The sequence below is a fragment of the Shivajiella indica genome, assembly GCF_042683085.1.
In the GTDB taxonomy this organism is placed as follows: Bacteria; Bacteroidota; Bacteroidia; order Cytophagales; family Cyclobacteriaceae; genus Shivajiella; species Shivajiella indica.
Genome location: NZ_JBHUIV010000020.1, coordinates 1 through 57,671 on the forward strand (window position 1 = coordinate 1; position 57,671 = coordinate 57,671).

Here is a 57,671-nt window from a genome sequence, read left to right on the forward strand (position 1 = left end):
TCTTCCCATCCCGAACAGAGAAGTTAAGCCCTGCAGCGCCGATGGTACTGGGGTTACACCCGGGAGAGTAGGTCGCCGCCACATTATTAAGACCCTCAGGAGATATCCTGGGGGTTTTGTGTTTTAGGGACCAGAGACCAGATGCGAGAGGCGAGAATCTAGAGCCAAGAATCAAGAATAAAGAAACAAGATTTTGATAGGTGGATGTCGAAAGGCGGATTTCGGAAATAGTTGTCACGTCCTGAATTTACTTGACACAATTTTAATTGTTCAACCCCTTTAGGGTTGGGATTCTATTTTAGATTTTAAACTTCCAACCCCGCATTTCATACGGGGCTAATCAAGGTTAAACCACTTCGTGGTTATATAACTTTTCTAAAGTGTGGACTTTACATTTTGTGTCCTTTTGCCAATGTTGTGGTTCAAGGAAAATCTACGCTCCATTTTTGATATGGTCTGCTTTCCCAAAAGATTCGGAGAAGGACAAATCAAAAAGAAACGTTATGTTTTTTAAGATTCAAGAAGCAAGAAAAAAGAAACAATATTTCTGAAATAAGGGAATCACTAAAATCGTGAAACAAATATCCATTAATATCCACCAATATCTCTTAGCAATATCCACCAACATCTCTCAGAAAGGATTTTTAAATACCCATCAGTGAATATCATTATGGAATTCAGATCTTAGGTATTACCATATCCTTCAAATTCATTTCCTTTTTTTAGAATTAAATTGCAGTTTTGCACAAACAATTTTATCCATGGCCATATTGCTTCAATCCCTTCGTTTAATAGATTCAGCATCAGTCCAAGCCCCAAAGGACTACATTTATACCGGTTCAGAAATTGTTTTAAAAAGTGATGCCTATAAGGGAAAGATTGAACAGGTTATTGATTGTTCAAAATATTTGGGGTCTAAAGGGTGGGTTGATTTAAGGTGTTTTTCAGGTGAACCAGGCGAAGAATACAAAGAATCCATGGAAAGCCTTGGAAAATTACTCGCATACAGTGGTTTTAGTAAAGCTGTGTTGATGCCCAATACCCATCCGGCTATTCAGACAAGAAATGAAGTCCAGTTTTTGAAATCCAAGTCCAAGTCTTGGATAAGCGACCTGGTTATTAATGCTGCCGCTACCAAGGATTGTAAGGGAGAGGATTTTACAGATATTCTTGATTTAAACCAAGAAGGAATTACCGTCTTTGGTGATGGACTGAATCCCATTTCGAATCCGGATAGATTGATGAAAATTCTCCAATATCTTCAAAAATTCAATGGCATTTTATTTGATCAAAGTTTCGAACCTCTTTTAGCATTGTATGGTCAGATGCATGAAGGGGAAGTATCCACAAAGATCGGGATGAAAGGTGTTCCCAATCTTGCAGAAGATGTGGCAGTTCAAAGAAACATTGAAATTCTCCGGTATGCAGGTGGAAGGCTTCATTTCCAAACGGTAAGCTCCAAAGCCGCAGTGGAAAAGATTAGGCAAGGGAAAAAGGATGGACTGAAAATTACAGCAGATGTGTCCCTATACCAGTTGTTGTTTTCAGATGAAGACTTGATGACTTTTGATACGAATCTAAAAGTTGTTCCTCCTTTTAGGGGAAGTGAGGATAGAAAAGCTTTGATTGAGGGATTGATGGACGGAACCATTGATGCGATTGTTTCCAATCATCAACCTCAGGATTTTGATGCCAAACATATGGAATTTGATCTTGCTCAATCAGGAATGATTGGTTTACAGACTTTCCTGCCAGCTATGGCGAAAATTGCCGATGAATTGGGATGGCCGCTCTTGATTTCTAAAATAACAGAAGGTCCTGAAAAGGTTTTAGGAGTTCAAAATGATGGTTTGGAACAAATGACTGTATTTGATCCAAAAGAAAATTGGGTATATGATAAAAAATCAAACCTTTCCCAATCTGCGAACCATCCATGGCTTAACCATGAGCTTCAGGGCAAAGTAAAATTTGTGATCAATAAAAGCCATTTTGTAAAGGTGCCATAAATGAAACAATATTTAAGCTATTTCTATAAAATCGGAATTCTTGCTGCAGCATTTTCATTGTTGACTTTTTACCTTTCCACTTTTTTAACGCAGGATCCTACCCTTATCAGTAAAGTTTTTAGTTTTATTATCACGCCAATATTTGTGGGAGCAGGTATATATTTTTATAGATTTAAATTAAATCAAAACCAATTGAGTTTTGCAGAAGGAATGACCATTGGGTTTGTTATTTATTTTCTTAATGCTATGCTCACTTTTTTTGGAATTTATTTGGGTTTGATCATCTCCAATGGATTATTTCAAAATATTAAAAATAATATGATGCAAGTCCTGGCGGACAAAAGAGAAGAAATAATCAATACTTTGGGTGATGCTTCGTATGAAAAGACTTATCAGGGAATGCTACAATTGTCGATTTTTGACATAGCCATTACTGACTTCATTTTTAAAATTGCATTTGGATTGTTCTTTACTATCATTATTTCTATTATTTTAAGGAAAACTAAACTCTAAAATTTATGGAAAATCAAAACACACCGATCAAAGCAGGACTGAATGCCGGACTTATTCTGGGAATTTTGTCAGTTGTCATCACTTTTATTGTTTATTTCGTAAGCCCATCGACCTTGGTTTCCGGAATATTTGGAATAGCCATGTTAGTGGTGTTTTTCGGACTGTTGATTTATTTCGGAATTCAATACCGCACCTCATTGGGTGGCTTTATGGAATTCGGTAAAGCCTTTCAATATTCCTTTATTGCTCTTTTGGTTGCTGGGATTATTTCGCAGATCGGTAATGCTTTGCTTTACAATTTAATTGATCCTGCATTACCAGGTGTCCTCGCAGAGCAAACTATCGAAAATACCATGGAAATGATGGAAAAATTTGGGGCAGCAGATTCCATTTCTTCCGAACAATTGGATAAAATGAGGCAAGATGCAGAAGCGAACTATACCTTTAGTGGCCAGTTAAAAGCACTGGGAATTGCATCCATCATCTATGCCATTATCGCATTGATTATTGGAGCAATCATCAAAAAAAGAGATAAATCGCTTGATTTTTAACCATTTAAAATGATCCAAATCTCTGTAGTTATACCTGTTTTTGATGAACAGGAATCATTATCTGAATTGCACAACTGGATTTCCAGGGTTATGGAGGAGTATGCATTTTCCTACGAGATCATTTTTATTAACGACGGAAGTAAAGATGGGTCTTGGAATATTATCCAAAAACTTTCTTCCATCAATCCTAATGTTAAAGGAATTAGTTTTATCAGAAATTATGGAAAATCGGCTGCTTTGGATATGGGTTTCAGCAGGGCCCAGGGCGAAGTGGTAATTACCATGGATGCAGATTTGCAGGACAGTCCAGATGAAATTCCCGATTTGTACGAAATGATCATCAAGGGAGGGTATGAAGTCGTTTCAGGTTGGAAGAAAAAAAGACATGATCCGATAAGCAAAACCATTCCCTCCAAATTTTTCAATTGGGTTACCAGAATCATTTCAGGTATTAAATTGCATGATTTTAACTGTGGCCTGAAAGCTTATAAAAACAAGGTGGTTAAAAATATCCATCTATATGGAGAAATGCATAGATATATTCCCCTGATTGCCAAATGGAATGGTTTTACGAATATAGGTGAAAAGGTGGTAGAGCACAGAGCCAGAAAATATGGTGTAACAAAATTTGGATGGGAAAGATTTCTGAACGGGTTTTTGGACCTTATTTCTGTTTCTTTTGTCAACAGGTACAAAAGAAGGCCAATGCATTTTTTTGGGTCTTTGGGTACTATATCATTTTTAACTGGTTTTTTTATTACCTGCTGGCTTATTTTTGAAAAAATCCATGGAATTTATATCGGAAAAGCTGTTAGAGATATCACTGCACAACCACTTTTTTTCTTGGCGTTGGTTGCCTTAATTGCCGGTATACAATTGTTTTTAACTGGTTTTTTGGCTGAAATGATGACCTCTAACAACAGTAGAAAGGCAGATTATAATATTGAGGATGAATTGAATTTTGACGATTAATGCTTTTTTCGGTAATCATACCGGTACATAACCGACCGATGGAAATTCAAGAACTCCTTGAGAGTTTGTCCATGCAAACCTATAAAAATTTTGAGGTAATCATCATTGAAGATGGGTCTTTGTTCACTTGCGAAGATGTATTATATGATTACAAATCCCTATTGGACTTAAGCTATCACATTGTGGAAAATATGGGACAAGGCTTTGCCAGAAATTATGGGATGAAACTGGCTAAAGGAGATTATTTTGTACTTTTTGATTCTGATTGTATTATACCACCACAATATTTGGAGCTGTTATCTAATGCTTTGTCATCAAGAGAGTTGGACGCCCACGGAGGTCCTGATGATGCTGGGCAGGATTATTCCATTTTTCAGAAAGCCATCAATTATAGCATGACCTCATTGTTGACCACGGGAGGAATAAGGGGGAAATTAAAAGATCCGGGTAAATATCAGGCTAGGGGCTATAATATGGGTTTATCTAAAAAGGCTTTTGAAAGAAGCGGTGGGTTTTTGGATCCCAATAGAGGGGAAGATATAGAATTAAGCATCAGGTTGAAAAAAATGGGTTTTAAACTAGAGCTTATAGAAGAAGCTTTTGTTTACCATAAAAGGAAAAATACCTGGAAAAGTTTTTTTAAGCAAAGTTTTTCATTCGGAGAAAACAGAATAAACGTGGGAAGGTTTCATCCAGGTGCTGTCAAGCTGGTCCATATACTTCCTTCCATCTTCCTGATGGGATGGATGTTTTCAATAACCTTATTCTTGTTCGGAAATAAGTTTTTCTTATCCGGAATTCTGATTTATTTAGTTTGGATGGTTTTGGTTTTCCTCGATGCAACCTTACAAAACAAATCAGTTAGGGTAGGTATTTTATCTGTTTTAACCTCGTTCAGCCAGTTAAGCCTTTATGGCGCAGGTTTGATCTCGGAGGCGATAAAGAAGATTTTCAAAGGGTGAATAAAACCAAAAACCCAAAATCCAAACTTCAAAGCTTCATGCTTTAAACTTTAAAAATCAAAATTCAAGCTTTAATTGGGATTTCCTTTTTCGCAATAAAAGATGATTTCATTTTCAGGTAAAGCATGCTGTCTGATTTTATCTGGGGAAAGGGTTTTGATGAATTCATTTTCATGGACTTTTAAGCCAGAACGATTGAGGCGTTGTGCATAATCCTTTCCATATTTTCTGACATGATCACGCTGATCAAACAGTTTTTCCCTTTCCTTTGGGTCTGTGACTGTCTTATCCTCTAAAGTATTTGGAATATCATAAACAGGGGATTGGATTATTCCCCAACCTGTTGGTTTAAGAACCCTGTTTATCTCCTTACAGGCCAAAATATCGTCGTCCACATGTTCGAGGACATGGTTGCAAAAAACCACATCAAAGGTATCGTCCCCGAAAGGTATATGGTGTACATCCATTTTAACTTTTGCCAAAGGGGATTCTATATCTGCAGTGATATAGTCCAGATTGGCCAGCCCTTGCATTTTGTCTATGAAACATAGTTCCGGGGCAATGTGAAGAACCTTTAATTTTGATTGAAAGAAATCAGTTTTTTCCTGAAGGAACAACCACATCAAGCGATGCCTTTCCAGTGCAAGGCAATTGGGGCACAAGGCATTTTCCCTTGCTTTTCTTCCATAAGGGAGGAATTTACGGAATGAATGACCACAAACGTTACAATTTACTTTATTTCCTTTATAAAATACAGCCAAAATCCGGAGAAAAAAATGAGAAACCAATTGAAGGTATTTTCTCGGAATGTATCTAATGACAAAGCTGATGATGGATTTCATGAAATTCCTAAAAGGGTAAGCTATGAAGACTTTAATAAATATTTGGGCAATTTACACATACAATGATAATTGTGAACAAAACCTGGGTTACACTTAATAAAATTTCACGTTAACTTGGGTTTACTTTTTTATTTTGCATCAGATTTAGGCAACCTGCCCGCCTTTTTTAAAGCTTCATGGATAATCCATTCAATCTGCCCGTTGGTACTGCGGAACTCATCAGCTGCCCATTTTTCTACAGCCTGCATCATTTTCTCGTCCAATCTAAGGGCAAAGGGTTTTTTAGCCGACATGGTTTCCTGATTTTAATTCCCTAAACTGATCAATGGCTTTTTGCATTTCATTGGGTTTCTGTGTGCCAATAAGGAATTTTTTATTTTTCAAGGTTACAATTAGCCCATGTTTTCCTCTGATATTATAGGCCCACATATCAAAATTGTAGCGGATTCCCCAACCGCCAAATTTGAGAAGAGAATTATATTCTATCAATTCAAGCTTCTCAATTTGGTCAAAGCTATAGTTTCTTGTCCCGATTATTGGGAAGAAGCTGAAGGATAAACCTTTGTTATCAATTCTGGTTTTGAGCTGAAGGTTTAGGAGTAAAGTGACAACAAATCCAACAACAAGGATTGGGAAGATAATTTCCCAGCCTAAAAGAGGTTGGGAATATAGGGCATAAATCATGACTCCAATAATTCCAATTATTAATACCCAGATCCAAGGCTGTGTAAAACGCTGTGTTTCTTTAAAAACATAATTTCCCATATTTGATTTGTTTTATTCCCTTGATTCAGATTTCCAATATTCAATTATTTCCTCTATTTCCTGGGGGTTTCGGATACTGAAGACATATTTTTTATTAGCTGATTCTGCCAAGAATATATGGTCAGTATAAAAAAGAAATGCCTTGGTTTTTTTTGACAACCTGAACCCTATTCCTCCATAGTCCAACAAACCATTAGATTTTTTTATCTCAGCGTGACAAATTTCTTCTACTGGGATTTTTTTCCAATTGTTTATGAATGGAGGGCTTTGATAGGAAATTCCATACCTATCTATCCTTAGAATAAGCTGCATGTTCATAATTAGGGTAAAAGAAAAAACCATAATTCCAGTGACTACCAATAGGACAATCCAACCGTCCTCACCAAGTTTTCCAGTTAAGTATAATACTGTCAACAGAATTAAAGTGGGTAGTTCCAGCATGATGATACCCCACATGATCATACTACCCCGTAGGGTTTGTCTTTCATTGACGACCATTGTTATTGATTAAGTGTTCCCACATTCAATACAGGGCTAGCCGACCTGTCTGAACAAAGTACTACCATCAGGTTGCTGACCATAGCTGCTTTTTTCTCTTCTTCAAAGTCAATGATGCCTTTCAGTTTTAAATCCTCCAAAGCCATTTCCACCATTCCAACTGCCCCATCTACAATTTTTCTCCTGGCAGCCACAATAGCTGTAGCCTGCTGTCTTTGCAGCATGGCAGAAGCGATTTCAGATGCATAGGCCAAATGGGAAATCCTCGCTTCAATGACTTTAATCCCTGCATGGTTTAGTCTTTCTTTGATTTCCTCTTCCAAAGAATGGTTGACCTCTTCCACTCCTGATCGCAAAGTGATTTCTGCATTTTCTGCTTCAAAGTCATCGTAAGGGTATTTGCCAGCCATTTTCCTCACTGCAGCATCGGTTTGAAGATGGACAAAGTTTTCATAATCCTCCACATCAAAAGTAGCCTTGAATGTGTCTTCCACCTGCCAGACTACAATAGTGCCTACCATTACCGGATTTCCAATTTTGTCATTCACTTTGAGCGGTTTGTTTTCAAAGTTTCTGACGCGTAAGGAAATCTTTTGTTTGGTCATGAAAGGATTGACCCAAAAGAAGCCGTTGTCCTTCACTGTGCCTTTGTAGGCACCAAATAGGATCAATACCATGGCTTTATTGGGCTGCAGGGTAAAGAATCCGGGAAGGATCATGACGAATAGTACAATCAGTACTATACCTAACCAGATAATCTGGTTTATCAAAGAAAAAACAATGGCAGGAATCAGGGCTATCGCCACCAATACCATCAAATAGCCAGATAGGGGTTTGGTTAATTTTTCCATATTGTTATGATATTAAAATGATATCATTGCAATATACTTAAATTTCTTTCAAAAGGTTGTGATTTTTTGAAAAAATAAAACCCCGCCCAAAAAAATGAGCGGGGATACTGAAATCCTTGAAGTTTTTCAAACCTCGAAGGTCTTAATATTTGGAAAACACGTTTTTTTGTTTCGGGAGAAAACCTTTGAGGTCTTTAAGACCTCAAAGGTTTTTTAAAGGTTAGGTCAACATCGCTCCATCTACCTGAAGCACTTGACCGGATATATATGAACTCATATCAGAACCTAAGAATACACAGGCATTGGCAACCTCTTCGGGTTGGCCGCCACGCTTCATCGGAATGGCATCTCTCCAGCCCTGAACGGTTTTCTCATCCAATACAGCAGTCATTTCCGTTTCAATGAAGCCAGGAGCGACGGCATTGCAACGGATATTTCTGGAACCCAATTCCAGGGCCACAGACTTGGTGAAGCCGATGATACCGGATTTTGAGGCGGCATAGTTGGCCTGTCCTGCATTGCCTTTGATACCTACTACTGAAGTAATGTTGATAATAGAACCTGCCTTAGCCTTCATCATAGTGCGGGTAGCTGCTTTTACGGTATTGAAGCATGATTTAAGGTTGACATTGATCACCTCATCCCAAGCTTCTTCGGTCATTCTCATCAACAGGTTGTCACGGGTAATACCGGCATTGTTGATCAGGATATCCAAAGAGCCAAATTCAGCCACCACAGCATTGACTAATTCCTCAGCCGCTTTGTAGTCAGAGGCGTCAGAGCGAAAGCCCTTGGCCTTGATGCCGAAAGCAGCCAATTCATCTTCCAAAGCCTGACCTTTTTCCACGCTGGAAAGGTAGGTGAATGCTACATTGGCGCCCTCTTGGGCATATCGGATAGCAATTGCTCTGCCGATTCCTTTAGATGCTCCGGTGATCAGAGCCGTTTTTCCGCTTAATAATCCCATATTGAATTTTTGGTTGGTACAAAACAAAGGTCAAAAATAAGGATTTTTTTAGAATGTTAGGATAGATTAGCAATTGCATCATATGAACTGTTATCCTGAGCTTTTTAAATTTGGTATTTACAGAGAAGGGAGTGATATCTTTTGGAATGTATTCCTTCACCTTTACAAGCTCTGTCTACCAATGACAGAAATGTACGTCACTCTGAGTGAAGCGAAGAGTCTCATTTATGCTTGGTAGATTCTTCGCTTCCCGCAATGCTGCGGGACAGGCAATTCCTCGCTCTGAATGACGGTACACCTGATGTCATCCTCTTTTCTGTACATTTTCCTAAATTTTAAAATCTCAGCATGACGAGTCAGATATTCTGTCATTGGTAGTGAAGCGAGAAGTCTATAACAAGTAAGGTTATAGAAAATATACAGAAAGACATTAAATTCAAGGATTCATTTCAATATATATGATAGCAATCGTTGATTATCAACCTGAACTAAAGCCCCATTTTGAGCGCATCAATAAAGCTTGGGTGCAGCAGTATTTTTCTTTGGAACCATTTGATATTGCTCAACTGGAGAATCCTCAAGCAAATATTCTCGACAAAGGCGGCCATATCATTTTTGCCAAAGAAAATGACACTATTTTGGGCACTGTAGCTCTTATTCCTTCCAAAGAGACCGATACCTTTGAAATGATCAAAATGGGGGTAGCTACAGAAGGACAGGGGAGAGGCCTTGGATTCCTGTTGGGAAAAGCCATTCTGGAGAAAGCCCAAACCATGGGAGCCAAAAAAGTAGTGCTTTATTCCAATACCAAATTGACACCCGCACTTCATTTGTACAAGAAATTGGGCTTTAAGGAAGTAGATATGGGATGCAGTCAATATAGACGTTGTAATGTCAAAATGGAAATCAGCTTATGAAATCGAGCATGGCCAAAACGTCACACATGAAAAAGATTATCTCCATGCCAGATTCTATGTTACCCAAATAAATAATTCAAAATAACATGAAAAAGATAAAAATCAGAAAAGGAACCCTCAAAGAGGTGGCGGATCTTTCCAAAAAAGTGACTGAATTCTTCCAGCCTTTTTCTGAGAAAACCTATGAGGACAGGCTGAAAGACACCATTCATCTGATCCTCGTTGCTGAGGTTGATGGAAAGCCTGTTGGTTTTAAAGTGGGCTATCAGAGGGATTCGCCTGAATTGTTTTATTCTTGGATGGGTGGGGTGTTGGATAGCTATAGGAGAATGGGTATTGCGACTAAATTGGCTGATGAACAGGAACGTTGGGCCAAGAATCATGGTTATCTAAAGGTATATTTCAAAACAAGAAACCGCTTCACTAAAATGGTCCACTTTGGCCTGAACAGAGGATTTAAAATTGTAGATTTGATTAAAAAAGGAGGGATTGATGATTATCGGATTGTGATGGAGAAGCTTTTGTGATGTTATCAAAATTTCTTTGTTAGTAAGAAGTGCATTGTTCCATAAGGGGGTTCGGAAAGATGTTTTTTGATATTTGATCCGCCTATGCGGACAAAATATTGATAGATATTATTCCAGACTCTGGAAAATTATTCTTTTAGTAAAGTTGGGTATTGGATTGACTGTTGAGTAAAATATGTAGAAATGGCAGAAAATTTCGTAAAGGAAATACAGGTCAAAAATATGGTTTGTCCCCGCTGTATTCTGGCAGTGGAGCAATCACTTCATCAATTGGGGATTCCTTTTGATAAGGTGGTACTGGGAAAAATATTTCTAGCTGGGGCGGTTGATGAAAGTAAGCATTCCCAATTGGAGCAAGAGCTCTATCGATTGGGATTTGAAATCCTGAAAAGCAAAGAAGTTCAAAGAATAGAGGAAATCAAACATTTACTCAATGGTCTTATACAAAAAGAAGATATTCCAGAAGGTCTCAATCTGATGGATCTGATCAAGCAGCATATTCCTGAAGATTATTCCCAGATCAGCCATTTGTTTAGCAGCACAGAGGGAATTACCCTAGAGCGATATTTTATCCAATTGAAGCTAGACAAGGTCAAAGAATGGCTGTTTTATGAAGAGATGCAGTTGAGTGAAATGGCCTGGAAGTTGGGCTACAGTTCTGTGCAGCACCTTTCCGCACAATTTAAGAAGTTCACAGGCATGACTCCTTCGGAATATAGGAAAATGAAGAAGGTTAGTGGTGAGGGCTGGAGATAAAATAATCTCGCAGTGTGTGAAATGTTGCCCGGAGAGTTTAAAATTAGGTTTTTGCAGAAAGGGAATGTCCACTATTGAAGCCTCATCCTGAGTATTCAATAATTTGAGAAAATTGTGAAGAAAAGGAAATGACATCTTGTTTTCCACGTCATTCTGAGACGGAGCCTGCGGAGTCGAAGAATCTCCTAAACTATGAGGGATTCTTCGCTTCCCGCAATTCTGCGGGACAGGCAGTCCCTCGCTACCATTGACAGATAGGAGGAGCCGTCACTCTGACGAAGGAAGAGTCTCCCATTTTAGTGGAGATACTTCACTGCGTTACTATTGACAGAAACAAGAGCCACGTCACCCTGAACGTAGTGAAGGGTCTCTTTCATCGAAGATTAAGGGATCTTTCGCCTTCGTACCTCAGGCTCAAGATGACGTAGGAAGTCATATCCTTTCTGTAAATGCCAAATTTTAAAATCTCAGAATGACGCGTAATTTTGTCATTACCCTTACTATACATTTTCCTAAATGTTAAAATCTCAGAATGACGGTTACTGAAGTCTGTCATTTGTTCAAATAATAAGTCTTGCTCTCTAAAAAACAGCAAAGCGTCGATTCTCATCGACGCCTAAAAATATGCAAGGTTATTAAAAAATGTTCGTTTGCTGTACGATGTCAAAAGTAGAAATAAAGGTTTGCCAAATAGGAAATAAAACATTAAGGATGTTTTAAGTTAAAATCAATAAAATAGAGAGATGTTAATATTGGGGTAATTTACTGATCTGTAAGTCCCTGAATTCTGACTTATAAATCCTTATTTTTAAAAAAAATTGTATTATTCCGATTAACGTTTAGAGATTTTGTTTAAGCTTATCTCTCTTTGCATGTTTGATTTGAACCTATCCAAGTTTTGTGAAGATTTTGCTTTATGTTTAGTAATTCTTCCTTGTACGCGTTTCCTCCACATTTTGAATGAACTTTCTTTCATCTCCCTTCGCATCAGGATAATGATCTCTTGCTCAGATAGTCCAAACTGAGTGGTAATGGCATCAAAAGGTGTTCTGTCTTCCCAAGCCATTTCTATAATTCTATCTATAGCCTCAGGTGTGAGATTTTCCTGTTTTTTCATATTTCTTAAACTTTAGCTTTGCTCCTTTGTTTTTCAATCGATGCAAAAAGTGAATGTTGTTTGGTTGAAAAGGGATTTAAGGTTAAAAGATCATCAAGCCCTTTCTGAGGCCCTTAGACATAGTCTTCCAATTATTCCTGTCTTTTGTTTTGAGCCTTCTTTGGTGCAGGCAAAACAAAGTGACGATAGACATTGGCGATTTGTTTGGCAGAGTTTGGTAGATATGAACCAGGAGTTGCAACGATGGGATGCCAAAGTTCATATCTTTTATCAAGAAGTTCTGCCTGTTTTTCAATATTTATCAGCACATTATCAGGTTCAACAAGTTTTCTCCCATTTGGAAACAGGTATTAAGATAACCTATGAAAGAGATAAAACTATGGCTGATTTTTTTGCATCTCGAGCTATAGTTTGGAAAGAATTTAAGCAACAGGGTGTTCTTCGAGGAAGAAAGGATAGGGAAAACTGGTCCAAGGACTGGAATACCTTTATGTCAGAGCCAATGCAGGACCCTGAATTATCCAAAGGGAAGTTTTTAACCCTTTCTAACACATTTATGCAAAGTATTGAGCAGAAGGAAATTCCTGAAAAATGGAAAACTGTTCAACCGAATATGCAAAAAGGAGGCGAGAGTATAGGGAAAAAATATATGGATTCTTTCTTTTCTGATCGGGTAAAAAATTATAACAGACATATCAGCAAGCCCGAACTCAGCCGAAAAGGATGCAGCCGTTTATCTTCCTATTTGGCTTGGGGTAACCTTTCCATGAGACAGGTATATCAAATAGCTGAAAAAAAGAAAAAAGAAAAATTTCAAGTACGCAACCTTACCAATTTCCAGTCACGTCTGCGCTGGCATTGCCATTTTATCCAAAAATTTGAGATGGAGTGCCGAATGGAATTCAGAAATGTCAACAGGGGTTTTGATGAGATGGAAAAACCACTGGATGAAATGAAGGTCAAAGCTTGGAAAGAGGGGAGAACAGGCTATCCTTTGATAGATGCCTGTATGCGATGCCTTAAGGAAACCGGTTATCTGAATTTTCGGATGCGTGCCATGTTGGTTTCTTTTCTTACCCATCATCTATGGCAGGATTGGCGTACTGGAGTGGACCATTTGGCAAGGTTGTTTTTGGATTTTGAACCCGGCATCCATTATCCCCAGTTTCAGATGCAGGCCGGGGTAACCGGGATCAATACCGTGCGCATCTATAATCCGGTCAAACAGTCCCAGGACCATGATCCTGAAGGAGTTTTTATTAAAAAATGGTTGCACGAATTAAAAAAAGTTCCTTCCTCATTGATTCATGAACCTTGGAAATTGACTGGCATTGAGCAGGAATTATTTCAGGTCAAAATAGGAGTTGATTATCCAGCTCCCATAGTGGAACTTGAATTAGCAGCGCGTTTTGCCAGAGAAAAGATCTGGCAGGCCCAAAAATTGCCTTCGGTTCAAAAAGATGCAGAAAGAATTCTCAATAAGCACACGGTTCCGAATCGCTGGCCCTGATTTTTGAAAAGCTGGAAAATTTTAGGAAGTCGGAAACCGGATTGCGGAAGTTACAGAGGAAAGCCATTAAGTTAAGGGATTAAAGAATTTCATTAAGAAGAAAGACCTTAAAAATAATAAGCAGTTCAACTGCTGTAAAAGGCTTATCCTTGTCACTCGGAGATTTTAAAATTTAGCATTTATAGCATGGAAATGACATCTCGGGCCGTTATCCTGAACCTCCTCCTGCCTGTTCTTCAGACAGGCAGGAGGAGGTGAATGCCTGCCCCGCAGCATTGCGGGGGATCTCTAAAATTAGCAGGGATGCTTCGCTCGTTCCACACTACCAATGACAGAAATGTATGTCACTCTGAGTGAAACGAAGAGTCTCATTTATGCTTGGGAGATTCTTCGCTTCCCGCAATGCTGCAGGACAGGCAGTACATCGCTCTGAATGATGGTACACCTGATGTCATCCTCTTTTCTGTACGTTTTACTACATGTTAAAATCTCAACATGACGCATAAAAAAGAGCTGAAATAGATTGATTTTGGATTTTGTGATTCCAAGACCAATCAACTCAATGCACTATTTTCCAAATCAAACAATCCCCTAATTCTCTACCGTTTCACTTGGCTCATCCAATTACCCCAGGCCAGTCCTAGTCTACAGGTAAGCAGACCAATTAACGAGGCAATACCCAATCCTTTGATCAGATCCCAACCTTGACTGATATAATTGGGATGGAAAATATAGCGATATGGGGAGTCAGGATTAGCGAAATAGGGAAGGGAATACCTTCCAAAAAACCAGCCTCTTCCATATTCTGACATCTGTAATTCTGCAAAGTACCATTGTGCAGGCACAAAGCTAATCACAAATCCTAGTGACAGGGCCGCTGCCAGTATCCATTTATTCCTACTTTTCCATTTCGAAATGATCAGATCGATCACCATTGCTGGGACAATCAGAATAAATGGGAAATGGAAAGGTTGGAACCTTGTAATGTAATTGTAGACTGGACTCAACTTTGGTTCTGCCGGGAAAAGAGGCAAAACCCAGACCATACCAGCCATCAATAAGGTATAAACGATGGCCATTTTGGTAGCTCCCCATTTGTAGGGGGATGCATAGGCCACAGAAACCATCAAAATAGGAAGAGAAGCCATGGCTACCTGATAGGTCAACACATGGTGATGTCTGCTAAGAAAGAAATATTCTGCAAAGAAAGTGTAACCCATCACCAACAAAAAACCGGAGCTCATGGCATACAGCCAATGCAAATGGGTTTTGGCTTTGTCCTGCAGCTTATTTCCCAACCGATTCTGAACTGCAATGACGGAAATCAGTGCACCAAATTGTATCACAATCATGCCCAATCCAAGCACTGCATGAGGGGGAGAAAGAATTTTTACATCCAAACCATATGTATTATGCCACCAGTCATCAAAAGGTGCTGAAGTCAGCATGGCAAAGGCGCCCCAAATACAGAACATTGCACCTAATGAACCGTGGAAGATACCCCAAAACTTGATAGTTTGTTGTTTTTCTTCCAGGCTTCCCCAAAAACTGGTTTTGAGAACTTTGATACCTGAAAAGATACCTGATACGATGGCTCCTAGGTAAATGGCTAAATGAGGTGGCGAAAAAAGACCATCTCTTCCTACACTCATGTGCCAGGAAATATCCCATTGGAGGCCTATTGCGATGCAAAAAGAAGAAAAAACTGAAGCATAAATAAAGCTGGGTATTACCCGCGTAGCTACGGTAGTTTCTGACCGTATTGCTTCTTCAAGGGTTAAGGTACTGAAATTCGTTTTCATAAATATTTTTATTCTACTTCGACATCAAAAGCTCCATTAACTATTTCTCCGTCAATTTTTACTTGAATCCAAATTCTATAATTTCCTTTTTCTGGGAAAGCATAAGGAAAGCTTACCATGCTGTGTTCTTCATGCTCTGGATTTTCCCAATTATTATGGACCATGTCTCCCATGAGAAGACTGTCTCTTTCGTTATCGGGCAAGTGATCCAAGAATGCAACCACTTGATCAATACTGTCCTGAAAGCTTAAACTTTGGGGAATATCTATAAACCCAATTTTTCCGGATTTAAACCTTTCCAAAAGCATTTGTTGCGAACCCATGGAGTAATTTCCGGTGGGATGCAAATGGATATATACAGTTCCATCATGCTTCAGCACTACTGCATGTCCCATCATGCCCAAATAAGGCTCAAGGCTAGCCGGTTCACCCTCAGGGTCAAAAAGTGCAAAATCTAAATTATACAATTTCCCCGCCTCGAATTTCCCGGTTTCTGTTTCCCAAACAGCTGAATATCCTCCTGGTAGCTCTGTTTTTATACCAGGTTTTCCACAAATCATAATATCTCCATCCAATGTGACCAATTTATCGGAGACAGGATTGGAAAAGGTGTAGGAATCATCTCTTCCTAAGATAACCGGTTCATGGGAAACAAGGCTGAAATTACCGGATTCCGGAATGGTCAGTTCAGAAACAATGGTCTCTGCAAATCCGGTATAACGTGTGATATCGGCAAAAACATGGTAATCCCCTGAAGGAAGTGGAGGCAATTTGACCCTGAAATTCAAAGTATCCAAGCGCTCAGGATGCAAATGGGCAAATACATCCAGGTCTCCTTTTCGCATCAAAAAGAGGTGCATGAGCTTGCCATGGTCCGGTACGATAAAACTGATTCTTCGGGTCACCCTTCCCTGTGTGGATTTGAGCGGATCCACTGTAAGTTGAAGGTAATTTCCATCAGGATTACTCTCAATAGTAGAAGTTCCACTGAGGGGTTCAAACATGTAATTCCTGTATTGGTTGGATTCAGCATCCCACCAGGATTTACCTCCCCAAAGGATCAGTAGCATCACAATGGTTCCGACTACTATACCAATTTGCTTTCTTTTTTGGCTTTTCGCTGTTCTTTCCATACCAGGTTCCCGTATGGAATCACTCATGGCAGAGGCAACTATGGTAACCATCAATACCACCAAAAGTACGGCCAAAAAGGCCAATACTATCCCAAGCTCCAAAGGCATTTCCTTTTGTGCAGTGGGTACTGCCATGACAGGGATGACAGCTTCAAAGGTTTCATCTCCCAGTTTCATCATCAATTGTACGCTGGAAGTTCCAGACTCCATAAACCAAAGCTCACCTTCGTATTTTCCCAATTCTCCTTCCACAGGAAAAAGAGGGTCGGCTTTGGGAGTACCTTTAAGTCCTGCTGACCAATAAACCGGTCTTGCTTTTAGGTTTACTTCTTCTGGGTTTTCAGGAATTATAACTGTAACCTTGGCTGTTCCTGGTACCACATCCGGAGGATTGATATTCGCCAAGATCCTGTAAGGGCCTAATAATCCCTCAAAAACAACCCCAGGGCTTCCCACATGGCTGCTAAATAGGATAAAGAAAAGTATAGGGAATAGTGTTTTTCTGATCATGATCTGGCTTTAATCTGATTGCCTTTTTTGTTAACTTACAGACTGGGCAATTTAATAAAAAATGGGCAAAATTCTTTTTCGCCCAATTTTCTATCAACAGAGATTCATCCGAATGCCTAATCGCATAAGTCTGATTGAAATAGAAATTTAAATCATTTACATTTATTCCTTAAAGCTTTTTTACTAATATCAATCAATATCCCAATATCAACAATATCTTACTAGTAATTAACAAAAGGTTTTATTCTATGCCTGTATTTATCTAATATCAATCCCTTTCTCCAGGTTTATATTGGATTCTAGCATTTCTCCTAACATCTTCCATGTAATAATGCACCTCCTTGAACTCTCCAGAAGCATATCGCTCTGCCTGATCAACAAAATGAGGAGAAAAAGGATTGCCACTTTGGCCTCCAGCCAATAAACTTTTAGCTTTTACTTTATCGCCGAACTCTACCACAGCCACAAAGCTGTTTCCAACATTTCCATACCATCTTTTGGTATTGGGATAAGCTCTACTGCCATAGGCTGCCAAGGAACCCCAAAGGGAAGAATTGTATCCTATAGGAAGGCTTGGCAGTTCGTCAAAGAATTTCCCCTGAATTTCATTGGTAACCCTTTGGAAGCGGTTGATCTCTCCCCAAGGGGTATTCCAGGTTCCGAAATCTTCTGTAAGTCTGATAATGGCTTTTTCAAATGCTTCTAATTTCATGGCATCTGTGGTTTCCTTGGAAAGGAAATCAAAAATGTAGGTATCCCAAGGCCTGTCCAATTCCCTGGCATCAGCCATCAACTGCCCTCCCCAGAATACCGCCAAACTGGTTCCCACTGAATTCACACCCGTTTTGAGATCCCAGCTGCTTAACATTTTCATAGGTTCCTTTAACCTTTCCTTTTTTGGGTCCGTGGCAGCTAAGGCAATGTAGGCTTTTTGCAGCGCAGGTATCATAGGTTCAAATGCCATCAAGGTAGGTTCATATGCGCTTTCAATCAAAGATTCCAAGGTAAATTCTTTTTGATCTTTCAAAACCCTCACGGCATTGAGCCCTCTTGCATTTTCCAAATCCCAGGCCATATAAGGAGGGTAGTTTTCTTTTTTTGGACTAAAGGGACCAGCTGCAGTAAAGGGACTGGAATTACAGTTTTGTATCCATCCGTTTTCTGGATTTTCAATGTAGATCATTTCTTCCACTTCGTGGAGGCCTTGCCAGTCAGTGGCCGGATTGCTTCCATCTACGACATTCCTCCAATCAAATTTCGGATCCCTTTTTGGAATAAAATTCCCATGGTAGTACGCAATATTGCCCTCCCTGTCGGCATAAACTGTATTGTTGGAAGAATTGGTCTTCAGATCCATTGTAGCCTTGAACTCCTGATGGTTTTTGGTTTTGGTCCTGCTGTAAGATTGGGTCAAGGCTTTGATCCTCTCTATCATCAGGGAAATTGCCACCCATTTTCCATCCTCTTCCCTGATGACAGGGCCATGGTGGCTGTAATAGGCAGTGATTTGCCTTTCTAACAATTCATTACCCTCTTTATATTTCAGGTTAATAGTCTTCTCTTTCAATGGCCTCCATTCATTGCCAAATTTATAATGATACTTTCCGTTGATTGATTCAACTGTAAGGGCAAAGTGGTCTATGGCATCTGCCCGACTTGAGGTATGCATCCAGCCATTGTATTCATTGAATCCCTGATAAATAAAAAACTGTCCCCAAGTAACGGCACCATAAGCATTTAGGCCTTCTTGGCTGACCATATGGACTTCAGGCCTGAAATAGAAAGAAGTGTGGGGATTGATCAATAATAGAGGATTTCCTGATTTGCTCAGTTTCGGAGCAATTGCAAAACCATTGGAACCTCTGGGTTCTTCTGTCCAATCCCTTTCCTGAAGCCTAAGGTTGGCCTGGAATTCTTTATCGTAAAAAGTTTTCAGCTGGTTGACCGAGATGGTTTCAATATCTCCTCCTATACTTCCTTCGCTGAAAGTCAGGGCCATCCAAGGTTCAAATTTGGAAATCAGTTTGGGTTTAATTTCTGGGTGGGTATAGAGAAAATAGTTGATGCCATCTGCCCAGGCGTCCATGAGTTCTTTTAGCCATTGCGGGGAATTTTCATATTCCTTTTTGACCACTTCTTCATCAATGTACAACTTCATCCTGAAATCTGCATAGAGGTGGGAAATTCCTTCCACCTCTGCCATCCTTCCCAGAGCATTAATAAAATTCACTTCTACCCGATTAAAATCATCCTCGCATTGGGCGTAAATCATGCCAAAGACCGCATCGGAATCTGTTTTACCATAAATGTGGGGTATGCCCCATTGGTCTCTGAAAATTTCAGTATTGGAAGCCCTCTTTTGCCAGCGGTCAAGGTCATTTTGGGCTTGGGAAATACAGGCAAACAGGAATAGAGTCCAATAGAAGAAAAACCTCTTTATCATATTTGGGAAGATTAAATTGGTTACTAAAATAGCAATTATGGGAAAGGGGACAACCAGATTTTATGCAAGGCTAGTAAATTCCATTTTTTTTGAAAACCTGATGGATAAAAAGCATATGGAAGGGCAAGGCTTCTGTCCAATATTCCCAGGTATGGGCCCCTGGTCTTTCTGTGTATTCATGTGGAGTTCCATTTTCCAATAAAAGTTGATGGATTTGTCTGTTGGTATTGATCAAAAAGTCATCTACCCCACAATCTATAAGTAAGAATATTCCATTTTCCTTCATCCTGTCAACCAATCCCACAACAGTAAAAGGTGAAAAAGGGGCTTCTCTGTTAAATGTCCCAATGGAAGCTTCTAATCTTTGATTCACGGAATTGGCATAACTTTCTTCCACTTTCCATAAACCTACATCAATATTCATTACCCCGCTCATGCTACCAGCGGCAGTAAACAGTTCCGGATGCTTGGCACTGAGCATCAAGGCCCCATGACCTCCCATTGACAATCCTGCTATAGCCCTTCCTTCACGCATTTTGAGTGTTTTGTACTTCTGATCTATAAAGGGAATAAGTTCTTGTATCATGTAGGTTTCATATCTCACGGAGTCTTGATTAGGACTGTCCCAATAGTAAGATAATGGACCAACACTTGGCGTAACTATAATGATCCCATATTGATTGGATAGGTTTATCAGTAAATTATCCTCTGTAGTTTTAAGGTGCCAATCAGAGAATTTTCCCGCTCCTCCATGCAATAAATAAACAGTTGGATATGCAGATTCCCTATGTTCATAACCTTGGGGTTTTACTACAGCTGCCTTTAGAGATTTTTTCAAGGCTTGGCTATAAATATCTACAGTGTCTACTTGAGCAAATAAGGTTCCAGTGAGACAAGCAAGGATTACAAACAGGAATAAATTTTTCATAATTTGGGATAGGTGATTTTATTTTTTTGAAATTAAGGATAAATGAAAGGAATAGGTAAATCAAAAAAAAGGGTAGGAAACCGTTTTTCCTACCCTTCCATAAAATCAATGGAATTTTTTCAGTTTTTCTTGCTCAGCCACTGTGGAATAACCATCACTCAATCTGGCGGCATAGTCATCCAGTAGCTCCATTACTCTTTCCTGTTTATTTGACCTCACTATTATCCCCGCATGGTAGTCCAAAGGAACACGGAAATAAACTTCAGGATCATCAAATGAAGACAGATCAGGTTGTTGGAACTTGGATAGCGTCAGTACAATCCCTGCATAACCTTTTTTGACTTTAGGTAATTTGTAATCCTTTCCTTTGGATATAGCATCTTCAATTTTGGCCCATTCTGACCATAAATTGATGTCTGTGGCCCCTTCCACCATTTCAGCCAAATGGGCTCCACCAACCCTTGAAGAAGTCTCCAGAAAGTAGATTTTTCCATCTTCCCTGCCTTTTATAAACTCAGTATGGGCAGCCCCATTTTTAAGACCAAATGCCTTCATCACTTTTTTATTGGCCTCCTTTATGGCCGCATCATCATCAGATCCATAAGTGACATTGGCACTTCTAAATATCCCTCCTCCCTGAGAGATTTCCATGGGAGTAGCCAAATAGCGGGAAACTGTGCAGAAAAGTAGTTTTCCTTCCAGAATTAAGCTGTCTGCATGATATACATCACCGGGTTTGAATTGTTCGACAAGATACCTTACCCTATTATCTCCCAATTCATGGATATTGTTCCAAAGACTTTCCTTGTCATTGACTTTGATGATACCATGAGATGAAGCCTCTGACCTTGGTTTTAAGACCCAGGGCGCCTGTACAGTATCCGCAAATTGATTGATATCCTCGTCATTGAAAAGGGAAGTGAAAGGGGGGACTAATACTCCGGATTCATGTGCCCTCATCCTCATGGCCAGTTTATCCCTGAAATACCTTCCTGTGGTCTGTCCCATTCCTGGAATTCGAAGATTCTCTCTTAGAAAAGTGGCTTTTTCCACATCATAATCATCCAATGCCACAATGGCATCGATTTTCGTCCCTTTCATGATTCCTGCAACTCCCATTAATAACTTTTCAAGATCCCAATCTAGATCCTGCCCGGGCATGTAAAAAATTTCATCAATATATTCGTGAGGCCAATTGCTTTCCCTTAATTTTTCAGAGGTCACAAGAAATACTGTATTTCCAACTTTTTTAAGGGAAGTTAAAAAAGCTCCACCTTTAAAATAGTTGGAAATACATAAAAAGGTTTTATGCTGCTTTATCATATACTTAGTGGTTTTCAAGTAATTTAATCAATAAATGCACACCAAAAGCAGTTGCGTGCTTGGTTTTGGCAAATTCAGAATCCCCAAAGGCAGTTCCTGCTATATCAATATGGGCCCAAGAATCATGACTCTCCGTGAAATACTCTAAAAATTTTGCTGCGGTGATGGCTCCCGCAATGGGTTTTCCATGGTAATTTTTAATATCTGCTATATCACTGTCCATTTCAGTCTTGTACACATCCCACATTGGCAGTGGCCACACCCTTTCTCCAATACTTTCTCCACTTTCCTGTAATTTTTTTGATAATTCCTCATTTTTGGTGAATAGGGCAGCACATTCATACCCAAAAGTTCCCACTGCACTTCCCGTCAAAGTGGCGAAATCTATTACGGTATCGGGAGAATAATTTTTTATCAGATAATTTAAACCATCTGCCAGGATCAATCTTCCTTCTGCATCTGTATCAATAACTTCAATGGTTTTACCACTGTAACTTCCTATTACATCCGAAGGAAGGAAAGATTTACTGTCCACTGAATTTTCAACACAGGGAACAACTGAGGTGACATTGACATTAAGTTTCAGATCCCCAATAAGCTGCATGGCTCCCAAAACTGCGGCTGCTCCACCCATATCACATTTCATTTGTACCATTCCCTGGGTTTTGATATTCAGGCCCCCTGTATCAAAGGTTACGCCTTTGCCTACCAATCCCAGATGTTTAGTAGCAGACTTGGAACGATATTCCATGATGATGAACCGTGGCTCTTTATCACTGCCCTGACCTACAGCTAAAAATGCTTTGAGATTTTCTTTTTCAGCTTTTTTCTTATCGAATACCCTAGTTTCAAACCCATATTTTCTACCCGCTTTTTGAGCCCATTCAGCCAAAAATTCCGGGGTTATTTTATTGGGGGGCAAATCCACCATGTGGAAAGTCTCTATTTGTGCATCAGCAATTTTCCTTGCTTTTTCGGTTACTTTTTCAGCATCATTTAACCCTGATTTAATGAAAAGGCTGATCTTTGTCCAATCTTTGGGGGCAGCTTCAGTGTTTTTATAATGACCTAACCTATAAGTCCCCAAAACCAGACCGGATACCGCAGCCTCAAGGATGTTTTTATCCATTTCATCTGTCAGATAAAGCAATACCTGGTCTTTAAACAAATCCCCCTGCTTGGCGGTCAATCTTCTAAAAGCTGTTTTGACGGATTTATATTCCGGGTTTTTTCCAAGTCCAATAAACAGGAAAATATTTCCGCTCTCCTTTTCTTCAATTATAAACTGGGAGTCTTTCTTTCCACTGAAAAGGCTATTGGATACTGAAATATGAAGAAATTCTTCTCTTGACTGGGTGCCATTTTCATTTTCAAAAAATGGAAGAAGGATTAAACCTTTGAAATCGTTAACAGTATTGCCTTTTGTGATTTTCATATAGATTCGGTTTTACGGAATTAAATCCTTCAAGCAATTAAATAAAAATCCAACAAAATATTGGGGCTTACTAATTTTAATTATTTGTGAAACTCAAAAAATCCTCCACATGTAAAATGGTAAAAAAATGTAAATTGATTTATTGCTCGAATACCATAATCCTACTGTCATATAGTGTCAGTTTTCCACTATTCTGACATTCTGGCTCTGTTTCATATACCATTGTATGGGAAGTAGACCCTGTTTCATTTCTAAAAATCTGCCATTTTTCAGATCCCTGATTTGGTAAATAATTTCCTGACAGGATACAGTTGACCAAGTACCTTTTATTTGCTTCCGGATTCATTGTTATCGGCCTGCCGGTAATGTTTCTTCCTTCCAGGCTTCCTGAACAAAGGAATTCACTGAGTTCCCCATTCTGGAAGCTAAGTTGGAATTCATAATTTCCGTTGATCCTGCTCGAAGATTCAAATTCATCTATCAGCAAAAGATCTGTAAATACCTCTGTTCTTCTATTTGGATTGAGAAGGCTTCTTACCTGTTTGAAGTCCCTTCTGCCTTCTACTTTAATGTCCCTTACTTTATAATTTTCGTATTCCAAGCGTGTGGTGGACTCAAGGGAATTGGTATTTAAATATTCAATATGGATTTTCCCAGATCTTAGTAAGGAGGCACTGTTGCTACATTCTCTCAAACTATCAAATTCGAGGGTCACCTTTCTCATTTCCTCATTGATGCTTATCACGGGGCAGCCCGGGATGTCTAAAGTATCAGCAGTTTTGTAGTTGTCCAATGTCCGAAAAGCAAAAAAATAAGCTTCTTCAAGTGTGAATGAAATATTGAAAATTTCCTTTCCTTCAACCTGTAAATCTGTTGAAATATTTTTATCAATGTCCAGAGAACAGGAACTGAAAATAAAAATCACCAAAATGGGAAAAAGGAATTTCTGAATCATAACTAAACTTTGACAGTGTAAATCTACTGTCTTTCATTGAATTTCAAAATCGTGCCAAATTGAAGATGAACTGCTTTTTTTTGGAATTTGGATTGTCTATATTCAACGGTATTTTAATCCAAATCATATGTCTTATAAAGAAGGAATGCTTAGGGAAGATGCCCTAAAGGGGAAAACTATTTTGGTAACTGGGGGAGGGACGGGTCTTGGTAAATCAATGGGATTATATTTTTTGAAATTAGGTGCAAACCTGGTGATAACCAGCCGAAAATTGGATGTGTTGGGGGCAACTGCAAAGGAAATGGAGTCAGAAACAGGTGGTAAGGTGTTGGCTTTATCCTGTGATGTGCGTGAAATTGAACAAGTGGAGAAAATGTGGGCAGATGCCCTTGCCCATTATGGTAAAATTGATGTGGTACTTAACAATGCCGCCGGTAATTTCATCAGTCCGACTGAACGGTTGTCGACCAATGCCTTTAACACCGTTTTGGATATCGTTTTAAAGGGAACTTCAAATGTTACGTTGACTGCTGGGAAGTCATGGATTCAGTCTAAGCAAGCAGGGACATTCCTTAATATCGTAACCACCTATGCCTGGACAGGATCGGGATATGTCGTGCCAAGTGCAGCAGCAAAAGCAGGAGTTTTGGCCATGACCCGTTCGCTGGCAGTGGAGTGGGCAAAGTATAAAATCCGCTCCAATGCCATTGCTCCTGGGCCGTTTCCGACTGAGGGAGCCTGGAGTAGGTTATTGCCTGGAGATCTTGTAAAGAAATTTGATCCTGCCAAAAAAGTACCGGTTGGAAGGGTGGGGGACCATCAGGAGCTGGCTAATCTGGCTGCATATCTGGTTTCCGATTTTTCTGCCTATGTTAACGGGGAAGTTATCACTATAGATGGAGGAGAGTGGTTAATGGGTGCAGGTGAGTTCAATAACCTGGATATGATACCCCAGGAAATGTGGGATATGATGGAGGCTTCAAGGGGAAAAAAGGGATGAGCCCCAAAGTAATTTGGGGCTATCTAATGGCAAAGTGGAAAATCAGGAACCTGTAAATTAATCAGACCCTCTCCACTATTTAAATTAGTGGTGGAGGGTTTATTTTTTGTCTTCTTTGAAAACTGGCGCTTTTTTGAAGGGAAGTACCAATGTGCCATCCCAATTTTCCAATACCTTTCCCACATTTCCTTCATCTATGGAGGTGGTTTCTATGAAAAACCAATTGTCATTCCCGGTATCTGATACCGCTATAAGGACACTTTCAGAAATCAATCTCCCCCCAGGAACTTTGCTTGTGGTCACCACAGGGACCAAGGCATGGACTTCGCCATTTGATCGGGTATGTTGGATAGGTTCCTGCACCTTAAAATCCTGCATTTTGATACCTTTTTCGATCTGATTCTGCTGGATTTTTTTCCAGGTGTTTTTCATGGACTCATAGCCTCCCGCCTGTTCAATTAATCCAGGGTAGGTGAATTTTAAAATTGATTCCACATCAGAATTGATCTGAGCTCTTGCATAGGCATGCGCTGCTTCAATGATACTTGTCTCAATTTGTGCAGAAGTACTGAAAATAATGTGTAAAGTGAAAATGATTGTTGGAACTAGTCTTTTAAGCATAATGGATCAATAGGATTAAAATATGCCTAAAACTAATAGCTACTTTCAAATTTCAGATAAATTTTCTGCAAAAATTAATAGTTAGATGCTACCCAAAAATAGATTGGAAAACCCAAAGTGATATTGAAAGGGAAGGTAACTGCCAATGCCATAGGTAGAAAGATACCTGGGTTTGCCTTGGGAACTGCAATTTTCATGGCTGCCGGAACTGCAATATAGGATGCAGAGGCAGCAAGGATAGCAAACATAAATCTGTCCCCTGTGTTGGAGGTAATAAACTGGGATAAATAAGCTACCAAAATTCCGTTGACAAGGGGGATGACAATGGCAAAAATGGCTGAGAATTTTCCTGAATCTAAAAAATCCTTCAGTTTTTTTCCACTGGTAATGCCCATATCCAACAAGAAAATAGCCAGAAATCCTTTGAAGATGTCTGTTGTAAAGGGTTCAATACCTCTTGCTTCTTCTTCTGAGGCCAATAAACCTATCAGAAGGCTTCCTAAAATCAACAAAACCGAACCATTGGTAAAAGCATGATTCACCACTTTTCTAACTTTCATTTCCGGGGAACTTTCCTGCGCATAAATTTTTATTAGCAAAACCCCCAATATAATTGCCGGAGCCTCCATAAGGGCCATAATTGCTACCATGTACCCGTTGAAATGCTGTTGTTGGATTTCAAGAAAAGAAACAGCTGTAACAAAAGTGACCGCTGATACGGAACCATAGGCTGCAGCGATTGCTCCTGCATTTTCGATTGAAAAGCGCTTCTTGAGTATGAAAAATGTATAAAACGGGATCAAACTGGCAACTGCCACTCCAAAAAGTACTGCCCAAATAATTCCAAAATTAAATTCACTGTGTGCTAATTCCTGCCCACCTTTGAAACCTATGGCGAAAAGCAAGTAAAGTGAAATGAATTTGGAGGAGTTATTGGGGATTTCCAGATCACTTTTAAGTCTTACTGCAATGATTCCCAAAAGGAAAAAAAGGAATGCCGGATTGGTGAAATTATTCAGTAATAAGTCGAAATTCATAGTGCTTGTAAAATATTTTTATCCAGATTTCAAATCATCTGAAACTTTTTGCAAAACTCTTCAGTATAATTAATATATTTTTATTTATATTGATAATATTAAATATTAAAATTATTTATGAATTATACACTACATCAATTGCAGGTTTTTTTGAAAGTTACCCAAACAGAGAGTATCACTAAGGCTGCCGAAGAGTTGCATTTGACTCAACCTGCTGTATCTATTCAATTGAGGAATTTTCAGGATCAATTTGATATTCCCCTGACTGAAATAGTAGGAAGGAAACTTTATGTCACTGAATTTGGAAGAGAAATTGCGTCTGCTGCTGAAAAAATTGTGGACCAAATCCATGCAATCAATTATAAAACAGCATCATTCAAGGGGCAATTGACAGGTAGGCTTAAGATTTCTGTGGTTTCTACAGGCAAATATGTCATGCCATATTTTCTGACAGGGTTTATGAAGCGGCATCCCGGTATAGAACTTAAACTGGATGTTACCAACAAAGCTATGGTTCTCAATAGTCTGGATGAGAATGAAGTGGACTTCGCGCTTGTTTCAATATTACCGGAATCCATTCAGGTGGAGGCCATACAATTGATGGAAAATAAACTTTATTTGGTTTCAAATAAAGATTTTGAGTTTAAAAAAGAAAAATATGCCAAGGAAATATTTGAGCAAATTACTTTGATTTTCAGAGAACAGGGCTCTGGTACACGCTTGACTTTAGAGCGTTTTCTAAGGAATAATAATATACCCGTGAGAAAGAAAATGGAATTGACCTCCAATGAAGCCGTAAAGCAGGCAATAATTGCTGGATTGGGATGCTCAGTCATGCCATTGATCGGAATTAGGAATGAATTGAAAGATGGATACCTGAAGATCATCCCTGTAGAGGATTTGCCCATTGTGACCAACTGGAACCTGATCTACCTGAAAAACAAGAGATTTTCTCCCGTAGCAGAAGCATTTTTAACCTATCTGCATGAGGAAAAGAATAATATTATTGCTGAGCACTTCAGTTGGTTTGGAGAAAAGAGAGTGTCAAATAATTGAGGGTTTCCATTTTAATTCCTTCCAAAATTTAGGCTTATAAAGCCTTAAAAATCATCATATTATAAAATGAAACAAAAATTATATACATTTGATACACCTTTTTCGTTTAAATTTGGGTTGTAATATTCATTCATGAAGAAATTCATCAAAATAGCACTCCTTTTTTTCTATGTGTTTTTTAACGCAGGACTAAGCTATTCCATGCATTTCTGTGGTGAAGATTTCAAGAGGATCAATGTTTTTGCGGATTATAAAACCTGTTGTGAGTCCAAAACGCCAATGCCAGGATGTTGCGATGATGTTTCTAATTTGGAAATTCCTAACAATGATCAGCAGGTTTCCGAAATTTTGGATTTTCATCCTATGATTTTTGAATTGATTACTTTTGACTTTTCTATTGAATTAGTACCTCATTTTGTTAAATGGGAAGAGAAAATTTTCTATTCTGATTCCTCACCGCCAATAATCCAAGAAACCCCGATTTACATTTTTTGTCAGGTATTCCTGATATGATTTTGATTGCACGCAAAGACACAAAACTCCAAGGGATTTATTTCTGAAAAATAGAACAGCCGGATATTGGGCTTTTTGTCCTATCAGGTTTTCATAATCAGAAAGAATTGATTTTCAATTGCGAATCAGTCTTTTTGGCTTTTCTCCCAAATCAGTTTCTGTATTCCGGACCATTATCAAATAATTTCCAATCCGCTACAAGTGGATAAATATCAACAAATACCTGTTTTTTCTATCCAAGTAGATCAAGCAGATAAAAAGTAGTCAGCGAAAAAAACTATGCTCAATAAAACCATAAAATTCTTTCTTGAAAACAAGCTGGTAACAGTAATCCTGTTGGTTCTTGTAGTAGGCTGGGGGATAGTGACAGCACCATTCAATTGGAATACGGGTTTCTTGCCCAATGACCCTGTACCGGTGGACGCTATTCCTGATATTGGTGAAAACCAACAGATTGTATTTACGGAATGGATGGGTCGTTCGCCTCAAGATGTGGAAGACCAGATCACTTATCCTCTGACCACTTCATTACTTGGGATGCCAGGGGTTAAATCTATCCGAAGCACCTCTATGTTTGGCTTTTCATCCATATACATCATTTTTGAAGAGGATTTGGAATTTTATTGGAGCCGTTCCCGGATTTTGGAGAAGTTAAACTCCCTCCCCGCAAGTTTGCTTCCTGAGGGTGTTCAACCCAAGTTAGGTCCTGATGCTACGGGTCTAGGGCAGGTTTATTTTTATACGCTGGAAGGAAGAGATGAAAAAGGAAATCCAGTTGGGGGTTGGGATTTGCATGAACTCAGAAGCATTCAGGATTACTATGTACGCTATGGTTTGGCAGGTACAGAAGGGGTAGCCGAAGTGGCTACAATAGGCGGACATTTAAAGGAATACCAGGTGGACCTGGATCCTGTGGCCATGAAAGCGCACAATGTGGCTATGATGCAGGTGATGAATGCGATTAAGCAATCCAATTTGGATATTGGGGCCAACACCATGGAAATCAATCAAGTAGAATATATTGTCCGTGGTTTAGGTTATATTAAATCTTTGGAGGATATAGAAATGGCGGTTGTCAAAGTTGCCAATAACGTCCCTTTGAGAATCAAAGATATAGCAAGAGTCAATATTGGTCCAGCAAGTAGGGCAGAAAGGGCTATATTGGATAAAGGAGGGTCAGAAGCAGTAGGGGGAGTCGTTGTGGCCAGGTATGGAGATAATCCATTACAGGTTATTGAGGCCATCAAATCAAAAATAGATGAAATATCACCTGGATTACCCAGTAAAACCTTATCTGATGGTACATTATCAAAGGTAACCATTGTGCCTTTTTATGATCGTTCTGGATTAATAAAAGAAACATTGAATACCCTCAACGAAGCCATTTCCTTACAGATTTTGATCACTATCATTGTCATTATGGTCATGGTTTTTAACCTGAGGGCATCTTTGATGATTTCGGCTTTATTACCACTGGCTGTGTTGATGTGCTTTATCATGATGAAATATTTTCATGTGGATGCCAATATTGTTGCCCTTTCCGGGATAGCGATAGCCATTGGTACTATGGTGGATCTGGGGATTATTTTAAATGAGAATATCCTCCGCCACTTTGAAGAATCGGATGGGTTAAAATCCAAACTCCAGGTTATTTATGAAGCAACCACTGAAGTTGCCTCCGCAATCCTTACGGCGGTGATGACTACAATTGTGAGTTTTTTACCTGTTTTTACTTTGCAGGCAGCTGAAGGTAAACTATTTGGTCCTTTAGCTTTTACAAAGACTTTTGCTTTGGTGGCTGCACTGATTTTTACTTTGGTATTTATGCCGGCTTTTGCACATTGGATTTTTGGTCTAAAAGTCAAGAACAAAAGTTATAAGCATATTCTCAATGGAACGATGTTAATTGCCGGAATCCTGTTATTGTTTTACTTCACTTGGGCAGGATTGGTTTTGATGGCATTTTCACTTAACCATTTTCTCCACGAACTTTTCCCTGAAAAGACTGCAGAGGGTAAATATAAAAATAGGGCATCTATGGTTATCGCTGTGGTAGGGGTGGCATTCCTTCTGGCTATTGAATGGAGACCTTTAGGTTTACAACAATCAACCTTCGTTAATTTTATTTTCATTGTCTTGGTGATTGGGATAGTTTTGGGAGGTTTTTCACTTTTCATAAGGTATTATGAATCCATGCTGACCTGGTGTTTGAACAATGCCAGGACATTCTTTTTGATTCCGGTGTTTCTTATTTTTCTCTCGCTTAATATTTGGTTGGGATTTGGGACTGTTTTTGGATTTGTGTCCAATGGGTTTGATAAGCTTGGATGGAATATCAGGAAGACATCCCTGTGGTCGGGCCTTACCCATACATTTCCAGGCATGGGTAAAGAATTCATGCCTGCTTTAAATGAGGGGTCATTTTTATTAATGCCAACTTCCATGCCCCATTCAGGGGTTGAGGCCAATATGCAGATAGTGAAACAATTGGATATGCTGGTTCAGGCTATTCCTGAGGTGGAAATGGTCGTCGGTAAAGCAGGCCGTGCTGAAAGTCCTTTGGATCCTGCTCCCATGTCCATGTATGAAAATATCATCAATTACAAAACGGAATATATACAGGATGAGGAGGCGAATAAACTTAGGTTTAAGGTAGATAAAGATGGTCAGTACCTTCTGGACATACAAGGCAAAACCTGGTGGTATAATAGAGAAAGTGGAGCGATTTGGGATGAAAACATGCAATATATGGCCCAAAGTCAAAGCAATGCGATTGCCAGGAACATTCAAAAATATCTGGTTCAGGACCAGCAGAGAGGGCAATATTTCAGACAGTGGCGAGATGAGATCAAAACAGCAAACGATATTTGGGACGAAATACAGATCAGAACATCAGGAATTCCCGGTGTGACATCAGCTCCAAAATTGCAGCCCATAGAAACCAGGCTGGTTATGCTTCAGACAGGAATGAGGGCACCCATGGGAATTAAGGTTTTTGGTCCTGATTTGGAAACGATTGAACCATTCAGTCTCAAATTAGAGAACCTATTAAAAGAGGTTCCTTCAGTCAAAAAGGAAGCCGTCTTTGCAGATCGATCTTTGGGTAAGCCTTATTTGGAGTTGGATTTAGATAGAATCGCGATTGGAAGATATGGATTAAATGTGGCGGATGTGCAGGAATTTATCGAGGTGGCAATAGGAGGAATGACATTAACCACAACAGTGGAAGGAAGAGAAAGGTATGCTATCCGGGCAAGGTATGCCCGTGAATACAGGGATGACCCAGAGGCTTTGAAAAAGATTTTGGTAAGTACCCCCACTGGGGCTCAGATACCTTTGGGGCAATTGGCTGAAATAACTTACAGGCCTGGTCCGATGATGATCCGTGGAGAAAATACTTTCCTGGTAGGTTATGTGATGTTTGATAAGCAAGCAGGGTACGCAGAGGTTTCCGTTGTGGAAAGTGCAAAAAATCTTATCCAGGAAAAAATCCGGACAGGGGAATTGAAAGTTCCAGGTGGGGTTTCTTTTGTCTTTTCCGGTAGTTATGAAAATCAGGTCCGTGCTGAAAAACGGTTGGCTATAGTTATCCCGCTTTCTCTGGCAGTGATTTTTTTGATTTTATATTTCCAATTCAGGTCTACCGCCATGGTTTTGATGATTTTTTCTGCAATTGGAATGGCCTTTTCAGGAGGTTTTCTTATGCTATATCTGTACCAGCAGGATTGGTTTTTGAATTTCAATTTTTTTGGTATCCATATGAGGGAACTCTTTCAAGTGCGGACCTATAATTTGTCAGTGGCAGTATGGGTTGGATTTATAGCGCTGTTTGGTATTGCTACTGATGATGGGGTGGTCATGGGGACCTACCTTAAGCAGAGTTTTGACAAGATACATCCAAAAAATAAACAGGAAATAAGAAAGGCGGTACTTGAAGCAGGACTTAAAAGGGTAAGACCTTGTCTAATGACCACAGCGACCACATTGCTTGCTTTATTGCCGGTTTTAACCAGTTCAGGTAGAGGGTCCGATATCATGATTCCTATGGCAATACCTGCTTTTGGCGGAATGACAGTGGCATTGATCTCCTTGTTTATTGTGCCGGTGCTTTATGGGAAATACAAAGAATTTAAGGTAGAAAGAAATTGATATTTATTGATATTAGATATTGGGGGATATTGGTCTCATAATCAATTGTTTACTAAATTAATTGATGTTATGGAAGAAAATAAGAGTTACATAAAATTGGAAGACTTAGAGGTCTATCAATTATCAAGAGCATTATCAAAAAAAGCTTGGACAATTTATTCAAAATTGAATTGGCATATGAAGAAGATTATGGGAGATCAATTTATTGAATCTTCTGATTCTATAGGTGCCAATATTGCTGAGGCATATGGAAGGTATCATTATTTAGATAGGATTAGGTTTTTGTACAACAGCAGAGGTTCAAAATTGGAGTCCGTCAACCATTGGCTGAGTTTGATGCAGGAAAGGGGTGTGATTTCTGAGGAAGAGTTTAAAGAAGCAAAGGAAATAGCTGAAAAATTAGCAGTGAAACTCAATAATTACATCAAATCTATTTACAATTCAAAAAATGATTTGAAATGAAGAAGTTCTTAAAGATTTACCATGGGTCTGCCAATTTCTGTTCTAAAGAAAGGGGATGTGGCTCAAATCAATATCAATCAATATCCAATATCCATAAATATCTTTTCCTGATAGTATTTATGGTTATTCAAATAGGAGCTTCTAATGCCCAAATCCTTGATAATTATATAAAAGAAGCCGTCGAAAATAATCTAGGTCTTCAAGCTTCCTTTAAACAGTATCAAGTTAGTCTGGAAAAGGTAAACCAAGTCAGTTTGGATAATCCTCAGTTGAACATAGGGATTTATACCAGGCCTATGGAACTTCTGATGGGCAATCAAAGAGCAGAGGCTTCAATAATGCAGATGTTTCCTTGGTTTGGCATGCTGAAAACCCAAAAGGATGAGGCCACTTTGATGGCAGAAGCTCAATATGAGGCTTTTCGTGAGGAAAGAAACAGGTTGGTTTTTCAGGTGAAAGATACCTATTTCCAATTATTGCAATTGCAGCATACTATTGATATCACCCAAGAAAATCTTGAAATTCTAAAGGTTTTGGAGGAACTGGCTATTGTACGTTATCAAGGGGGAAACACCTCAGGGACAGTATCATCCCTTTCAAAAGTTCTTGGAAACTCAAACCCTTCATCAGGTGCAACTGCCCAATCTGATGGGATGAATATGGCAGGAAGCAGTAGTTCCTCTGCCCCTATGGGGCAAAATACAGCAGGTAATGGGATGAATTCCATGCCTTCAAGTTCCGGAAAATTGACTGATGTTTTGAGGCTCCAGGTTCAGATCAAAGCTTTGGAAAGTGAACTCAGCCAATTGGAAGTCAATAAAAGGCCATTGGTCACTAAGTTCAATCAATTAATTGGGAGGGAAAGGAATGAGGACGTTGAAATAGCAGCCCAGGAAAATTTAACCAATATCAATGGATGGGAAGAAGTTTATCTGGATAGTATCCTGTTGAATAATCCCATGCTTATGATGTTGGAAAAGGAATCATTGGCCTATCGGAAGCAGGCCGAAATGGCTAAATTGGAAGGAAGTCCTATGCTTGGGGCCGGCTTAAATTATATGGTATTTTCTCCACGACCCGAATCAGGAATGATAGGTGGGATGGATGGTATGGAGTATATGCCGTCAGGAATGGGGAATAATATGGTGATGCCCATGGTTTCGATGACCCTTCCGATTTACCGCAAAAAGTATAAATCAATGCAGTCTGAAGCTATTCTTTGGATGGAATCTTCCCAAAAACAAAAAATTGAATTGGAAAACCTCCTTGCCACTGAATTTGAAACTATTTCCACATCTATAAAAGATTCGGAAAGGAAGCTGAAATTATTGGAAGAACAGATAGAATTGATGCAGCAGACCTTGGAAATTTCTGTTACTTCCTATTCCTCAGAAGGGAGCTCTATGGAGGAAATTTTTTCCATCCAGAGAGAATTACTTGATTTTAAGTTGGAGAAACTGACTACAGAAATAGAAAGGCAGGTAGCCATAGCCAGATTGGAAAGCCTTATAGGAATTTAAATACTAATTAAGTTGAATTCATCAAATTATGAAAACAAATAAAAATATTGTCATTATCATTTTAGGATGCCTTTTTTTCGGAGGAGTAGTAGGCTGGATGATCAGAGGAGGGGAAGATCAATCCCAAAAAATAGAGGAACAAGTTGGAGAAGAGACCATATGGGTTTCCCCTATGCATCCACATATCCGGCAGAATGAGCCTGGTAATTGTCCCATCTGTGGGATGGAACTGGTACCTTTAAGCCAGTTTAAAGGCAGTGGAGGAACTGACCCTAATGTACTGGAAATGAAACCGGAAGCTGTGGCTTTAGCCAACATTATGACTACAAAGGTTATCTCGGGGCAAGCTTCAAATGAACTTCAGTTGTCCGGTAAAATTCAACCTGATGAACAAAGGGTTAAAAGTATTGCAGCCAATTTCCCTGGAAGAATTGACAAGCTATTTGTGAGTTTCACAGGACAGGAGGTTAAAAATGGACAAAAACTGGCAACAGTATATTCACCTGATCTGGTCAATGCCCAAAAAGAGCTATTGGAAACTGCTAAGATCAAAGACCGTCAACCTGCTTTATATCAGGCAGCGAAAGAAAAGCTGAGGTTATGGAAAATTTCTGATGAGCAAATCAGGGCTATTGAATTAAGTGGTCAGGTAAAAAGCCAGTTTGATGTTATTGCAGATGTTTCAGGAATAGTAACAGTAAGGAATGTGTCGGTTGGGGATTATGTGAATCGAGGGGGAGTATTGTTTGAAGTTGTAGACTTGAGTCAGGTTTGGGTATTAATGGATGCCTATGAATCCGATCTTGCCTGGCTAAAAATGGGAAATGACCTCAAATTCCGGGTTTCTGCTTACCCGGGAAAGGATTTTAATGCCAAGATCTCTTACATAGACCCCATGCTCAATCCAGAAACCCGGACAGTTTCAGTCAGGGCAGAAGCCAGTAATCCAGGGCTGCAGTTAAAACCGGAAATGTTTGTATCAGCAAAAATTTCGTCTGCTCCATCCAAGGAATCTGGCTTATTGGTACCAAGATCAGCTATCCTATGGACAGGGCCAAGATCTGTTGTTTATGTTCAGGTTGGTGACAAAGAATCTCCTTCATTTGAAATGAGGGAAGTAACTTTAGGAAGTAGAAGCGGAGATAATTATATCATTTTAGATGGATTGGAGGAAGAGGATGAGGTAGTAAGCAATGGGGTTTTTGCAGTTGATGCTGCTGCTCAATTGAGTGGGAATTACAGTATGATGCTGAGGTCAGTCAATAAGAGGGTAGAGGTTTCCAGGGATTTCACAAAGCAGTTGAGCAATTTTGTAAAAAGTTATTTGACAGTTAAAGATGCATTGGTGAAAAGTGATGTCAAAGCTGCCCAAGAAGCCATACCCGCTGTAAAAACAGTGCTTTCAAATATAGATTCCGAATTGTTGGAAAATTCATCCCTGCAAACATGGAAGGATTTGCTGAAACCAATTCAGGCAAGTTTGGAAAAGTTGCAATCCCTGTCAGATTTGGAAGATCAAAGGAAGCATTTTGAAACCTTATCTGATAATTTGATCAATGCTGTGGAGTATTTTGGTGTAGAATCTGATACACTATACAGGCAATATTGCCCCATGGCCTTTAGGGATAAAGGAGCATATTGGCTGAGTTCTGAAAAGGAAATCCGTAATCCCTATTTTGGAGATATGATGCTTACCTGTGGAGAAGTCAAAGAAACTTACCGACCTGTCAAGAGGACTGTTTCTCAATAAAAAAAAATGGATTGGCTTTCAGGCCATATAAAAGATTGGTGGGATATCGGCGCATTTTAGGGGGTTAGCTCTGTTTGGTTACTTAGGTTGAGATCTAGGCTGTTGGTATTTGCAATGCTCTTTTTTAACGCCTGGTCCAATTTTTTAGCTTCAGATTTCAACATTTTAATAAAATGTTGGCTGTCTGAAAGGTTCATTTTTGGATCAATTACTTCCAGTATACCGATAATATTGGCCAATTTTGCCCTCATGGTATGTGACTGGTTGAAATTTAAATTCTTAAGAAGCTCATGCTGCATTTTGAGGAGGTTTTCTGACTTCTTCTTTCCGGTTGCATCAAAAAATCCTCCTACCATTTTGGAAGGTTTCCCTTTTGGAGACCATTCCACAACTTTTCCATATCCAATGACCCATTTTTCATTGTTGTCGGACAAAATCATTCGAAATTCACAGTGAAACGGGACTTTTCCAAAACTGTTGAAATGCTCCTCTAAGTTGTCATTTACAATTTTAAGGTCATCAGGATGAATATTTTTTTTCCATTTTATTTGCTCCTTTTTAACTTTTTTTCCCTTGTGGATATACCCAAGAAGACTCATTAAGGAAATACTCAGCTGATCATGGTTTTTCAAAATGTCCCAAAGCCAAAAACCAATAAGGTTGTTTTCAAAGAGGCCTTCAATGATCTCATTCTTGATATGAATATCATGGATCCCAACGGGCAAATCAATATTGATGTCACTGAATTTTTCTATTTTATGACCAAGTCCTATGACAAATTCCGGCTTACCATTTATATAATGAATAGAAAACTCCCACCTGGTCCAATAAAAATCAAAGCCATCATGTCTCATTTTTCGGATATCCAAAACAAAATTTCTTTCATTCAAAAATTGTGTTTTTTCCAAAAGGTTTTGATATTTTGAATAATCGCTAGGGAAAATGAACTTTGAAAATCTGGATCCTTCTACTTCTTCATTGAATACAGCCAATTGATTTTGGAATTTGGAATTAGCAAAAATTATTACTCCATTTAGGTCTAATTTAACCACATAAAAATAATTGGAAGAAGGTAAAAATTCCTCCAAAGGGCTTAAAAGTTGAGCTTTTGGGTTCATATTCAAAATTTGAGCTAAATTAGTTTAAAAAAATGAAAAACAAAAATATTTATTTAAAATACATTTAAATAGGTTTTAAAATGACGCTTACACATCCGTTAAACAGAAAAGAATTTGGATCATCAGAAAATCTGGGCAAGATGATGAGCCTGGAGGAGGCTTTGGAATTGCTTCAAAATTGGGTAAAGAATGACAAACTTGCTTTTCACATGAAGCAGGTAGGACAGCTGATGAAAGCCTATGCAGTTTCAAGAGGATATGATGAAACGACCCAGCATATGTGGCATATAGCTGGTTTATTACATGACGCAGACTGGGATCAGTGGCCTGATGAGCATTGCAGAAAAATTATAGAAGAACTGGAGGAGAGAAATCAAGATCCAAGGATAATCAAAGCAATTGCTTCCCATGGTCCCCGTTATTTTGGAGTAGATCCGGATTCAGAAATGGATAAAATGCTCTATGCATTTGATGAACTCTCCGGTTTTGTGCATGCCTACTCATTGATGAGGCCACAAGGATATGAGGGAATGGAAATAAAAGGGGTAAAAAAGCGGTTAAAAGATAAAAGTTTCGCTGCTCAGGTCAGCAGGGAAGATATTGCTGATGCTTCTGAAAAAGCAGGGGTTCCTGTTGAAGAATTGATTCAGTTTGTCATTGAGAACCAACTGAGGGCCTGATTTAAAAAGATTGTAAGAATTCTATTGGAGTGAGAACAGGTAAATTGTCATTTGTCTTTTTATAATCTTTAATATTTCGGGTGATAAAATAATCTGCCCCATTATGGATAGCTGTATAGTATTGTAAAGCATATTTTTTATCAGAAAACTGAGAATTTAGAGCAAGGTTCATCAATTTATTGCCCCCAGAAATTACACGGCATGCTCCAATAAAGTCATTTAAATTAGAAGCAGCACCTTCAATTTTGTAAATATCGTATGATAAATAAATTAAGTTAGATAAGCTGCATTCTCCGATTAGTAATGCAATTTTATCTTTTATAACTAGTTCAAGCAATTTAACAGATACCTCGAAATGAGGAGTTCTTTTCGAAATGATGTCAAATGCAACATCCGTGTCCAGATAAACTTTAGGCAAACTTCCTTTTAACCTGTTCTTTTAATAAATCCTCATCAGATAATGTATCTGTAAATACCGATTTTTCAAGGGTTTTTAATAACCGTTCAGCAGCTCTCTGAGGCTCAGTTTTAATTGCATTTTCCCCCGAATCTTCAAAAATCTCCTCGATCATTCTTGATAAAGAAATACCTCTGGCCTTAGCCCTTTGTTTGGCTGTATCAATGACGGTTTTTTTGATAGTAAGGGTAAGTTTGGTTTTCATTTTAATACGTGTTTAAGAAAATATATGTATTTCAATATCGAAAAGGTAATTATTTGATTCATTTTGCAAATTTTATACGATTCGAATTTACAAAAAAAGACCTGGCAAATTTCTTCGCCAGGTCTTTCTTTATAATTATTGATTAAATCTATTCAGATTCATCTTCATCCTCATATTCAACCAATCTTGGGACTTCGGATGATGAGGCTGAATTCTTTTCCAGATTTTCCTGTCTAATGGCTTCCCTTCTTTCCTGCTCAGCTTTCACTTCACTCAATGGTTTGAGATTAGAAGGGGGAGGAGGAAGCAATTCCTCGTCCTCATGTTCATAAGGGAACACTTCCACGATAGGGCTTTCTGTAATGTCCGGCACCCGAAAACTTACCAGCATATTGTTTAAACTTTCATGGATTCGGTCGTAGGCCTCTTTGACATCATGAGCGGTCACCAACATATATTGCGTTACTTTTTTCTCTTTACCACTGTCTGCGTCGGTCACCAAATAGGTGATTTTACATTTGTGCCAGATGTCTATATCCTCATAGGGAAAAACATCCACAAAATTACTTTTGCTGATGTTTGTTACCTGGAAGTCACCCCTTATTGTGGAACCCAGCATATCATAGATTCTGGCCTCTGCTTCTGTAAAAGATACCGCATCTACCAGGTATTGTTCGGAAACATTTTTGAGCAATCCCTGCTCATTTTCTTTGGCATATTTAACCCTGCACAAAAACCAAGTTCTCATAGTAAGAAATTTTGAAATTAAGGTAGCGAAGGTAAGTTATATTGGTAAAAGCCACAATGAAAATTTAGGATTTAGAATTCATTTAAAAATCCATTATATTATCCAGGAATAAAATAATATGTGGAACAAGATTCTTTTTAGTTTTCCAATCCAATTGCTTTTTCTTAACCTCAAGAAAAACCTACTTTTAGTGTCTTTGTGGGGATTATTGGTATTGATCATTATCCAGAAGTTTGGAACAGTTTTGGGTATCCCTTACCTTTTTTTGGATCCGGAATACATGAACAAGATTTCCTGGCAAAGTTTTTTTTTGGTTGGAGTGGCATTGGCCATATTCACCATGGCCTTTCATATGACTACATATATTCTAGACGGCCCCAAGTTCATTTTCCTGGCTGTTGTTCCAAGGCCATTCATTAATTTTTGCCTCAATAACTCCATAATACCTTTAGCTTTTTACATTTTGTACATCTATACTTTTTTCCATTTTCAATTGGACAATGAACATGAGAATAATTGGGTTATTTTAGAGTATTTTCTTGGTTTTACTGCGGGTTCGGTGATAACCTATGCTTTGTTGTTTCTATACTTTGGCTTTACGAATAAGGATTTTTTTCTGCTTTTCGCCGGAACACTTGAAAAACAATTGAGGAAAACAAAAATCACCAGGGCCAATATGCTCAAACGGATAAAAGAGAGCAAAAAGGCAGAAAACAGGGTCCTGGATTACTTTGATATCAGTTTTAAATTCAAACCAGTCAGACAAGACCTGGCTAATTTTGAAGGCCGAAATTTGTTGCGGGTGTTTGACCAAAATCATTTGAACATGGTCATCATACAGACAGTTTTGATCAGCCTAATATTGATTCTGGGTATTTTCAGGGAAACACCTTTTTTACAATTACCTGCTGCAGCCAGCGGTATTTTGTTGCTTTCAATTGCTACTATGTTGGTCGGTGCTGTTTCTTTTTGGCTTAGAGAGTGGGGTGCACCAGTAGTAGTTGTGGTAGTTTTATTGATTAATTCTCTATCAAATACAGCATGGTTTAACAGACCTCATACCGCCTTTGGTTTGGATTATATTGCAGAGCCGGTTGCCTATAACTTGGATCAATTGAATAAGATTCTTCATCCGGACACTATAGCCTTGGATAAAGAAAATACCCTCGAAATTCTTGAAAATTGGAAGAGGAAATTCCCTGAATTTTCAAAGCCTAAAATGGTATTTATTACTGTCAGTGGTGGAGGGCAGAGAGCGGCACTTTGGACCCTCAAGGTTTTACAGGAAGTCCATCATGTCACCAATGAACAACTCTTTAAACATGCTCAATTAATAACAGGGGCATCCGGAGGTGTTATAGGAGCTTCCTATTTTAGAGAAATTTATTTACAGTCGATCACCGACCCGGCTATAAATGTTCTGGATTCGAAATATTTGGATCAAATTTCTGCTGACAACTTAAACCCGATTATTTTCACCCTCCTGGTAAATGACCTCCTTTTCAGAAATCAATATTTTTATTATAATGACAGGTTTTATTTGAAAGACAGAGGATTTGCTTTTGAAAGTCAGTTCAATATCAATACTTACGGAATTCTTGATAAACCGCTATATAGTTACAAATTACCTGAATGGAATTCTCAAATTCCTATGATTGCCGTTACACCTTTAATTACCAATGATGGTAGGAAACTTTATATTTCCCCATCTCCGATGTCCTATATGTGTGTTTCATTGGAAAGATTAGAAGGGTTAAATGAAAAAAGCCAAGGCGTTGAATTCAGGAGATTTTTTGTCAAACAAGATGCCGAGAATCTGAGATTTTTAACAGCTTTAAGAATGGGCGCTACCTTTCCTTTTATTACCCCAAATATCCAACTTCCCTCCAAACCTCAAATGGAGATTATGGATTCAGGACTTTCGGATAATTTTGGTATGCAGGATGCTTTGAAATTTATTCATGTTTTCGAGGATTGGATCAAGCAAAACACATCAGGAGTTCTTTTATTGACGATTAGGGATTCGGAAAAATTTTCTGAGATCGATCAAAAAAAACCACCGACCATTTTACAAAAGTTGTTTACCCCTTTGAAAAATATTTACATCAATTGGGATAATGTACAGACACTGCATAATGAAGTCCTCTTCACAAGGATGGTAGAAAGTGTGGATTTTCCAATTGAGCGGATTGAATTTGAATATTCCACACTACAATACCTTCAGGAAAGAGGTCTTGCGGATGAATCCGGTGCATTCAATCCACAGGAACAGGAAATACAACGTGCTTCATTGAACTGGAGGTTAACAGCTAGGGAAAAGAAATCGATCATTGACAACATCAATAGCCCATACAATAGACGGTCCCTCAACCGGCTTAAAAATTATAGTTTTTTCGAATAACCCCTAGTCAATTTCAACTTCTGACTCAAATGCCTCTAAGGATTCTGGCCGGCCTACCACATAGACAATATCCCCTAACTTCAGTTTTTCATCAGCACTTATATGGTTTATCGTTTTTCCAGATCTTTTGATAGCCACTACATTTACACCCAGGTATTCTCTTAATTTGGTTTCCTTCAAAGGCTTATTGATAAATTTGCCGCTGTCTTTTTCCACTTGTACGCTTACAAAATTGATTTCAGGAAGTTCAATCCTTTTCTTTATGTTCAAATCAGTTGGTGTTAACCGAAACAATTCATAATTGAAGGATCTGATTTCATGGGTAAAATCTTCTATACTATGCCTGGGAATGAGGTATTTGTTCAAGACCCTGGTGAATATTTCAATGGAAGTTTCAAATTCTTCCGGTATCACCTCATCAGCCCCCAACTTTAGGTTTTCTTCAATTTCATTCACATACCTTGTTCGCACGATAATGAAAGGATTCTGAGTGATATGTCTAATGGTTGCTACTATTCTCTTAGTGGCATCTGCATTGGAAATGGCAATCACAGCTACCCTTGCCTTATTGATATTGACATGCTCCAAAACAAATTCATTGGCTGCGTCTCCATAAGTGATAGGCTCCCCTTTTGCGGATTCTTCCCTTACTGTCATGGGATTCATCTCAATGATGGCATATGGAATCTGTGCTGACTTGGCTGCTTTTGACAAATTCCTTCCATTTAAGCCATAGCCGATGATAACCAAATGATCCTTTAGTTCTTCTTCAATTTCCAGGTCGGGTATGTTTTCATTTCCAAATTTTTTGTTGAGGCGGCTAGGTATGGGCAGATTGAGAATAGCACAGGAAATGTCTTCTCTTTTTTTCAAAACAAAAGGTGTTATTCCCATGGTCAATATGGAAATGGCCAGGAAATATTGATAGGTTTCCTGATCCAACAGCTCGAAATTCATACCGACTTTAGCCAAAAGCAAGGAAAATTCACCGATTTGAAAAATGGAAAAAGCCACCATAAAAGCCTCTTTAAATCCCTGTCCAATTGCCCTCACGGAAATACTGACTGCTATGAATTTAACCACAAAAGTCAAAGCAGTCAAAAGCAGGATCGGTATGCCATTGATAAATAAAAATCCGATATCAAACAACATGCCCACGGATACAAAGAAAAAGCTTAAAAAAACCTCCCTAAAAGGTAATATTTTGCCTGTGGCATGATGGCTGTAATCTGATTCGCTAATAATCAGTCCTGCCAGGAATGCACCCAAACCCAAAGATAATCCCAATAGTGATGTCAAATAGGCCACAGCAAAGCAAATCACTATTATGCTCAAAAGAAATAATTCCTCATTCCTGGTTTTTGCTATTCTATAGAGGAGATTGGGTATTAAATATTTGGCACTTAAAAGTGTCATGATGATAACAGCTGTTCCTTTCACTCCCATAAGAAATAAAGACCAGGCAACATTATCAGTTTCACCTGCCAGCATCGGTGTGAATAGCATCAAGGGTACGATGACAATATCCTGAAAAATTAAAATGGCCAAAGTTGTCCTTCCAGGAATGGTATTGACCTGCCCACTTTCCTGTAGTAATTTCAATACTATGGCAGTACTGCTCAACGAAAAGAGAAATCCAATAAAAACAGCAACATTCCAATCAAAACCTAAAAAGAAAGCCACGATGCTGGAAATCAGAATGGTTATAGATACCTGTAATGCGCCCCCGATGAAAACAGCTTTCTTAATGGCCATCAAACTTTTGAGGGAAAACTCCATACCGATTACAAATAGCAGAAGAATCACGCCTATTTCAGACAAAACCTCCACAGTAGTGGATGCCTGTACCAAAGACAAACCATAAGGGCCTGCCAAAGCACCTGTAAAAAGAAATCCAATGATTGTTGGGATTTTTAGGCGCATGAACACCAGAATAACCAAAGTTGCAAGTCCAAAAATCAATACTATGTCAGATAGCATGGGCAACTCAACAGCAGCAAAGATAAAATTCAACATCATGCAGGATTTAAATTTGGTTCGTATTCTTGGCTAAAATACAATTTATCCACCGGAAAAATCATCAGTTCCAACAGGCACATGAGGATTCATGAAGATTTTGTGTTGGAAATCTCTAAAATATATATAGTAATAAGCTAATAATCAGATGATTAATTCTGATCAGTATGCAAGCCCTAATTTTTTATAAATAAAGTGCATGAGCCAGGCAGGGCCGATCAACAGGAATTGGATATCTTTAAAGAAAGAGGGTTTTTTCCCTTCCACCTTATGTCCGTAAAATTGAAAAATCCATGCCACAACAAAAATAATTACTGATAAGAGCCATAATGGAATCGGAGAAACCAGGTGTAGAAAATTGGCCAAAGCCAAACATACAGCAGAAAAGAAAAACATGCCCAAAGCCAGAGTCGGGGAAAGTGAAACATAGTAAAAAAGTACAATAAGCAATGCAATGGTAGCCCAATTGGCAAAGCCATGCAAAAAAGGAAGGTTATTGGTCAGCACATTGGCGGGAATACTATAAATCAAACCTACAATACTAAAGAAAATGGCCGGTACACAAATCCAGTGGATGGTTTTATTGGTTTCATTTTGATGGCTTTCTCCATATTCATTGAGCAGTTCATCTATTCTTCTCATGGGAATATCGCTGTTTGTTAAATTTATATTGGAATATCAGGCTTAAATTAATAAATAGCCATGATATTTTTCTAAAATGAAATCATAATGTTGAGCTATTGGGAAAAGAAAAATTTTCTGAAGTATGACCTGGTTGTAGTAGGAGGGGGCATAGTGGGCCTTTCTACTGCGATTCAGTTTAAAACTTTAAATCCTGATTCCTCGGTGATGGTTTTGGAAAGAGGGATTTTTCCATCCGGTGCTAGTACTAAAAATGCCGGATTTGCATGTTTTGGCAGTCTGACCGAGATTTTGGATGATTTGGAAGTTTTACCAAAAGAAGAAGTACTGTCATTGGTGGAAAGAAGGTATAAAGGGCTTTTAGCCATCCGTCAATATTTTGGAGATTCCAAACTAGATTATCGGCCAAGTGGAGGATTTGAGTTGATTACCCCAAAGGAACTTTCCCAATTGGATCATCTTAAAAGTGTAAATGATCTTCTACAACCAATATTTAAAAAAGATGTTTTCAGCCTATTGAAAGATCATAGGGATTATAAATTTGGACCTCTTGTTAATGAAATAGTAAAAAACGATTTTGAGGGGGAATTGGATAGCGGGAAATTCCTGAATTCACTTTGGGAAAAATGTAGCGATCTGAAAGTTAAAATCCTTACAGGGGTTCATGTGGATCAAATTGATACCGATGAAAAAAAGGTTTTTATTAAGGATTCCTATATGGCTTTCTCTTTGGTATTTCAAGCAAAAAAAATTGCAATCTGTACCAATGCATTTACAAAAACCCTTTTCCCCCAACAGGACATTAAACCTGGGAGAGGATTGGTTCTGGTAACCAAAATATTGCCATTTGAAGTTTCTTGGAAAGGTTCATTCCACTATGATAAAGGCTATGTGTATTTCAGGAATATTGATAACAGACTGTTGCTTGGAGGTGGGAGAAATATGGATTTTGAAGGGGAAAATACTACAGAGTTTGGAATTAACCCCATCATTCGTTCCTATCTTCTTTCGGTCATTAATGAAATAATTTTCCCTGGTTTTTCTACAGAAATTGAAATGGAATGGTCAGGAATCATGGCTTTTGGACCCGATAAAAGACCAATAGTTGTCATGGAAAAGCCAGGTGTAGGTCTTGCCGTTAGGCTAGGCGGCATGGGGGTAGCTATAGGATGGCAGACGGCCGGAGAATTGGTAAATCTACTGCAAAAGGTGTGATGTAATAAAATTTTATTAATTTAAGTTTTTAAAATGTTCTGAATTATATCGAATGGTAGTAAGTCGAAGAAAACCCAGCTTCATACAGGCAATTTCACCTATTTTATTTTTAATCGTTCTTTTGGTAATCAACATTTTGATTTTTGGAACAGATGGTCTATCTGGCTCTAATCAATTGGTTTTGGTGATTTCCTCAGCCGTGGCCGGTTTAATTTCCATTTTTCAGTTAAAAATCAAATGGGAACATTTACAGGATGGTATTGTGAAGAGTATTTCTTCGGCAATGTCAAGTATATTGATTTTGCTATTGATTGGTTCTCTTGCAGGCACCTGGCTGTTGAGTGGGATTGTACCTGCAATGATTTATTATGGTCTTCAGATCCTTAATCCTACAATTTTCCTGATTGCAGCCTGTATTGTTAGTGCCATTGTTTCCATAGCCACAGGAAGTAGTTGGACCACAGTGGCCACAGTGGGTGTCGCCTTGTTGGGAATTGGTAAGGCTTTAGGTTTTGGTGAGGGGATAATTGCTGGAGCCATTCTTTCAGGGGCCTATTTTGGAGATAAAATGTCCCCTTTATCTGATACGACTAATTTGGCTCCTGCCATGGCAGGGACTGATTTATTTACCCATATCAGACATATGACCAAGACCACTGTGCCTTCCATGACAATTACTTTGATAATTTTTGGAGCCATTGGTTTTGCCACCGGAGCCGAAGGTTCAGTTGATCAGGTAAAAGAAATTTCTGCAGTTATTCTAGAAAACTTTAATATCAATGGGTGGTTATTCATAGTACCGGTATTGGTGTTATTCATGATCGTTAAAAAAATTCCAGCTGTTCCAGCGCTACTGGCAGGAGCCTTGTTGGGAGGTTTGTTTGCCATCATTTTCCAACCCCAGGTCATTCAGCTCATTGCCAATGAGGAAGGAGTTTCCTTTGTATATCAGTCCTATAAAGCGGTGATGATGTCGCTCTATGGAGAAATTAGTATCTACACCAGTAATGATGTGGTCAATGAGCTATTGATCACAAGGGGAATGGCTGGTATGTTGAATACGATTTGGTTGATCGTATGTGCGATGATTTTTGGAGGAATTATGGAGGAAAGCGGCATGCTGAAAGTGTTGGCTGAAGCCATCATTGAAAAAGTCCACTCTGTGGGATCACTGATTGCTTCGACTGCTGCCACCTGCGTTTTTTTCAACGTTACTACCTCAGATCAGTATTTGGCCATTTTAGTGCCCGGTAGAATGTATGCGGATATTTATAGAAAAAGAGGCTTAAAACCTGAGAACCTTAGCCGGACTTTGGAAGACAGTGCCACGGTAACTTCTGTGCTCATTCCCTGGAATACCTGTGGAGCCACCCAGGCCTCTGTTTTGGGTGTGGCCACCTTGACCTATGCACCTTACTGTTTTTTTAATATTATTTCTCCAATTATGACCGTATTGTTTGGATATTTTAAACTCGGATTGAACTTTTATTCTGAGGAAGAAATGTTGGAGATCAAAAAAGAGTTGGCAGTATGATTCCAAAGAGAATTAGTAAGGAAACGATCAATGAATTACCCTTAGGACAATTTGAAGGGGAGATTGTATTGGTGAAGTCCTTGGATCAGGTCAAAGAAGTAGCTGATGAACTTGTCAGGCATAATCTCTTGGGATTCGATACAGAGACAAGGCCATCTTTTAGAAAAGGAACCCAATATTATGTTTCATTGCTCCAACTTGCCACAGAAGAAACCGCTTTTTTGATCAGGTTAAATGAAATCGGAATGCCAGGTATTATCCAGGAAATTTTGGAAGATTCAGGAATTATTAAAATTGGAGCAGCTGTTTTAGATGATTTAAGGGGCCTCAGAAAGGTTGCTATGGGTTTTGAACCACAAAGTTTTTTTGATTTGAATGAGGAACTTAAAAAAGTGGGTTTTGAAAATGTAGGTGTAAGAAATTTGGCAGCTATGGTATTGAATATGAGGATATCTAAATCTGAACAGGTTTCAAATTGGGAAGCAAATGAACTGACCGACAAGCAAAAATTATATGCTGCTACAGATGCCTGGGTCTGTTTGGAAATCTATAAAAAGCTGCAATACCAAGGATACTTGGACGAGTTGTTCAATAGATGAAGGATTAGAAGCAAGTGAAAAGAAGTTTTGGAAATCGAAAGGCAGCTTTTCGAAATTTTGTGCCAAATACCAAGTACAATGTACCAAGAAATGGATCTGCTGTCCGGTTCTTTCTAATACTGGAGCCATGAATGTTTTCCAGGTGATTATTTAAAAGCCTCTAAATACAGCAAATCTTTTTTATCATTCGCCCAAAACATGCATTTTCACGGCATCTAACTCTGAAATTTTTTGAGTGAGTTCATCCAAAAGTTTTTGTCTAACTTTTAATATGATCTGACATTGGTTGTCAAAATGCTGTTCAATGATCTGAAGTTCGTAATCTTTGATCAATTTCATGACCTCATTCATACGGAGGTATTCAAAATCAATTTTGACTTTTTCCTGTTGGACGGCTGTAATGATTTCATTATTAGCAATGGAATCGGCGGCTGCGGTTTTATATGCGGTAATCAATCCACCAACACCAAGCTTTGTGCCCCCAAAATATCTAACCACCACTATCAGGACATTGGTTAGTTGATGGGATCTGATCTGTCCCAAAATGGGATCCCCAGCTGAATGATTAGGTTCTCCATCATCATTTGCCCTATAGATATCCCGGTTTCTTCCGAGGACATAGGCATAACAATGGTGCCTTGCATCGTAAAATTTTTTTCTGAGCACCTCCAGTTTTTCTTTGACTTCTTCCTCGTTTTGAACAGGAAATGCAAAGGCCAAGAATTTACTTCCCTTTTCTTTGTATACGCCTTCCGATTCCCTTTGAAGAGTCAGATAGGTGTCTTCAGGTGCTGAAAACATAGAAATATAGACCTAAATAAGAATCAAAATTAATAAATTCAGATGGTTTTGGTTGAATAGAAGTGAATAAGTTATTTTAGTGACCATGAACCCGAAAATTATTCCTCCCCGTCTGATCCAATTGGAAAGTAAAGTTAACCCTACGGGGAAACTGACATTTTTTGAAGGAACAGGTGATTTTCCTTTTCCAATTAAAAGGTCATTTTGGATCCGTGGAGTACCTGAAGGAAGAAAAAGGGGCGTGCATGCACATAAGAGGGAAACACAACTTTTGATCTGTCTTCAGGGTATGGTTTCAGTACAACTTGAAGACCTTGCCGGTGCAAAGTTTAACTTCCACCTTGACCAGGCTGAACAAGCTCTCCTGATCCCCCCTTTGATATGGAGCAGTGTGACTTTTGGGAGCAATGTTATTTTATTGGTTTTGGCAGACCTGGCTTTTGATGAAGAAGATTACATCCGTAAAAAAGATGAATTTAAGGCACTTCAGGATGCCTACTTAAAAGGTGATTTTTATGGCTGACGCTGAATTTCCATTGGTTTCGATTGTGTGTACTGCTTATAACCACGAAGATTTTATTGAGCTGGTCCTGGATAGTGTTTTGGCTCAAAATTATCCTAAGTTAGAATTGATTCTGGTAGATAATGGTAGCACAGATCAAACAAAAAATATCATTGAAAATTGGTTCTTGAAAAACCGGCACAAAATTCCAATATTCAAAATTTTCAGGGCAGAGTCCTGGGGATATTGTGCCAGCTTCAACAATGCTTTTCTTCAGTCCAGTGGCAAATATTTCATTGATTTATCTGGAGATGACGTTTTGGAGATCAACCATATCAAGTATTCAGTTGCCAAACTAGAAGCCCATCCGGAAGCAGTTGTCTGTTTTTCTGATGCCTATCTGAAGAAAAGTGGAGATAAATTGAAGACTTTTTACCCCAGAGACAAAAATGGGATGTTAAAAATTCCAGTAAAGCAGGGGGACATATACGAAGAATTAGTATCAAGTCACATTCTTCTTTCCGTTACCATGGTGGTCAGATCGGATACTTTTAAATTCATCGGAATGTACGATGAGGGTCTCAATTATGAAGACTTTGATATCATGGTCAGGATGTCCAGGAATCATCCCTTTGTATTTTCGGACCACATAGGAATAGTTAAAAACATTCATTCAAAATCATTGTCTGCAGGCCAATACAGGGCAAAAAATTCCATCATGTTACCCTCTACTTTGAAGGTTTGTCAAAAAATCAAAGCGATGAACAGAAGTAAGGAAGAGGATGATGCCTTGAAAGTTAGGGTTTTGTATGAATTAAAACATGCCTTGTTTTCCGCAAATTTTGAGGTGGCAAGTGGCTTTATAGATCTGGCAAAAAATCTTGGTGCTTCGGGTTTTAATTTTTTTTTATTCCGATTATGGGAAAAGCATCAATGGGATCTTTCCTCTGTTTATTCCATGATAAAAAGGACGTGAAATAGAATTAATCCCTGAAAAGCCTTAGTCAAAGACCATTTTTTCCTTTATTCCCAATAATTTTAGCCCACAATTACTTCAACCATATGGTCCCTTTGCAAATATTTTCTACCAATCTTTTGTATTTCTTTGGGATTAAAAGATTTGATATAGGCCAGTTGATGTTCAAAAAAATCAAAATCCAAGCCCGCCTGGTGAATGGTTTTGAATCTGCTGATCAATTCAAATGAAGAACTGAAATTTGAAAGTAGGTTTCCGACCAGGTAATTCCTGACCGTTTCAAGTTCGTCCAATGGGATATTTTCGTTCTGTAATTTTTGGATTTCTTTGTAGATCTCTTCGATGACTTCTTCACTGTGTTCTTTGATCACATCAGCCATGACAATCCAGTAGTCAGCAGCCTTCAGGCTTCCAATGCTACTGTAAATCCCATAAGTATGTCCCTTATCTTCACGGATATTTTTTATCAATCGGCTGCCAAAATATCCTCCTAAGAAAACATTGAACACCCATAGTCCAAAATAATCCGGATGGTTTTTTGGGATAAGATGGCATCCAATTCTAAGGCTTGACTGCACGGATTTCTGTCTAGGCTCAACCTGTCGATTATGGACTTTATTTGAAAAATGACTGAATTTGATCGGACGACTGATTATCGGTAGGTTACCTAGATATTCTTCTATCATCTCCAATTCTTTTTCTGTCACATTTCCCGTTAGGAAGATTTCCGGGTTTGCCCAAAGATCGTTTGTATAAAAATCCAATAGATCCTGTCTTTGAATCGCCTCTACATCATTTTCTTCTGCTACTTGACCAAAAGCATGACTTGGGCCGAATAATTCTTTTCTAAAAATCTGGGAAGCCCGGTTGCCGTTTTTTTCGCGCATGATACTCAAGCTTAAGGATTTCTGTGATTTCCTTTTTGCAAGTTCTTTTTCCGGGAAAATGGCTTCTGTCATCAACTCCCTAAAAACAGGCAATACTTTCGAAAAATGCTTCTTAATGGTCAAAAGGGATAATCCCTGATGCTCGAAAGTGGTTATTATTTCCACTTCTGAAGCATAGGTATCAAAAAAATCATCTAATTCAGCCGCAGTACGATTTGTGGTCCCTTCCAGCAGCATATGTAAGGTGAAATATGGAGCCAGTTTTTTTTCTTCTTTTCCTAGGATCGCAGGAGTATCTGCATTGATTTCCAGCCGGATAGCATTGATTTCAGGTGTTGGTATAAAATACAAATGGACTCCATTTTGAAGAGTCCTTTTGATGGGGGTTGGGAATGTGATATGGTCAGGAATTTTAAATTTCGGGGCAATTGACCTGTCTAATATCATTTTTTAGTTATATTATATGTAAGGGAAACCCGTAAGGTTTCAGCTAATGGGTGGTTTTGGGTTTGTGGGACCAAATATGAAAAATCAAAAGCCAGCTTTTCCTTGTACACATAACCAATTCCCATAGTAAAATATCTTCTTCCTCCTTTGTTAGGGTTTTCATAGAAATACCCTGTTCTTAAAGCGAACATTTTTTGGTAATAATACTCCATCCCGAAGGAAATCATGATTTCCTGCATTTCTTCCTGAAATCCGCCAGGTGCATCTGTAAAAGATCCGAACATGCCTGAAAGCAAAGGCCTGTTAGGGTTTCTTCCGGATTCTACTATCAAATTTCCATTCTCATCAGTGGCAAGTGTTCCATCTTCATTTCTTTGCCAGATTGGAGGAGAAGGCACCAACAGTTTATTGAAATCCAAGGCAAAAGTCAAGGAGTTAAAGTTGTCAAAGTTAACTAAATATGCAGTCCCTATTCTGAGGTTGGTAGGGATAAAGTCAAGGTCTTCAGCGCTATTGTAGGTAATTTTTGGACCAATATTGGTGATGGTTGCACCCCAAGAGAATTCTCCTGTTTTATTACCTGAAAATACCTCCTTATTGTAATAGACACCAACATCTGCTCCAATTGTTACTCCCGGCCTACTTTCAGCGCCACCAACAGAGGAAATATTTCCTGAAAGATTGGAATGGATGAACCTTGCAGATAAGCCCAAGCCAAAATTTTCAGATAGTTTTCTGGAATAGGTACCACCGATAGCAATGTCCCTTGGTGTAAATTCGCCCAGTTCATTGCCCCTTCCATCAGTCAGTTGGATATCACCCATATTGAAATATCTCAGGTCAATTCCCCAGGCAGATTTGTCATCTATTCTTCTGTATCCCGTCAGATAGGAAACAAACATATCATTCACCAATCGGCCTAACCAAGGAGAATAAGAAAGTGAAAAACCCATATCATTTTCCACAAATGCCATTTTTCCTGCATTCCAATGGGCTGAAAAAGCATCTGCACTGGTGGCTACACCTACATCCCCCATGGCTGAATGACGGCTGTCGGGTGCAAAATTCAAAAAAGGAACAGCTGTGGTAATTACCCTTCTATTGGGATCCTGCCCCGAAACAATGGGGGAATTTTGTGCACTGACAGTCATGGACAAAATGCTTATCCACAAAAAAATAAATGAATTAACAACCAGTTTCGTCGATATTCTCATTGAATAATTATTTTTCCGCTTTTTACGTCAAAAGTATAATCTTTCTCTGATTTCAGCAGTAACCTGTAAATATAAGTTCCTTTTGTGGGATTTTTTGTTTTGCTATGGAAAAAATTCCACTCAAAATCATCCAAAATCTCTTCTGCTTCGACATAACGCTTACTCGCAGAATATATTTTGTCTCCCTTAACACTAAAAACTTCAAATTCTAAATATAAGTTTTCCTTGGGTCTATTATGGGCGATTAAAAACTTACTTTTTTCAATTGAAGGATTTGGGTATGTAATGTGTTCCAGTATTTTTAATTTTAAGCTGCCCTCTACAGGAAGGTTAAATGTGAAAGAAGAGGGGTTCCCTAAATTGTCATAAGCTTTGATGCTGATTTCATTATTTCCTTCCTTTAAATTCTGCAATTCAGCAAATATCTGCCCTTTTTTAAAGCTTCCTTCTATTGCAGAATATTTTGAATTCAGGATATAAACATCAGAATTGTTGATCATTAAGCTAATGTTCTTTCCTGTCTCGGTGTTAGCAATATTGATGCCACTTTCATCCTCTAAAATGATTTGGATAGGGTATGTTGGGGATGCTATCGAGGTCGGATTTTCTGCTAGGTCTTTTCCATAGCGGATAGTTATTTTAGGTCCTATATTGTCGTTTGGGCTATTTTCTGATGTCCCACCAACATCAATTCTTTTGGCACCAATTGCCTCTTGTTTCCCATCCTGTAAGCGGGCAAACATCCTAATTATTCCATTACCTACTTCATTTTCAATATTTTTTGGAATAAAAACCTGGGAGGAAAAAAGGCCATCTTTCACTTCGCCTGTTCCTTTGAAAATAATTTGGGTATCTTCTGGAAATTCAACCGGACTGCTTTCATCTCCCAATGTTTTATAAGTTTTAGGCTTGTCATAAATAATCAATTCAAACTCCCCTTCCATATTGGAAAGAAAAGCACCTGAAACAGGGTCTATTATACTTCCTTTAATCGCCACTTCCTGCATGGCCTTCAAAGTATCAGTTTCTAATTCCAGTCGGATATCCAAAATCTGATTGGCTTCCATTCCCAGTTCGGGAACGGCAAGTTTTAAGGAAGGGTCTCCAAGGAGGGAAAAATTACGGTTAAATGGACCGTTTAAACTTTGGTTTTTGGTCAACTTAAAAATTTCACCCAAGTCTTTGGCAATTCCATTTTCGGTTTTGAATACATTCTCAATAAATGCCTTATTTAACGCAAAATTAATTGAACTGAAAACAGGTCTTCCAGTAGTCAAAAGAGCTATTGCTCCCTTTTTTTGGGCAAATAATAATTCCTCTGCACCTGACCGGATGAAGGGGCTGTCATGTCTCCCAAATTCGCAGGTAGCAGTCACAAACAAAGGCAATAAGGGGTTTTCAGGATAATCTGGTAAATCACTTACCATGAAGACCCTTTCTGCAGTAAGTGTCGTTTCGTTACCATGACCAACATAATTGAGCAAAAGAATTCCATCCCTGAAACTGTTTTTTAAGGCCTCTTGGGCATCTGGTGAAGATTGAATGCCTTCATTTATTACCTGCTCAAACCTGTCCAGGTACAGTTTTCTGACTTCGAATTCAGGATGGTTGTTTTCCAAAAAAGCGACATGTGTCTCCGAATCATTCAAATGTATATTATTGTCCCCGTCGTCAGCGAAAAATAAAATGTTCTTCTTCCAATTACCCCCCATTTCAATTCCCTTTTCATAATTGATAATTTTATTAACTGCTTCTTCAGATTCTAAAAAGTTAGTTGCAGGTATTCTTCCAATACCAATTTGTAATAACTCATCACCTTCACTGCTTTCTTCCCATTCACCCTGACCAAATTCCAAAAAGCCAAAATAATCATCCGAACTGTAGGTGGATAGGGGATTTAGGCTGTTTCTGGAACTGTAAGTGGGAACTAAATTTGGCCTCCCCCCAAATTTATGTTTGTAATCAAAGGTTCCCTTTCCAAAAAAGAGAACATTTCTGAGTGAATTATTTCCTTGATATACGTGGGCTAAAAAATTACGAATAGCTGTAATATCCCGATTTCCATAGCCAAATGCATTATATAACTCATCAGGTGTAAATACACTTGTAATTATCCCCATTTGATTTTTGTGGTCCGCCAATCTATTTGCTTGAGATAAAAGTTCCGGTGCACTAATGATGATCAGCTCTGCATTGATGTTCTCATTCCGCAATCCAAGGTCAATAGAGGTCCAATTAGTAATTGATGGTACAGATTCCGGTTGGAATAAGGTAATTATATCTCCGGTTTCCGTTTGTTCTGTTCCATTGATTTCTATCACTTTATAAAAATCCCTGATCAGCCAATGGATGAAGCCGGTTCTTTTCCTCATGATTCCAGGTTCAAGAATATAATATGACCCTATATCGACCGAAGAATTGCTGTAAGGACTTACTAATAAACTTTGGGAAAGATAACCGGTACCATTGATGTCAGAACTTCTGTAACTTAACTGAATATTTTGGGAGGCAGCCATTTGCAGTTCAGCCTTGAAAACGCTTTCCCTGCCTTTGATGCCATAAGTTGTGTTTGGAATTGAACTTACACTGCTACTGCCTACAGAGCTTCCATTATTGAAAAACTCAAATTGACTTTCAGCCAGTGACTGGGCCATAATCCGGGTAATCAAAAGTGGTTTGACGGTAGGATCAGAGGCAATATTAAAATTGAACCGTTCCCCATTGAAGAAAGGTTTTGAATACCATTCACGGCCTGAGCTCAATAAATTGCTTTCTTCCCATTTTAAAGACTGGATTTTGTAAAGTTTTTCAAGCTCATTTCCGGAGATTTCCAAATCCGAAGAATTAACAGAGGCACCCTTTACTTTTTCTCCGATCAGGTAATAAAGGGTGTCTGAATAGTAATGGTGCAGGTAGGAAAATTCTTCATCAATTATCATTTTACGATGGGGTCCCACCAGAAAAAAGTAGAGCGCATCACCTATTTTTTTGCTTGGAATTTCCCTCAATCCCAAATCCAAACTGTCCAGTTTTTGGGGAAGCATTCCTGGATTCCCAAAAATGGACACCCGGTCCAGATCCGGAAATCCCATTTCCCTGGCCTGTTGGGATGTTAATTGATAAACCCCTTCTTCCAAAATGGGAAATTTGAAAAATATTTGGTTTTCCTGGCAAAACCCATGAAGGTATATTCCCAGGAAAAAGAATAAGAATCCTAAATCAAAGATATTTTTTTTACTTACTTTCAATTTTCTTTGTCATTAAACCCTCCGCTACCGACAATAATATGTAGGAAAGAATCACGAAAGGGATACCACCCAGGCCAAAAGCAATCAGGCAAATAACCCCGATGATCAACACTAAAAACCTGTAGATATTATCTGAAAAACGGAAATTTTTAAATTTTAGGGCAATCAGAGGCAATTCTGAAACCAATAAAAAAGACATTGCGAAGGCAACACATACCAAAAAGTAGGGGTTTTGCAATGCTGCATTAATCTCTGGAAACCTCTCTTGAGTAAAAGGTAGCGTACTGATCAAAAGCGCATTGGCAGGAGTAGGGACTCCGATAAAACGATCAGCCTGCCTTGTGTCCACATTGAATTTGGCCAAGCGTATGGCTGAAAATATCCCTACAATCAGAGCCATAAAAGGCAAATAATCCAATTCAGAATTGGCCTCTATCATTTTGAAAAGAATGAAAGAGGGCAAGACCCCAAAAGTCACCAAATCAGCCAGGGAGTCCAATTCTTTTCCGATTTCTGAATGGACCTTCAATATTCTGGCTACAAATCCATCCAAAAAATCAAAAAAGGCAGCAATGAAAATAAAATAAGCTCCCTCATTTATTTTTCCATCCAGAACAAAATAAATTCCCAGCATACCACAAAGTAAGTTGAGGGATGTCAAAGCATTGGGTATGTGTTTTTTGATCATCAAAATCTGGCTTTTTTTCCTACAAATGGGTTATGCTCTTTTTCAAATCCTATGCTGGTCATTGGACCATGTCCTGGGTAAACTTTGGTGTCCTCCGGTAAAGAGAACATTTTCTTTTTGATGGAATTTAACAAGGTTTGGTGATCTCCTCCCGGTAAATCCGTTCTTCCAATACTTCCCTGAAATAAAGTGTCTCCTGCTATGCAAATTCCAGTATCTTTATGATAAAATACCAAATGACCGGGAGAATGGCCAGGTACTGAAAGGATATCCAATTCAGTATTTCCAAAATTGATTTTGTCTTCTTCAGCAATATAAAAATCAGGTTCAGCCGCTTCATATCCTCCAAAACCATAATTTGGCGCATAAACTGAAACAGAATTCAATACCGCATGTTCTTTCTCATGGATATATAAGGGGATCTGAAAACTTTTTTTGACAAAAGCATTACCTAAAACATGGTCAATATGGCAATGCGTATTGATCAGATATTTAAGCTTAAGACTTTGGCTTTCAATAAATTCCAATAACTCATTTTGTTCGTATTTCTCGTAGCAACCCGGGTCAAAAATCACAGCTTCTTTGCTGTCGTCATACAGCAAATAGGTATTTTCCATGAAAGGATTAAACGTAAAAGATTTGAGCTGAAGCATGGATAAACTTTTAATTTAATGTCTCAAAATAACGAAGAAAGAATCTATTTTTGGACATGGAAATAGATTTTTTACTAGTCGGTCAGGGATTGGCAGGCACGGCATTGTCCTTTAGGTTAATGGAAAAGAATCTTAAATGCATTCTTATTGACACTCCCCTGGCCAATAATAGCAGTAGGATTGCAGCTGGTCTTTACAATCCTGTCACTGGGAAAAAAATGGTCAGAACCTGGATGGCAGATTATCTTT

Annotated in this window: 52 protein-coding genes and 1 rRNA gene (1 of these 53 running past the window's edge); 25 read left to right on the forward strand and 28 right to left on the reverse strand. The window is 38.7% G+C overall.

The features are described from left to right. From rrf to ACFSKV_RS14180, 6 genes are all read left to right on the forward strand, one after another. A 5S ribosomal RNA gene (rrf, locus tag ACFSKV_RS14155) occupies positions 1 to 84 on the forward strand; the annotation flags it as partial. A gap of 677 nt (positions 85 to 761) precedes the next feature. Next, positions 762 to 2,006, forward strand: a complete 1,245-nt coding sequence (locus tag ACFSKV_RS14160; protein WP_380804039.1) for a dihydroorotase — start codon at positions 762 to 764, stop codon at positions 2,004 to 2,006. Continuing rightward, positions 2,007 to 2,519, forward strand: a complete 513-nt coding sequence (locus ACFSKV_RS14165) for a DUF4199 domain-containing protein (protein WP_380804041.1) — start codon at positions 2,007 to 2,009, stop codon at positions 2,517 to 2,519. Positions 2,520 to 2,524: 5 nt separating this feature from the next. Then, on the forward strand, positions 2,525 to 3,070 hold the full coding sequence (locus ACFSKV_RS14170) for a DUF4199 domain-containing protein (protein ID WP_380804044.1): 546 nt from the start codon (positions 2,525 to 2,527) through the stop codon (positions 3,068 to 3,070). Between the two features lie 9 nt (positions 3,071 to 3,079). Next, positions 3,080 to 4,042: a glycosyltransferase family 2 protein gene (locus ACFSKV_RS14175; RefSeq protein ID WP_380804046.1), complete on the forward strand. Its 963-nt coding sequence runs from the start codon at positions 3,080 to 3,082 to the stop codon at positions 4,040 to 4,042. Continuing rightward, positions 4,042 to 5,004: a glycosyltransferase gene (locus ACFSKV_RS14180; RefSeq protein ID WP_380804049.1), complete on the forward strand. Its 963-nt coding sequence runs from the start codon at positions 4,042 to 4,044 to the stop codon at positions 5,002 to 5,004. The genes ACFSKV_RS14175 and ACFSKV_RS14180 overlap by 1 nt, the downstream gene beginning before the upstream one ends. 71 nt (positions 5,005 to 5,075) lie before the next feature. Here ACFSKV_RS14180 and ACFSKV_RS14185 read toward each other — a convergent pair whose 3' ends face one another. The 6 genes from ACFSKV_RS14185 to fabG form a co-directional block, all read right to left on the reverse strand. After that, entirely contained in the window at positions 5,076 to 5,846 is a 771-nt protein-coding gene (locus tag ACFSKV_RS14185; protein WP_380804051.1) for a class I SAM-dependent methyltransferase, read from the reverse strand. A 128-nt stretch (positions 5,847 to 5,974) separates the two neighbouring features. Beyond that, positions 5,975 to 6,139, reverse strand: coding sequence for a type II toxin-antitoxin system antitoxin (locus tag ACFSKV_RS14190; protein WP_380804054.1), 165 nt, complete (start codon positions 6,137 to 6,139; stop codon positions 5,975 to 5,977). After that, positions 6,129 to 6,611 carry a hypothetical protein gene (locus ACFSKV_RS14195; RefSeq protein WP_380804057.1) on the reverse strand — a complete coding sequence of 161 codons (483 nt, stop codon included), beginning with the start codon at positions 6,609 to 6,611 and terminating at the stop codon, positions 6,129 to 6,131. Before ACFSKV_RS14195 ends, ACFSKV_RS14190 begins: the two co-directional genes overlap by 11 nt. A gap of 12 nt (positions 6,612 to 6,623) precedes the next feature. After that, positions 6,624 to 7,109, reverse strand: coding sequence for a hypothetical protein (locus ACFSKV_RS14200; RefSeq protein ID WP_380804060.1), 486 nt, complete (start codon positions 7,107 to 7,109; stop codon positions 6,624 to 6,626). 2 nt (positions 7,110 to 7,111) lie between these two features. Continuing rightward, entirely contained in the window at positions 7,112 to 7,960 is an 849-nt protein-coding gene (locus tag ACFSKV_RS14205) for an SPFH domain-containing protein (protein ID WP_380804062.1), read from the reverse strand. A gap of 220 nt (positions 7,961 to 8,180) precedes the next feature. Next, complete coding sequence (gene fabG, locus ACFSKV_RS14210) at positions 8,181 to 8,927, reverse strand: 3-oxoacyl-[acyl-carrier-protein] reductase (protein WP_380804064.1); 747 nt, start codon at positions 8,925 to 8,927, stop codon at positions 8,181 to 8,183. Between the two features lie 458 nt (positions 8,928 to 9,385). Here fabG and ACFSKV_RS14215 point away from each other — a divergent pair, with 458 nt between their 5' ends. The 3 genes from ACFSKV_RS14215 (at position 9,386) to ACFSKV_RS14225 (ending at position 11,127) form a co-directional block, all read left to right on the forward strand. Beyond that, positions 9,386 to 9,844, forward strand: coding sequence for a GNAT family N-acetyltransferase (locus ACFSKV_RS14215; RefSeq protein WP_380804068.1), 459 nt, complete (start codon positions 9,386 to 9,388; stop codon positions 9,842 to 9,844). 86 nt (positions 9,845 to 9,930) lie between these two features. Further along, complete coding sequence (locus ACFSKV_RS14220) at positions 9,931 to 10,371, forward strand: GNAT family N-acetyltransferase (protein ID WP_380804071.1); 441 nt, start codon at positions 9,931 to 9,933, stop codon at positions 10,369 to 10,371. Positions 10,372 to 10,554: 183 nt separating this feature from the next. Next, complete coding sequence (locus ACFSKV_RS14225; protein WP_380804074.1) at positions 10,555 to 11,127, forward strand: helix-turn-helix domain-containing protein; 573 nt, start codon at positions 10,555 to 10,557, stop codon at positions 11,125 to 11,127. Positions 11,128 to 11,959: 832 nt separating this feature from the next. On the opposite strand, the gene ACFSKV_RS14230 is transcribed toward ACFSKV_RS14225, so the two are convergent. Continuing rightward, on the reverse strand, positions 11,960 to 12,244 hold the full coding sequence (locus tag ACFSKV_RS14230) for a TIGR03643 family protein (RefSeq protein ID WP_380804077.1): 285 nt from the start codon (positions 12,242 to 12,244) through the stop codon (positions 11,960 to 11,962). A gap of 40 nt (positions 12,245 to 12,284) precedes the next feature. Here ACFSKV_RS14230 and ACFSKV_RS14235 point away from each other — a divergent pair, with 40 nt between their 5' ends. Beyond that, complete coding sequence (locus ACFSKV_RS14235; protein WP_380804080.1) at positions 12,285 to 13,754, forward strand: cryptochrome/deoxyribodipyrimidine photo-lyase family protein; 1,470 nt, start codon at positions 12,285 to 12,287, stop codon at positions 13,752 to 13,754. A gap of 599 nt (positions 13,755 to 14,353) precedes the next feature. Here the strand turns inward: ACFSKV_RS14235 and ACFSKV_RS14240 are convergent. The 7 genes from ACFSKV_RS14240 to ACFSKV_RS14270 form a co-directional block, all read right to left on the reverse strand. Then, on the reverse strand, positions 14,354 to 15,556 hold the full coding sequence (locus tag ACFSKV_RS14240) for a hypothetical protein (protein WP_380804082.1): 1,203 nt from the start codon (positions 15,554 to 15,556) through the stop codon (positions 14,354 to 14,356). Positions 15,557 to 15,564: 8 nt separating this feature from the next. Next, positions 15,565 to 17,199: a hypothetical protein gene (locus tag ACFSKV_RS14245; RefSeq protein WP_380804085.1), complete on the reverse strand. Its 1,635-nt coding sequence runs from the start codon at positions 17,197 to 17,199 to the stop codon at positions 15,565 to 15,567. Between the two features lie 268 nt (positions 17,200 to 17,467). Then, positions 17,468 to 19,642 carry an acylase gene (locus tag ACFSKV_RS14250; protein ID WP_380804088.1) on the reverse strand — a complete coding sequence of 725 codons (2,175 nt, stop codon included), beginning with the start codon at positions 19,640 to 19,642 and terminating at the stop codon, positions 17,468 to 17,470. 70 nt (positions 19,643 to 19,712) lie between these two features. After that, on the reverse strand, positions 19,713 to 20,570 hold the full coding sequence (locus tag ACFSKV_RS14255; protein ID WP_380804091.1) for an alpha/beta hydrolase: 858 nt from the start codon (positions 20,568 to 20,570) through the stop codon (positions 19,713 to 19,715). 105 nt (positions 20,571 to 20,675) lie between these two features. After that, positions 20,676 to 21,893, reverse strand: coding sequence for an ATP-grasp domain-containing protein (locus tag ACFSKV_RS14260; protein ID WP_380804094.1), 1,218 nt, complete (start codon positions 21,891 to 21,893; stop codon positions 20,676 to 20,678). A 4-nt stretch (positions 21,894 to 21,897) separates the two neighbouring features. Beyond that, positions 21,898 to 23,328, reverse strand: coding sequence for a leucyl aminopeptidase family protein (locus ACFSKV_RS14265; protein ID WP_380804097.1), 1,431 nt, complete (start codon positions 23,326 to 23,328; stop codon positions 21,898 to 21,900). A gap of 139 nt (positions 23,329 to 23,467) precedes the next feature. Beyond that, on the reverse strand, positions 23,468 to 24,283 hold the full coding sequence (locus ACFSKV_RS14270) for a hypothetical protein (RefSeq protein WP_380804099.1): 816 nt from the start codon (positions 24,281 to 24,283) through the stop codon (positions 23,468 to 23,470). Between the two features lie 127 nt (positions 24,284 to 24,410). Between ACFSKV_RS14270 and ACFSKV_RS14275 the strand changes: the two genes are divergently transcribed. Beyond that, on the forward strand, positions 24,411 to 25,283 hold the full coding sequence (locus tag ACFSKV_RS14275) for an SDR family oxidoreductase (protein WP_380804102.1): 873 nt from the start codon (positions 24,411 to 24,413) through the stop codon (positions 25,281 to 25,283). 99 nt (positions 25,284 to 25,382) lie between these two features. Here the strand turns inward: ACFSKV_RS14275 and ACFSKV_RS14280 are convergent, their stop codons facing one another. Both ACFSKV_RS14280 and ACFSKV_RS14285 read right to left on the reverse strand, forming a co-directional pair. After that, on the reverse strand, positions 25,383 to 25,904 hold the full coding sequence (locus tag ACFSKV_RS14280; protein ID WP_380804104.1) for a hypothetical protein: 522 nt from the start codon (positions 25,902 to 25,904) through the stop codon (positions 25,383 to 25,385). Between the two features lie 74 nt (positions 25,905 to 25,978). After that, positions 25,979 to 26,941 (reverse strand): sodium-dependent bicarbonate transport family permease, encoded by a 963-nt coding sequence (locus ACFSKV_RS14285; protein ID WP_380804107.1) that lies wholly within the window; start codon positions 26,939 to 26,941, stop codon positions 25,979 to 25,981. A gap of 117 nt (positions 26,942 to 27,058) precedes the next feature. Between ACFSKV_RS14285 and ACFSKV_RS14290 the strand changes: the two genes are divergently transcribed. The 6 genes from ACFSKV_RS14290 to ACFSKV_RS14315 all read left to right on the forward strand — a co-directional run bounded on the left by ACFSKV_RS14290 (position 27,059) and on the right by ACFSKV_RS14315 (position 36,391). Beyond that, entirely contained in the window at positions 27,059 to 27,997 is a 939-nt protein-coding gene (locus tag ACFSKV_RS14290) for a LysR family transcriptional regulator (protein WP_380804109.1), read from the forward strand. Between the two features lie 132 nt (positions 27,998 to 28,129). Next, a complete protein-coding gene (locus ACFSKV_RS14295; protein ID WP_380804112.1) occupies positions 28,130 to 28,510 on the forward strand; it encodes an HYC_CC_PP family protein in 381 nt (126 codons plus the stop codon). 279 nt (positions 28,511 to 28,789) lie between these two features. Further along, the gene (locus tag ACFSKV_RS14300; RefSeq protein WP_380804115.1) at positions 28,790 to 32,659 is read left to right on the forward strand and encodes an efflux RND transporter permease subunit; all 3,870 of its coding nucleotides are present in this window, start codon (positions 28,790 to 28,792) and stop codon (positions 32,657 to 32,659) included. 69 nt (positions 32,660 to 32,728) lie between these two features. After that, the gene (locus ACFSKV_RS14305; protein ID WP_380804117.1) at positions 32,729 to 33,121 is read left to right on the forward strand and encodes a four helix bundle protein; all 393 of its coding nucleotides are present in this window, start codon (positions 32,729 to 32,731) and stop codon (positions 33,119 to 33,121) included. Then, entirely contained in the window at positions 33,118 to 34,641 is a 1,524-nt protein-coding gene (locus tag ACFSKV_RS14310; RefSeq protein WP_380804120.1) for a TolC family protein, read from the forward strand. The genes ACFSKV_RS14305 and ACFSKV_RS14310 overlap by 4 nt, the downstream gene beginning before the upstream one ends. Before the next feature lie 28 nt (positions 34,642 to 34,669). Beyond that, the gene (locus tag ACFSKV_RS14315) at positions 34,670 to 36,391 is read left to right on the forward strand and encodes an efflux RND transporter periplasmic adaptor subunit (RefSeq protein WP_380804124.1); all 1,722 of its coding nucleotides are present in this window, start codon (positions 34,670 to 34,672) and stop codon (positions 36,389 to 36,391) included. Positions 36,392 to 36,447: 56 nt separating this feature from the next. On the opposite strand, the gene ACFSKV_RS14320 is transcribed toward ACFSKV_RS14315, so the two are convergent. Then, on the reverse strand, positions 36,448 to 37,509 hold the full coding sequence (locus ACFSKV_RS14320; protein ID WP_380804127.1) for a PAS domain-containing protein: 1,062 nt from the start codon (positions 37,507 to 37,509) through the stop codon (positions 36,448 to 36,450). Between the two features lie 80 nt (positions 37,510 to 37,589). On the opposite strand from ACFSKV_RS14320, the gene ACFSKV_RS14325 reads away from it, so the two are divergent. Further along, positions 37,590 to 38,189, forward strand: a complete 600-nt coding sequence (locus tag ACFSKV_RS14325) for an HD domain-containing protein (protein ID WP_380804129.1) — start codon at positions 37,590 to 37,592, stop codon at positions 38,187 to 38,189. Between the two features lies 1 nt (position 38,190). Here the strand turns inward: ACFSKV_RS14325 and ACFSKV_RS14330 are convergent, their stop codons facing one another. The 3 genes from ACFSKV_RS14330 to ACFSKV_RS14340 all read right to left on the reverse strand — a co-directional run bounded on the left by ACFSKV_RS14330 (position 38,191) and on the right by ACFSKV_RS14340 (position 39,599). Beyond that, positions 38,191 to 38,607, reverse strand: a complete 417-nt coding sequence (locus ACFSKV_RS14330; protein WP_380804132.1) for a type II toxin-antitoxin system VapC family toxin — start codon at positions 38,605 to 38,607, stop codon at positions 38,191 to 38,193. Next, a complete protein-coding gene (locus tag ACFSKV_RS14335) occupies positions 38,600 to 38,851 on the reverse strand; it encodes a DUF6364 family protein (protein WP_380804135.1) in 252 nt (83 codons plus the stop codon). The genes ACFSKV_RS14330 and ACFSKV_RS14335 overlap by 8 nt, the downstream gene beginning before the upstream one ends. Before the next feature lie 148 nt (positions 38,852 to 38,999). Then, positions 39,000 to 39,599, reverse strand: a complete 600-nt coding sequence (locus ACFSKV_RS14340; RefSeq protein ID WP_380804137.1) for a DUF4494 domain-containing protein — start codon at positions 39,597 to 39,599, stop codon at positions 39,000 to 39,002. A 118-nt stretch (positions 39,600 to 39,717) separates the two neighbouring features. Here ACFSKV_RS14340 and ACFSKV_RS14345 point away from each other — a divergent pair, with 118 nt between their 5' ends. Beyond that, entirely contained in the window at positions 39,718 to 42,000 is a 2,283-nt protein-coding gene (locus ACFSKV_RS14345; protein ID WP_380804140.1) for a patatin-like phospholipase family protein, read from the forward strand. 3 nt (positions 42,001 to 42,003) lie between these two features. On the opposite strand, the gene ACFSKV_RS14350 is transcribed toward ACFSKV_RS14345, so the two are convergent. After that, positions 42,004 to 44,016, reverse strand: a complete 2,013-nt coding sequence (locus ACFSKV_RS14350) for a monovalent cation:proton antiporter family protein (RefSeq protein WP_380805111.1) — start codon at positions 44,014 to 44,016, stop codon at positions 42,004 to 42,006. A 162-nt stretch (positions 44,017 to 44,178) separates the two neighbouring features. Beyond that, positions 44,179 to 44,658 (reverse strand): Mpo1 family 2-hydroxy fatty acid dioxygenase, encoded by a 480-nt coding sequence (locus ACFSKV_RS14355; protein ID WP_380804142.1) that lies wholly within the window; start codon positions 44,656 to 44,658, stop codon positions 44,179 to 44,181. 87 nt (positions 44,659 to 44,745) lie between these two features. On the opposite strand from ACFSKV_RS14355, the gene ACFSKV_RS14360 reads away from it, so the two are divergent. Genes ACFSKV_RS14360 through ACFSKV_RS14370 form a run of 3 tightly spaced genes read left to right on the forward strand, consistent with a single transcriptional unit; the run spans position 44,746 to position 48,006 of the window. Next, on the forward strand, positions 44,746 to 45,873 hold the full coding sequence (locus ACFSKV_RS14360; protein ID WP_380804144.1) for an NAD(P)/FAD-dependent oxidoreductase: 1,128 nt from the start codon (positions 44,746 to 44,748) through the stop codon (positions 45,871 to 45,873). A gap of 52 nt (positions 45,874 to 45,925) precedes the next feature. Continuing rightward, positions 45,926 to 47,407, forward strand: coding sequence for a Na+/H+ antiporter NhaC (nhaC, locus tag ACFSKV_RS14365; RefSeq protein WP_380804146.1), 1,482 nt, complete (start codon positions 45,926 to 45,928; stop codon positions 47,405 to 47,407). Then, positions 47,404 to 48,006, forward strand: a complete 603-nt coding sequence (locus tag ACFSKV_RS14370) for a 3'-5' exonuclease (RefSeq protein WP_380804147.1) — start codon at positions 47,404 to 47,406, stop codon at positions 48,004 to 48,006. The genes nhaC and ACFSKV_RS14370 overlap by 4 nt, the downstream gene beginning before the upstream one ends. A gap of 183 nt (positions 48,007 to 48,189) precedes the next feature. On the opposite strand, the gene ACFSKV_RS14375 is transcribed toward ACFSKV_RS14370, so the two are convergent. Then, positions 48,190 to 48,807 (reverse strand): YigZ family protein, encoded by a 618-nt coding sequence (locus tag ACFSKV_RS14375; protein ID WP_380804149.1) that lies wholly within the window; start codon positions 48,805 to 48,807, stop codon positions 48,190 to 48,192. 85 nt (positions 48,808 to 48,892) lie between these two features. On the opposite strand from ACFSKV_RS14375, the gene ACFSKV_RS14380 reads away from it, so the two are divergent. Both ACFSKV_RS14380 and ACFSKV_RS14385 read left to right on the forward strand, forming a co-directional pair. Next, complete coding sequence (locus ACFSKV_RS14380; RefSeq protein WP_380804152.1) at positions 48,893 to 49,330, forward strand: sugar 3,4-ketoisomerase; 438 nt, start codon at positions 48,893 to 48,895, stop codon at positions 49,328 to 49,330. Then, entirely contained in the window at positions 49,323 to 50,285 is a 963-nt protein-coding gene (locus ACFSKV_RS14385) for a glycosyltransferase family 2 protein (protein WP_380804154.1), read from the forward strand. The genes ACFSKV_RS14380 and ACFSKV_RS14385 overlap by 8 nt, the downstream gene beginning before the upstream one ends. Positions 50,286 to 50,347: 62 nt before the next feature. On the opposite strand, the gene ACFSKV_RS14390 is transcribed toward ACFSKV_RS14385, so the two are convergent. The 5 genes from ACFSKV_RS14390 to ACFSKV_RS14410 form a co-directional block, all read right to left on the reverse strand. Beyond that, a complete protein-coding gene (locus ACFSKV_RS14390) occupies positions 50,348 to 51,619 on the reverse strand; it encodes a M16 family metallopeptidase (RefSeq protein WP_380804156.1) in 1,272 nt (423 codons plus the stop codon). Further along, complete coding sequence (gene porV, locus ACFSKV_RS14395) at positions 51,616 to 52,770, reverse strand: type IX secretion system outer membrane channel protein PorV (protein WP_380804158.1); 1,155 nt, start codon at positions 52,768 to 52,770, stop codon at positions 51,616 to 51,618. The genes ACFSKV_RS14390 and porV overlap by 4 nt, the downstream gene beginning before the upstream one ends. Positions 52,771 to 52,829: 59 nt before the next feature. After that, a complete protein-coding gene (gene porU, locus ACFSKV_RS14400) occupies positions 52,830 to 55,970 on the reverse strand; it encodes a type IX secretion system sortase PorU (protein WP_465270322.1) in 3,141 nt (1,046 codons plus the stop codon). A gap of 97 nt (positions 55,971 to 56,067) precedes the next feature. Continuing rightward, the gene (gene pssA, locus ACFSKV_RS14405; protein ID WP_380804163.1) at positions 56,068 to 56,772 is read right to left on the reverse strand and encodes a CDP-diacylglycerol--serine O-phosphatidyltransferase; all 705 of its coding nucleotides are present in this window, start codon (positions 56,770 to 56,772) and stop codon (positions 56,068 to 56,070) included. Continuing rightward, positions 56,769 to 57,422, reverse strand: a complete 654-nt coding sequence (locus ACFSKV_RS14410) for an MBL fold metallo-hydrolase (RefSeq protein ID WP_380804166.1) — start codon at positions 57,420 to 57,422, stop codon at positions 56,769 to 56,771. Before ACFSKV_RS14410 ends, pssA begins: the two co-directional genes overlap by 4 nt. Before the next feature lie 56 nt (positions 57,423 to 57,478). Here ACFSKV_RS14410 and ACFSKV_RS14415 point away from each other — a divergent pair, with 56 nt between their 5' ends. Next, a protein-coding gene (locus ACFSKV_RS14415) for an NAD(P)/FAD-dependent oxidoreductase (protein ID WP_380804169.1) crosses the window boundary here: on the forward strand, positions 57,479 to 57,671 show its 5' end (the start). It continues 857 nt past the right edge of the window; only the first 193 of its 1,050 coding nucleotides appear in the window; it begins with the start codon at positions 57,479 to 57,481; its stop codon lies beyond the right edge, outside the window.

Bases quoted from the DNA above. Each gene is read 5' to 3' on its own strand.
- ACFSKV_RS14270 (WP_380804099.1), bottom strand. From the start codon at position 24,283: ATGATTCAGAAATTCCTTTTTCCCATTTTGGTGATTTTTATTTTCAGT.
- ACFSKV_RS14410 (WP_380804166.1), bottom strand. From the start codon at position 57,422: ATGCTTCAGCTCAAATCTTTTACGTTTAATCCTTTCATGGAAAATACC.
- ACFSKV_RS14275 (WP_380804102.1), top strand. From the start codon at position 24,411: ATGTCTTATAAAGAAGGAATGCTTAGGGAAGATGCCCTAAAGGGGAAA.
- fabG (WP_380804064.1), bottom strand. From the start codon at position 8,927: ATGGGATTATTAAGCGGAAAAACGGCTCTGATCACCGGAGCATCTAAA.
- ACFSKV_RS14290 (WP_380804109.1), top strand. From the start codon at position 27,059: ATGAATTATACACTACATCAATTGCAGGTTTTTTTGAAAGTTACCCAA.
- ACFSKV_RS14380 (WP_380804152.1), top strand. From the start codon at position 48,893: ATGAACCCGAAAATTATTCCTCCCCGTCTGATCCAATTGGAAAGTAAA.
- ACFSKV_RS14230 (WP_380804077.1), bottom strand. From the start codon at position 12,244: ATGAAAAAACAGGAAAATCTCACACCTGAGGCTATAGATAGAATTATA.
- ACFSKV_RS14300 (WP_380804115.1), top strand. From the start codon at position 28,790: ATGCTCAATAAAACCATAAAATTCTTTCTTGAAAACAAGCTGGTAACA.
- ACFSKV_RS14265 (WP_380804097.1), bottom strand. From the start codon at position 23,328: ATGAAAATCACAAAAGGCAATACTGTTAACGATTTCAAAGGTTTAATC.
- ACFSKV_RS14375 (WP_380804149.1), bottom strand. From the start codon at position 48,807: ATGTTTTCAGCACCTGAAGACACCTATCTGACTCTTCAAAGGGAATCG.
- ACFSKV_RS14280 (WP_380804104.1), bottom strand. From the start codon at position 25,904: ATGCTTAAAAGACTAGTTCCAACAATCATTTTCACTTTACACATTATT.
- ACFSKV_RS14245 (WP_380804085.1), bottom strand. From the start codon at position 17,199: ATGATCAGAAAAACACTATTCCCTATACTTTTCTTTATCCTATTTAGC.
- ACFSKV_RS14220 (WP_380804071.1), top strand. From the start codon at position 9,931: ATGAAAAAGATAAAAATCAGAAAAGGAACCCTCAAAGAGGTGGCGGAT.
- ACFSKV_RS14160 (WP_380804039.1), top strand. From the start codon at position 762: ATGGCCATATTGCTTCAATCCCTTCGTTTAATAGATTCAGCATCAGTC.
- ACFSKV_RS14165 (WP_380804041.1), top strand. From the start codon at position 2,007: ATGAAACAATATTTAAGCTATTTCTATAAAATCGGAATTCTTGCTGCA.
- ACFSKV_RS14235 (WP_380804080.1), top strand. From the start codon at position 12,285: ATGCAAAAAGTGAATGTTGTTTGGTTGAAAAGGGATTTAAGGTTAAAA.
- ACFSKV_RS14215 (WP_380804068.1), top strand. From the start codon at position 9,386: ATGATAGCAATCGTTGATTATCAACCTGAACTAAAGCCCCATTTTGAG.
- ACFSKV_RS14325 (WP_380804129.1), top strand. From the start codon at position 37,590: ATGACGCTTACACATCCGTTAAACAGAAAAGAATTTGGATCATCAGAA.
- ACFSKV_RS14170 (WP_380804044.1), top strand. From the start codon at position 2,525: ATGGAAAATCAAAACACACCGATCAAAGCAGGACTGAATGCCGGACTT.
- ACFSKV_RS14305 (WP_380804117.1), top strand. From the start codon at position 32,729: ATGGAAGAAAATAAGAGTTACATAAAATTGGAAGACTTAGAGGTCTAT.
- ACFSKV_RS14190 (WP_380804054.1), bottom strand. From the start codon at position 6,139: ATGTCGGCTAAAAAACCCTTTGCCCTTAGATTGGACGAGAAAATGATG.
- ACFSKV_RS14200 (WP_380804060.1), bottom strand. From the start codon at position 7,109: ATGGTCGTCAATGAAAGACAAACCCTACGGGGTAGTATGATCATGTGG.
- ACFSKV_RS14350 (WP_380805111.1), bottom strand. From the start codon at position 44,016: ATGTTGAATTTTATCTTTGCTGCTGTTGAGTTGCCCATGCTATCTGAC.
- ACFSKV_RS14195 (WP_380804057.1), bottom strand. From the start codon at position 6,611: ATGGGAAATTATGTTTTTAAAGAAACACAGCGTTTTACACAGCCTTGG.
- ACFSKV_RS14315 (WP_380804124.1), top strand. From the start codon at position 34,670: ATGAAAACAAATAAAAATATTGTCATTATCATTTTAGGATGCCTTTTT.
- ACFSKV_RS14175 (WP_380804046.1), top strand. From the start codon at position 3,080: ATGATCCAAATCTCTGTAGTTATACCTGTTTTTGATGAACAGGAATCA.
- ACFSKV_RS14340 (WP_380804137.1), bottom strand. From the start codon at position 39,599: ATGAGAACTTGGTTTTTGTGCAGGGTTAAATATGCCAAAGAAAATGAG.
- ACFSKV_RS14370 (WP_380804147.1), top strand. From the start codon at position 47,404: ATGATTCCAAAGAGAATTAGTAAGGAAACGATCAATGAATTACCCTTA.
- ACFSKV_RS14385 (WP_380804154.1), top strand. From the start codon at position 49,323: ATGGCTGACGCTGAATTTCCATTGGTTTCGATTGTGTGTACTGCTTAT.
- ACFSKV_RS14345 (WP_380804140.1), top strand. From the start codon at position 39,718: ATGTGGAACAAGATTCTTTTTAGTTTTCCAATCCAATTGCTTTTTCTT.
- ACFSKV_RS14390 (WP_380804156.1), bottom strand. From the start codon at position 51,619: ATGATATTAGACAGGTCAATTGCCCCGAAATTTAAAATTCCTGACCAT.
- ACFSKV_RS14225 (WP_380804074.1), top strand. From the start codon at position 10,555: ATGGCAGAAAATTTCGTAAAGGAAATACAGGTCAAAAATATGGTTTGT.
- ACFSKV_RS14310 (WP_380804120.1), top strand. From the start codon at position 33,118: ATGAAGAAGTTCTTAAAGATTTACCATGGGTCTGCCAATTTCTGTTCT.
- ACFSKV_RS14185 (WP_380804051.1), bottom strand. From the start codon at position 5,846: ATGAAATCCATCATCAGCTTTGTCATTAGATACATTCCGAGAAAATAC.
- ACFSKV_RS14295 (WP_380804112.1), top strand. From the start codon at position 28,130: ATGAAGAAATTCATCAAAATAGCACTCCTTTTTTTCTATGTGTTTTTT.
- ACFSKV_RS14260 (WP_380804094.1), bottom strand. From the start codon at position 21,893: ATGATAAAGCAGCATAAAACCTTTTTATGTATTTCCAACTATTTTAAA.
- ACFSKV_RS14355 (WP_380804142.1), bottom strand. From the start codon at position 44,658: ATGAGAAGAATAGATGAACTGCTCAATGAATATGGAGAAAGCCATCAA.
- ACFSKV_RS14335 (WP_380804135.1), bottom strand. From the start codon at position 38,851: ATGAAAACCAAACTTACCCTTACTATCAAAAAAACCGTCATTGATACA.
- ACFSKV_RS14180 (WP_380804049.1), top strand. From the start codon at position 4,042: ATGCTTTTTTCGGTAATCATACCGGTACATAACCGACCGATGGAAATT.
- ACFSKV_RS14240 (WP_380804082.1), bottom strand. From the start codon at position 15,556: ATGAAAACGAATTTCAGTACCTTAACCCTTGAAGAAGCAATACGGTCA.
- ACFSKV_RS14205 (WP_380804062.1), bottom strand. From the start codon at position 7,960: ATGGAAAAATTAACCAAACCCCTATCTGGCTATTTGATGGTATTGGTG.
- ACFSKV_RS14360 (WP_380804144.1), top strand. From the start codon at position 44,746: ATGTTGAGCTATTGGGAAAAGAAAAATTTTCTGAAGTATGACCTGGTT.
- ACFSKV_RS14250 (WP_380804088.1), bottom strand. From the start codon at position 19,642: ATGATAAAGAGGTTTTTCTTCTATTGGACTCTATTCCTGTTTGCCTGT.
- ACFSKV_RS14255 (WP_380804091.1), bottom strand. From the start codon at position 20,570: ATGAAAAATTTATTCCTGTTTGTAATCCTTGCTTGTCTCACTGGAACC.
- ACFSKV_RS14285 (WP_380804107.1), bottom strand. From the start codon at position 26,941: ATGAATTTCGACTTATTACTGAATAATTTCACCAATCCGGCATTCCTT.
- ACFSKV_RS14320 (WP_380804127.1), bottom strand. From the start codon at position 37,509: ATGAACCCAAAAGCTCAACTTTTAAGCCCTTTGGAGGAATTTTTACCT.
- nhaC (WP_380804146.1), top strand. From the start codon at position 45,926: ATGGTAGTAAGTCGAAGAAAACCCAGCTTCATACAGGCAATTTCACCT.
- porV (WP_380804158.1), bottom strand. From the start codon at position 52,770: ATGACTGTCAGTGCACAAAATTCCCCCATTGTTTCGGGGCAGGATCCC.